General features: G+C 68.8%; 46 protein-coding genes, 3 tRNA genes and 1 pseudogene (1 of these 50 running past the window's edge). 28 read left to right on the top strand and 22 right to left on the bottom strand.

The genetic code is table 11. The annotated features are described in order from the left end of the window. The 7 genes from ACYVL2_RS15920 to ACYVL2_RS15890 all read left to right on the top strand — a co-directional run. Nucleotides 1-3,552 carry the 3' portion of a DNA repair ATPase gene (locus ACYVL2_RS15920; protein WP_460545081.1) on the top strand. It extends 1,326 nt beyond the left edge of the window, so 3,552 of the gene's 4,878 nt are visible here — the last part of the coding sequence; its start codon lies beyond the left edge, outside the window; the stop codon is at nucleotides 3,550-3,552. 256 nt (nucleotides 3,553-3,808) lie between these two features. Then, nucleotides 3,809-4,492, top strand: coding sequence for a BRCT domain-containing protein (locus tag ACYVL2_RS15915; protein WP_460545079.1), 684 nt, complete (start codon nucleotides 3,809-3,811; stop codon nucleotides 4,490-4,492). A 262-nt stretch (nucleotides 4,493-4,754) separates the two neighbouring features. Further along, nucleotides 4,755-7,355: an ATP-dependent Clp protease ATP-binding subunit gene (gene clpB / locus ACYVL2_RS15910; RefSeq protein WP_460545077.1), complete on the top strand. Its 2,601-nt coding sequence runs from the start codon at nucleotides 4,755-4,757 to the stop codon at nucleotides 7,353-7,355. Between the two features lie 51 nt (nucleotides 7,356-7,406). Further along, a complete protein-coding gene (locus ACYVL2_RS15905) occupies nucleotides 7,407-8,345 on the top strand; it encodes a hypothetical protein (RefSeq protein WP_460545075.1) in 939 nt (312 codons plus the stop codon). Nucleotides 8,346-8,354: 9 nt separating this feature from the next. After that, nucleotides 8,355-9,131, top strand: coding sequence for a hypothetical protein (locus tag ACYVL2_RS15900; RefSeq protein WP_460545073.1), 777 nt, complete (start codon nucleotides 8,355-8,357; stop codon nucleotides 9,129-9,131). 9 nt (nucleotides 9,132-9,140) lie between these two features. Next, nucleotides 9,141-10,118 (top strand): hypothetical protein, encoded by a 978-nt coding sequence (locus ACYVL2_RS15895; protein ID WP_460545071.1) that lies wholly within the window; start codon nucleotides 9,141-9,143, stop codon nucleotides 10,116-10,118. A gap of 40 nt (nucleotides 10,119-10,158) precedes the next feature. Next, a complete protein-coding gene (locus tag ACYVL2_RS15890; RefSeq protein WP_460545069.1) occupies nucleotides 10,159-10,950 on the top strand; it encodes a PP2C family serine/threonine-protein phosphatase in 792 nt (263 codons plus the stop codon). 24 nt (nucleotides 10,951-10,974) lie between these two features. Here the strand turns inward: ACYVL2_RS15890 and ACYVL2_RS15885 are convergent, their stop codons facing one another. Both ACYVL2_RS15885 and ACYVL2_RS15880 read right to left on the bottom strand, forming a co-directional pair. Next, the gene (locus ACYVL2_RS15885) at nucleotides 10,975-11,826 is read right to left on the bottom strand and encodes a cellulose binding domain-containing protein (protein WP_460545067.1); all 852 of its coding nucleotides are present in this window, start codon (nucleotides 11,824-11,826) and stop codon (nucleotides 10,975-10,977) included. A 302-nt stretch (nucleotides 11,827-12,128) separates the two neighbouring features. Beyond that, the gene (locus tag ACYVL2_RS15880; RefSeq protein ID WP_460545065.1) at nucleotides 12,129-13,139 is read right to left on the bottom strand and encodes a glycosyltransferase family 2 protein; all 1,011 of its coding nucleotides are present in this window, start codon (nucleotides 13,137-13,139) and stop codon (nucleotides 12,129-12,131) included. Nucleotides 13,140-13,451: 312 nt separating this feature from the next. On the opposite strand from ACYVL2_RS15880, the gene ACYVL2_RS15875 reads away from it, so the two are divergent. Next, the gene (locus ACYVL2_RS15875) at nucleotides 13,452-14,117 is read left to right on the top strand and encodes a DUF4386 domain-containing protein (protein ID WP_460545063.1); all 666 of its coding nucleotides are present in this window, start codon (nucleotides 13,452-13,454) and stop codon (nucleotides 14,115-14,117) included. Between the two features lie 52 nt (nucleotides 14,118-14,169). Here ACYVL2_RS15875 and ACYVL2_RS15870 read toward each other — a convergent pair whose 3' ends face one another. Then, nucleotides 14,170-14,634: a hypothetical protein gene (locus ACYVL2_RS15870; protein WP_460545060.1), complete on the bottom strand. Its 465-nt coding sequence runs from the start codon at nucleotides 14,632-14,634 to the stop codon at nucleotides 14,170-14,172. 134 nt (nucleotides 14,635-14,768) lie between these two features. Between ACYVL2_RS15870 and ACYVL2_RS15865 the strand changes: the two genes are divergently transcribed. The 4 genes from ACYVL2_RS15865 (at nucleotide 14,769) to ACYVL2_RS15850 (ending at nucleotide 21,250) form a co-directional block, all read left to right on the top strand. Further along, on the top strand, nucleotides 14,769-15,374 hold the full coding sequence (locus ACYVL2_RS15865) for a TetR/AcrR family transcriptional regulator (protein WP_460545058.1): 606 nt from the start codon (nucleotides 14,769-14,771) through the stop codon (nucleotides 15,372-15,374). 142 nt (nucleotides 15,375-15,516) lie between these two features. Beyond that, complete coding sequence (locus ACYVL2_RS15860; protein ID WP_460545056.1) at nucleotides 15,517-16,005, top strand: hypothetical protein; 489 nt, start codon at nucleotides 15,517-15,519, stop codon at nucleotides 16,003-16,005. Further along, nucleotides 16,002-18,842 (top strand): M48 family metalloprotease, encoded by a 2,841-nt coding sequence (locus tag ACYVL2_RS15855; RefSeq protein WP_460545053.1) that lies wholly within the window; start codon nucleotides 16,002-16,004, stop codon nucleotides 18,840-18,842. The genes ACYVL2_RS15860 and ACYVL2_RS15855 overlap by 4 nt, the downstream gene beginning before the upstream one ends. Continuing rightward, nucleotides 18,839-21,250, top strand: a complete 2,412-nt coding sequence (locus ACYVL2_RS15850) for a WD40 repeat domain-containing protein (RefSeq protein ID WP_460545051.1) — start codon at nucleotides 18,839-18,841, stop codon at nucleotides 21,248-21,250. Before ACYVL2_RS15855 ends, ACYVL2_RS15850 begins: the two co-directional genes overlap by 4 nt. 18 nt (nucleotides 21,251-21,268) lie before the next feature. On the opposite strand, the gene ACYVL2_RS15845 is transcribed toward ACYVL2_RS15850, so the two are convergent. Further along, the gene (locus ACYVL2_RS15845) at nucleotides 21,269-22,048 is read right to left on the bottom strand and encodes a hypothetical protein (protein WP_460545049.1); all 780 of its coding nucleotides are present in this window, start codon (nucleotides 22,046-22,048) and stop codon (nucleotides 21,269-21,271) included. After that, nucleotides 22,029-22,427, bottom strand: coding sequence for a hypothetical protein (locus tag ACYVL2_RS15840; protein WP_460545048.1), 399 nt, complete (start codon nucleotides 22,425-22,427; stop codon nucleotides 22,029-22,031). Before ACYVL2_RS15840 ends, ACYVL2_RS15845 begins: the two co-directional genes overlap by 20 nt. 122 nt (nucleotides 22,428-22,549) lie before the next feature. Here ACYVL2_RS15840 and ACYVL2_RS15835 point away from each other — a divergent pair, with 122 nt between their 5' ends. Next, on the top strand, nucleotides 22,550-25,831 hold the full coding sequence (locus ACYVL2_RS15835) for a CHAT domain-containing protein (RefSeq protein ID WP_460545046.1): 3,282 nt from the start codon (nucleotides 22,550-22,552) through the stop codon (nucleotides 25,829-25,831). 36 nt (nucleotides 25,832-25,867) lie between these two features. Here ACYVL2_RS15835 and ACYVL2_RS15830 read toward each other — a convergent pair whose 3' ends face one another. The 5 genes from ACYVL2_RS15830 to ACYVL2_RS15810 all read right to left on the bottom strand — a co-directional run bounded on the left by ACYVL2_RS15830 (nucleotide 25,868) and on the right by ACYVL2_RS15810 (nucleotide 30,460). Then, a complete protein-coding gene (locus ACYVL2_RS15830; protein WP_460545044.1) occupies nucleotides 25,868-26,272 on the bottom strand; it encodes a VOC family protein in 405 nt (134 codons plus the stop codon). 146 nt (nucleotides 26,273-26,418) lie between these two features. Beyond that, complete coding sequence (locus tag ACYVL2_RS15825; RefSeq protein ID WP_460545042.1) at nucleotides 26,419-27,012, bottom strand: 3'-5' exonuclease; 594 nt, start codon at nucleotides 27,010-27,012, stop codon at nucleotides 26,419-26,421. A 104-nt stretch (nucleotides 27,013-27,116) separates the two neighbouring features. Beyond that, nucleotides 27,117-28,679 carry an alpha/beta hydrolase gene (locus ACYVL2_RS15820; protein ID WP_460545040.1) on the bottom strand — a complete coding sequence of 521 codons (1,563 nt, stop codon included), beginning with the start codon at nucleotides 28,677-28,679 and terminating at the stop codon, nucleotides 27,117-27,119. A gap of 730 nt (nucleotides 28,680-29,409) precedes the next feature. Continuing rightward, nucleotides 29,410-29,589, bottom strand: coding sequence for a DUF397 domain-containing protein (locus ACYVL2_RS15815; protein WP_460545038.1), 180 nt, complete (start codon nucleotides 29,587-29,589; stop codon nucleotides 29,410-29,412). After that, nucleotides 29,576-30,460, bottom strand: coding sequence for a helix-turn-helix domain-containing protein (locus ACYVL2_RS15810; protein ID WP_460545035.1), 885 nt, complete (start codon nucleotides 30,458-30,460; stop codon nucleotides 29,576-29,578). Before ACYVL2_RS15810 ends, ACYVL2_RS15815 begins: the two co-directional genes overlap by 14 nt. A gap of 274 nt (nucleotides 30,461-30,734) precedes the next feature. Here ACYVL2_RS15810 and ACYVL2_RS15805 point away from each other — a divergent pair, with 274 nt between their 5' ends. After that, nucleotides 30,735-30,983 (top strand): hypothetical protein, encoded by a 249-nt coding sequence (locus ACYVL2_RS15805; RefSeq protein ID WP_460545033.1) that lies wholly within the window; start codon nucleotides 30,735-30,737, stop codon nucleotides 30,981-30,983. A 194-nt stretch (nucleotides 30,984-31,177) separates the two neighbouring features. After that, nucleotides 31,178-31,561 carry a hypothetical protein gene (locus tag ACYVL2_RS15800; RefSeq protein WP_460545031.1) on the top strand — a complete coding sequence of 128 codons (384 nt, stop codon included), beginning with the start codon at nucleotides 31,178-31,180 and terminating at the stop codon, nucleotides 31,559-31,561. A gap of 278 nt (nucleotides 31,562-31,839) precedes the next feature. Here ACYVL2_RS15800 and ACYVL2_RS15795 read toward each other — a convergent pair whose 3' ends face one another. Next, nucleotides 31,840-32,088, bottom strand: a complete 249-nt coding sequence (locus ACYVL2_RS15795) for a hypothetical protein (protein ID WP_460545029.1) — start codon at nucleotides 32,086-32,088, stop codon at nucleotides 31,840-31,842. Nucleotides 32,089-32,505: 417 nt separating this feature from the next. On the opposite strand from ACYVL2_RS15795, the gene ACYVL2_RS15790 reads away from it, so the two are divergent. After that, the gene (locus ACYVL2_RS15790; protein WP_460545027.1) at nucleotides 32,506-33,447 is read left to right on the top strand and encodes a glycoside hydrolase family 16 protein; all 942 of its coding nucleotides are present in this window, start codon (nucleotides 32,506-32,508) and stop codon (nucleotides 33,445-33,447) included. Between the two features lie 415 nt (nucleotides 33,448-33,862). On the opposite strand, the gene ACYVL2_RS15785 is transcribed toward ACYVL2_RS15790, so the two are convergent. Next, nucleotides 33,863-33,938: transfer RNA gene (locus tag ACYVL2_RS15785), tRNA-Arg, on the bottom strand. 201 nt (nucleotides 33,939-34,139) lie between these two features. Between ACYVL2_RS15785 and ACYVL2_RS15780 the strand changes: the two genes are divergently transcribed. Further along, nucleotides 34,140-34,958: an RNA methyltransferase gene (locus tag ACYVL2_RS15780; protein WP_460545025.1), complete on the top strand. Its 819-nt coding sequence runs from the start codon at nucleotides 34,140-34,142 to the stop codon at nucleotides 34,956-34,958. Here the strand turns inward: ACYVL2_RS15780 and ACYVL2_RS15775 are convergent. Further along, nucleotides 34,887-35,645, bottom strand: coding sequence for a hypothetical protein (locus tag ACYVL2_RS15775; protein ID WP_460545023.1), 759 nt, complete (start codon nucleotides 35,643-35,645; stop codon nucleotides 34,887-34,889). The two genes, ACYVL2_RS15780 and ACYVL2_RS15775, sit on opposite strands and share 72 nt — an antisense overlap. A 95-nt stretch (nucleotides 35,646-35,740) precedes the next feature. Between ACYVL2_RS15775 and ACYVL2_RS15770 the strand changes: the two genes are divergently transcribed. Then, nucleotides 35,741-36,883, top strand: a complete 1,143-nt coding sequence (locus tag ACYVL2_RS15770; RefSeq protein WP_460545021.1) for a winged helix DNA-binding domain-containing protein — start codon at nucleotides 35,741-35,743, stop codon at nucleotides 36,881-36,883. Between the two features lie 56 nt (nucleotides 36,884-36,939). On the opposite strand, the gene ACYVL2_RS15765 is transcribed toward ACYVL2_RS15770, so the two are convergent. The 3 genes and pseudogenes from ACYVL2_RS15765 to ACYVL2_RS15755 all read right to left on the bottom strand — a co-directional run bounded on the left by ACYVL2_RS15765 (nucleotide 36,940) and on the right by ACYVL2_RS15755 (nucleotide 39,907). Further along, nucleotides 36,940-38,628 carry a DUF885 domain-containing protein gene (locus tag ACYVL2_RS15765; protein WP_460545019.1) on the bottom strand — a complete coding sequence of 563 codons (1,689 nt, stop codon included), beginning with the start codon at nucleotides 38,626-38,628 and terminating at the stop codon, nucleotides 36,940-36,942. After that, a pseudogene (locus ACYVL2_RS15760) lies at nucleotides 38,625-39,581 on the bottom strand (prephenate dehydrogenase); the annotation flags it as partial. The gene ACYVL2_RS15765 and the pseudogene ACYVL2_RS15760, both read right to left, overlap by 4 nt. Next, entirely contained in the window at nucleotides 39,539-39,907 is a 369-nt protein-coding gene (locus tag ACYVL2_RS15755; protein ID WP_460545017.1) for a GroES family chaperonin, read from the bottom strand. The gene ACYVL2_RS15755 and the pseudogene ACYVL2_RS15760, both read right to left, overlap by 43 nt. A gap of 194 nt (nucleotides 39,908-40,101) precedes the next feature. Between ACYVL2_RS15755 and ACYVL2_RS15750 the strand changes: the two genes are divergently transcribed. From ACYVL2_RS15750 to ACYVL2_RS15730, 5 genes are all read left to right on the top strand, one after another. Beyond that, entirely contained in the window at nucleotides 40,102-41,379 is a 1,278-nt protein-coding gene (locus ACYVL2_RS15750) for an AI-2E family transporter (RefSeq protein WP_460545014.1), read from the top strand. After that, on the top strand, nucleotides 41,376-43,313 hold the full coding sequence (locus tag ACYVL2_RS15745; protein WP_460545012.1) for an ATP-dependent DNA helicase: 1,938 nt from the start codon (nucleotides 41,376-41,378) through the stop codon (nucleotides 43,311-43,313). The genes ACYVL2_RS15750 and ACYVL2_RS15745 overlap by 4 nt, the downstream gene beginning before the upstream one ends. Nucleotides 43,314-43,538: 225 nt before the next feature. Continuing rightward, nucleotides 43,539-44,168: a DUF47 domain-containing protein gene (locus ACYVL2_RS15740; RefSeq protein ID WP_460545009.1), complete on the top strand. Its 630-nt coding sequence runs from the start codon at nucleotides 43,539-43,541 to the stop codon at nucleotides 44,166-44,168. Between the two features lies 1 nt (nucleotide 44,169). Beyond that, nucleotides 44,170-45,168, top strand: coding sequence for an inorganic phosphate transporter (locus ACYVL2_RS15735; RefSeq protein ID WP_460545007.1), 999 nt, complete (start codon nucleotides 44,170-44,172; stop codon nucleotides 45,166-45,168). A gap of 71 nt (nucleotides 45,169-45,239) precedes the next feature. Next, nucleotides 45,240-45,974 carry an NUDIX hydrolase gene (locus ACYVL2_RS15730; RefSeq protein ID WP_460545005.1) on the top strand — a complete coding sequence of 245 codons (735 nt, stop codon included), beginning with the start codon at nucleotides 45,240-45,242 and terminating at the stop codon, nucleotides 45,972-45,974. Between the two features lie 43 nt (nucleotides 45,975-46,017). On the opposite strand, the gene mshD is transcribed toward ACYVL2_RS15730, so the two are convergent. From mshD to ACYVL2_RS15715, 3 genes are all read right to left on the bottom strand, one after another. Then, nucleotides 46,018-46,962, bottom strand: coding sequence for a mycothiol synthase (gene mshD / locus ACYVL2_RS15725; protein ID WP_460545003.1), 945 nt, complete (start codon nucleotides 46,960-46,962; stop codon nucleotides 46,018-46,020). A 122-nt stretch (nucleotides 46,963-47,084) separates the two neighbouring features. Then, a tRNA-Ser gene (locus ACYVL2_RS15720) sits at nucleotides 47,085-47,176 on the bottom strand. 45 nt (nucleotides 47,177-47,221) lie between these two features. Next, nucleotides 47,222-48,067, bottom strand: a complete 846-nt coding sequence (locus ACYVL2_RS15715; RefSeq protein WP_460545001.1) for an IucA/IucC family C-terminal-domain containing protein — start codon at nucleotides 48,065-48,067, stop codon at nucleotides 47,222-47,224. 289 nt (nucleotides 48,068-48,356) lie between these two features. Here ACYVL2_RS15715 and ACYVL2_RS15710 point away from each other — a divergent pair, with 289 nt between their 5' ends. Both ACYVL2_RS15710 and ACYVL2_RS15705 read left to right on the top strand, forming a co-directional pair. Then, on the top strand, nucleotides 48,357-49,136 hold the full coding sequence (locus ACYVL2_RS15710; protein WP_460544998.1) for a CPBP family intramembrane glutamic endopeptidase: 780 nt from the start codon (nucleotides 48,357-48,359) through the stop codon (nucleotides 49,134-49,136). Between the two features lie 90 nt (nucleotides 49,137-49,226). After that, nucleotides 49,227-49,316: transfer RNA gene (locus ACYVL2_RS15705), tRNA-Ser, on the top strand. 183 nt (nucleotides 49,317-49,499) lie between these two features. Here ACYVL2_RS15705 and ACYVL2_RS15700 read toward each other — a convergent pair. Then, complete coding sequence (locus ACYVL2_RS15700; RefSeq protein WP_460544996.1) at nucleotides 49,500-50,744, bottom strand: pentapeptide repeat-containing protein; 1,245 nt, start codon at nucleotides 50,742-50,744, stop codon at nucleotides 49,500-49,502. Between the two features lie 544 nt (nucleotides 50,745-51,288). Between ACYVL2_RS15700 and ACYVL2_RS15695 the strand changes: the two genes are divergently transcribed. Continuing rightward, nucleotides 51,289-53,178, top strand: coding sequence for an alkyl/aryl-sulfatase (locus tag ACYVL2_RS15695; protein ID WP_460544994.1), 1,890 nt, complete (start codon nucleotides 51,289-51,291; stop codon nucleotides 53,176-53,178). A 91-nt stretch (nucleotides 53,179-53,269) separates the two neighbouring features. Here ACYVL2_RS15695 and ACYVL2_RS15690 read toward each other — a convergent pair whose 3' ends face one another. Further along, nucleotides 53,270-53,665 carry a DUF7144 family membrane protein gene (locus ACYVL2_RS15690; protein ID WP_460544992.1) on the bottom strand — a complete coding sequence of 132 codons (396 nt, stop codon included), beginning with the start codon at nucleotides 53,663-53,665 and terminating at the stop codon, nucleotides 53,270-53,272. 256 nt (nucleotides 53,666-53,921) lie between these two features. Here ACYVL2_RS15690 and ACYVL2_RS15685 point away from each other — a divergent pair, with 256 nt between their 5' ends. Together ACYVL2_RS15685 and ACYVL2_RS15680 are read left to right on the top strand one after the other, a co-directional pair. Continuing rightward, nucleotides 53,922-55,067 (top strand): PQQ-dependent sugar dehydrogenase, encoded by a 1,146-nt coding sequence (locus ACYVL2_RS15685; RefSeq protein ID WP_460544990.1) that lies wholly within the window; start codon nucleotides 53,922-53,924, stop codon nucleotides 55,065-55,067. A 103-nt stretch (nucleotides 55,068-55,170) separates the two neighbouring features. Continuing rightward, nucleotides 55,171-55,686: an aspartyl protease family protein gene (locus ACYVL2_RS15680; RefSeq protein ID WP_460544988.1), complete on the top strand. Its 516-nt coding sequence runs from the start codon at nucleotides 55,171-55,173 to the stop codon at nucleotides 55,684-55,686. A 41-nt stretch (nucleotides 55,687-55,727) separates the two neighbouring features. On the opposite strand, the gene ACYVL2_RS15675 is transcribed toward ACYVL2_RS15680, so the two are convergent. Beyond that, entirely contained in the window at nucleotides 55,728-57,014 is a 1,287-nt protein-coding gene (locus ACYVL2_RS15675; protein ID WP_460544986.1) for a LacI family DNA-binding transcriptional regulator, read from the bottom strand. Nucleotides 57,015-57,671: the final 657 nt, after the last annotated feature.

Raw genomic sequence — 57,671 nt, 5'->3', positions numbered from 1 at the left:
TCCGACGCGTTGTCGGTGGCGCGCATGGTCCGCGAGATGGAACCCGGCCAGGCCGTGTTCGAGGCGCTCATCGCCGCGGCCACCCGCTGCCTCGACGACTACCCGTGGCTCGGCGACGAAGGCCTCTTCGCCCTCGACCAGACCCTCCGGGCCGTCCGCGAGACCGCCGAGTCCGTCCTCGACGAGTACGCCACCGTCGCCGAACTCACCGCCGAGGCCGGCAAGGCCCTCAACGAAGCCGAGACCGACACCGTCAAGCTGCTGCGACGCGCCCGAGGCGAGGCCCCCAAGTCCGCCGAGGACTGGGTCGACCTGCTCACCGACCTGCGCGGCGCCCAAGGGCACTTGGTCACCCTGCGGGACGTCCGCTACATCGACACCGCCCGCATCGGCGAGCTCGAAGCCGAGCTGACCGAGAGCCTGGACGCCACCGGCCGCCGCGCCGTCGCCTTCCTCGAACGCGACGACGCCTTCGCGCCGTACTTCACCGAGGTCGAAGCGCTCGAGCGCAAGGCCGAACGCCTCGAGACCGTCGCCGAATCCCAGCCGCTCGTGGCCGACCTCGACGAGCGCCAGCACGGACTGGAGACCCTCACCGAGGTCGTCTCCACCCTCGAGATCGGCGACGCCACCGTCCGCACCGCGATCCTCGGGCGCGTCTCCGAGGTCCTGGCCGCGGTCAACCGCACCCGCGCCACCCTGGCCGCCCGCCGCCGCGAACTGTCCGTCGGCGAAGGCAGAGCCGAGTTCGCCGCCGAGTACGCCCTCCTCGGGCAGGCGGTCACCGCGGCGCTGGCGGCCGCGAACACGCCCGGCGAATGCGACGACCAGCTCGGCCGCCTGCTGCTGACCATCGAGAACCTCGAGACCCGCTTCGCCGACTTCGACGACTTCCTCGCCCAGTTGGCCGACAAGCGCACCGACGTCTACGAGGCGTTCTCCTCGCGCAAGCAGAACCTGCTCGACGAGGCCGCGCGCCGCGCCGAGCAGCTCGCCTCCTCGGCCGACCGCATCCTGGAGGCCGTCGCCCGCCGCACCGCCTCCCTGTCCTCACTCGACGAAGTCAACACGTACTTCGCGACCGACCCGATGGTCGAGCGCCTCCGCCGCGTCATCGGCGAGCTGCGCGATTTGGACGACACCGTCCGCGCAGAGGAGATCGAGGGCCGCATCCAGGCCGCCCGCTCGGAGGCCGGCAGGGCCCTGCAGGACCAGCTCGACCTGTTCGACGGCGACGCGATCCGCTTCGGCGAGCACCGCATCCCGGTCAACACCCAGCCGCTCGACTTGACGCTCGTGCCCTCGGGCGACCGTTTGGCGTTCTCGCTGACCGGCACCGACTACCGGCAACCGGTCGACGACGCGGACTTCGCCGACACCCGGCCCTATTGGAGCCAGTTCCTGCCCTCGGAGGACGAGCGGGTCTACCGCGCCGAGCACCTGGCCGCCTCGCTCCTGGCCGAACACGGTCCCGGTCGGCTCCTGGCCGAAGACCTCCCCCGCTTCGTGTCGACCGCCGCGGCCGAACGCTACGACGAAGGCTACGAGCGCGGCGTCCACGACGCCGACGCCGCCGCGATCCTCGCCGAGGTCCTGCGACTGCAGGCCGCCGCCGGGACGCTGCGCTACCCGGCCGCCGAACGCGCGGCCGCCCAGCTCTACTGGGGGCACGGGGCGCCGAAGGAACAGCAGGCCGCTTGGAGCGCGCAGGCCCGTTCCCTGCACCGGGTCAGGGAGACCTTCGGCCGCGCCGACGCCCTCGACCGGCTCGCCGCCGAAACCGCCGACCGCCTCGGCGCCTGGCTCGCCGACACCGGCGCGGCCCTCGAAGTCGATCCGACCGTGGCCGGGGAGTACCTGGTGGAGGAACTGGCCACCGCCGACGGCTTCGCCGCCTCGGCGCGCGCCCGCGACCTCGTCGCCGGCTTCGAACGCCACATCGGACCGGGAGCCAAGCAGGCCTTCGACGACGACCTGCGCGCCATCGAAAGCGACCTCGCCTCGCAGTGGGCGCTCGCCGAGGCCTGGGTCGAGTCGTACCTGCCTGTGGCCGAAAGCGACCGGTTCGACGCGGCAGATTTGCCCGAGGCCCTGGCACTGCTCCTGGCCGGAGTCGCCACCTACGACGTCACCGCCGAACTGACCGCCGAGGTCGCCGGGCTCCTGGGCACGCACCCGCGCATCGACGGCCGCACCCTTCCTGTGCGCCTCGACGAGTTCCTCGCGCGCACCGGCCGGTTCCGCCGCGAGACCGTGCCCGGCTACCGGGCCTACCAGCGCCGCCGCGCCGAGATCATCGACGCCCACAAACGGGAACTGCGCGTCGACGAGTTCAAGCCCAAGGTCATGTCCGGGTTCGTGCGCAACCAGCTCATCGACGAGGTGTACCTGCCGCTCATCGGCTCCAACCTCGCCAAGCAGATCGGCGCCGGTTCCGGCGACGCTCGACGGACCGACCAGTCGGGCATGCTCATGCTCATCTCGCCGCCCGGCTACGGCAAGACCACGCTCATGGAGTACGTCGCCGACCGGCTCGGCATGCTGCTGGTCAAGGTCAACGGGCCCGCGCTGGGCCACGAGACGGTCTCGGTCGACCCGGCCGACGCGCCGAACGCCACTGCCCGCCAAGAGGTCGAGAAGATCAACTTCGCGCTCGAATGCGGCGGCAACGTGCTGCTGTATCTCGACGACATCCAGCACACCAACCCCGAGTTGCTGCAGAAGTTCATCTCGCTGTGCGACGCCCAACGCAAGATGGAGGGCGTCTGGAACGGACGCACCCGCACCTACGACCTGCGGGGGAAGCGATTCGCGGTCTGCATGGCCGGCAACCCGTACACCGAGGCGGGGCAGAAGTTCCGCATCCCCGACATGCTCGCCAACCGAGCCGACGTGTGGAACCTCGGCGACGTCCTCTCGGGCCGCGACGAGGTCTTCGCCCAGTCCTACATCGAGAACGCGCTCACCTCGAACGCGGTCACCGCGCCGCTGGCCGGACGCGAGCGAGCCGACGTCCAGCTGCTCATCCGCCTGGCCGCCGACGACCCGACCGCGGGCCCGGACGACCTGCACCACCCGTACTCGGCCGGCGAGCTCGACCAGATCCTGTCGGTGCTGCGGAAACTGCTGCACCTCCAGAGGACGGTGCTGCGCAACAACCTCGCCTACATCGCCTCGGCGGCGATGGACGACGCCTCGCGCACGGAGCCGCCGTTCTTGCTGCAGGGCTCGTACCGGAACATGGGTCGGCTCGCCGAGCGGGTGGTGCCGGTGATGAACGACGAGGAGCTGGAAGCGGTCATCGACGACCACTACGCCGGTGAGGCGCAGACCCTCGCCTCGGGTGCGGAGGCGAACCTCCTCAAGCTCGCGGAACTGCGCGGACGGTTGACCGCGGAGCAGGCCGAACGCTGGGAGGCGGTCAAGGAGGCGTTCCGCCGCGAGCAGATGCTCGGCGGCGGCGACGACGATCCGATGTCGAGGGCCGTCGGCGCGATCATGCTGCTGTCCGACCGAGTGGGCGGCATAGAGGGAGCGCTGCGGGACCGGTGATGCCGACGCCGCACGAGCGGACGATCGGGATGGCCGGGGCGTCCGAAGCGGTTTCGTGTCGAGTGTGGTGAGTGCTTTCGGGTCGTCGCTCGGCTGCTTTCGATGCGATCGCAGTGTGCGACCGCATGGTTCCGGGGCGTCAAAGTTCTCCGCTGGACGTGATCGCTGGGAACGACCGGTAGGCTACCTTCAAGCGTGTGACACGAAAGCCCGTTGTGCCCCGTAGCCGCTGAACCATCGATTAAGGGAGGTCCCCGTGCCGACGAAGACGGGAGCGAAGATCCGGATTATCGTCCTGGGCACTGGCCCTGACGCCGACGAGGCCCGCAGCATCGCCGAGACGAACGACGATGTCTCGGTAGCCGCGAAGTTCACCAAGACGGTGACGCACTTGGTCATCGACGACACGGTGAAGCCCTCTGAGCCGCGCATCAAGAAGGCCGAGGAGAACGGCGTGCCCGTCCTCAAGCTGGCCGAGTTGAAGGAGCTGGTGGCCGGCGGCGACGCCGAGCCCGAAGCCGCGTCTGAGCCGGAGCCCGAGACCGAGCCGGCGGCCGAGGCCGCCGAGGAGCCCGAGCCTGTCGAAGCGCCGGCCGTTGAAGCCGAGCCGGAGGCAGCGCCCGAGCCCGTCGCCGAAGCCGAGCCCGAGCCGGAACCCGAGCCGGTCGCCGAGCCCGAGCCGGAACCCGAGCCGGTCGCCGAGGCCGAGCCCGAACCCGCGAAGGAGCCCGAGCCGGCCGCCGAGACCGAGAAGGAATCCGAGTCGGAGAAGACCGTCCCGGCCCAGGCCGAGGCGCCCAAGGTCGAGAAGGAACCCGAGATCGACGTGATCGAGGAGTCCGAGGAGGTCAAGGCCGAAGCCGGCTCCGAGACCTCGCCGAAGCCGGGCCTGGTCGCCAGGATCAAGTCGATCTTCAACCTGACCGGCGCCCGCAAATAGCGCCGACGCGATCCGAAGCGGCTGTTCGAACTCACGGTTCCGACACCGTGAAAGCCCCGGGCCCCCGTGCCCGGGGCTTTACCATGTGACCTGTGGTCGCGGGGTGGCCGAGCAAACTTGAGCCGGTTAGACTCAACTCTGCGACGGTTCCATCGACCGTGCTCCGTATGGCGAGCCGAGCCGCGGTTCGGCCCGCAGGGCCCCATTGGCGACGCTCGCGCGCCATGACCTGGACCAGCCGGGAAGAAAGGCAGACAGACCCGTGGACGTCAACCGCTTGACCACCAAGAGCCGCGAAGTCATCTCCCAGGCCGCTCGAACCGCCGCGGCGGGCGGCAATCCCGCCGTCGATCCCTGGCACCTGCTCGACGCGCTCTTGACCGTGGACGGTTCCACCGCACCGGGTCTGCTGCAGCTCGTCGGCGTCACCCCGGGCACCGTCTCGGCCGAGACCGAGCGGCGCCTCGACGACATGCCCTCGGCTTCGGGCCCTTCGGTCTCCGAACCGTCGATGGCCCGCGATTCGCTGCGCGCCATCAACGCCGCCGACAAGATCGCCACCGACTACGGCGACGAGTACGTCTCCACCGAGCACCTCCTCACCGGGCTCGTGCAGGCCGGAGGGGAACTGGGCGCCTACCTCGCCGAGCAGGGCGCGACCGAGCAGAAGCTCATCAGCGCCTTCCCGACCCTGCGCGGCGGCGACCGCAAGATCTCCAGCACCGACCCCGAGCAGGGCTACAAGGCCCTCGAGAAGTACGGCGTGGATCTCACCGAGAACGCCCGCTCCGGCAAGGTCGACCCCGTCATCGGCCGCGACACCGAGATCCGCCGCGTCATCCAGGTGCTCTCCCGGCGCACCAAGAACAACCCGGTCCTCATCGGCGAGCCCGGCGTCGGCAAGACCGCCATCGTCGAGGGCCTCGCCCAGCGCATCGTCGCCGGCGATGTCCCCGAGTCGCTGCGCGACCGCCGCGTCATCCTGCTCGACCTGGCCAGCATGATCGCCGGAGCGCAGTACCGCGGCCAATTCGAGGAGCGCTTCAAATCGGTGCTGGAGGAGATCAAGTCCTCCGACGGCGAGATCATCCCGTTCATGGACGAGCTGCACACCATGGTCGGCGCCGGCAAGTCCGAGGGCTCGATGGACGCCGGGAACATGCTCAAGCCCGCCCTGGCCCGCGGCGAGCTCCACATGATCGGCGCGACCACCCTCAACGAGTACCGCGAGCACATCGAGAAGGACGCCGCGCTGGAGCGCCGCTTCCAGCAGGTCTACGTCGGCGAGCCGTCCATCGAGGACGCCGTCGCGATCCTGCGCGGCCTCAAGGAGCGCTACGAGGTCCACCACGGCGTGCGGATCACCGACTCGGCGCTGGTGGCCGCCGCGCAGTTGTCGGCCCGCTACATCCCCGACCGTCAGCTGCCCGACAAGGCCATCGACCTGGTCGACGAGGCCGCCTCCCGGCTGCGCATCGAGATCGACTCGCGCCCCGAGGAGATCGACGAGGTCGAGCGCACCGTCCGCCGCCTCGAGATCGAGGAGACGGCCCTGCAGAACGAGACCGACGACCCGGCCTCGGCCGAGCGGCTCACCGCCCTGCAGCGCGAACTGGCCGACGCCCGCGAGCGCCTTGCCGCGCTCAGCCGCCAGTGGGAGTCCGAGAAGGACCGCATCTCCAAGGTCTCCGACCTCAAGGAGCAGCTCGACGACATGCGCACCCAGGCCGAGCGCGCCGAGCGCGAATACGACCTGGAGAAGGCCGCCCAACTTCGGTACGGGCGCATCCCCGAACTGGAGCGCCGGCTCTCCGAGGCCGAGTCCGAGCAGAAGCAGGCTCCCGAGCCGGACCACCCGCCGATGCTCAAAGAGGAGATCGACGCCGAGGAGATCGCCGACGTCGTCGCCGCCTGGACCGGCATTCCGGCCGGGCGGCTCCAGGAGTCCGAGACGCACAAGCTGCTCAACGCCGAAGGGGTCCTGGGCGCGCGCGTCGTCGGCCAGTCCGAGGCGGTCGGCGTCGTCGCCGACGCGCTCCGGCGCGCCCGCGCCGGACTGTCGGACCCGAACCGGCCGACCGGCTCGTTCATCTTCGCCGGTCCCACCGGCGTCGGCAAGACCGAGCTGGCCAAGGCGCTCGCCGAGTTCATGTTCGACGATGACCGGGCCATGATCCGCATCGACATGGGCGAGTACACCGAGCAGCACTCGGTGGCCCGCCTCATCGGCGCGCCTCCCGGCTACGTCGGCTACGAGGAGGGCGGGCAGCTGACCGAGCCGGTGCGCCGCCGCCCCTACTCGGTGGTGCTGCTCGACGAGGTCGAGAAGGCCCACCCGCGGGTGTTCGACACGCTCTTGCAGGTGCTCGACGACGGGCGCCTGACCGACGGCCAGGGCCGCACGGTCGATTTCCGGAACGTCATCCTCATCATGACCTCGAACCTCGGCTCGCAGGCGCTGACCGATCCGATCCTCGAAGACGAGGCCAAGCGCGAGTCGGTACTCGGCGCGATCCGGGGTCACTTCAAGCCCGAGTTCCTCAACCGGCTCGACGACATCGTCATCTTCCAGGCCCTCGAGCACGACGACCTGACCTCGATCGTGGAGGTCCAGCTGCGGCAGTTGCGCAAGCGCATGGAGGGCCGCCGCCTCAAGCTCGAGGTCGACGACGCGGCTAAGTCGTGGCTGGCCGACCGGGGCTTCGACCCGGTCTACGGGGCCCGGCCGCTGCGCCGCCTGATCCAGAACGCCATCGGCGACCCGCTCTCGCGGGAACTGCTCGAAGGGAAGATCATCGACGGCGACACCGTCACGGTCGGCGTCGCCGAGACCGGAGAGAAACTCACCGTCTCCAAAGGGTGAATATCGCTATTTCTCTCATTTAGGACTTCAGTTCTGGCCATAGTGCATGCTATGGCCCCGAAAGCAGCTTCGCGCTTCACGCGAAGGACCGTGTTGACCGGTGCGGCGGCCCTGCTCACGGCGGGGCTCGCCGCCGAACCCGCCCGAGCGCACGCCCGGCGACACCACGCCGGCGCGCTGCGAGCGGCCGCCGCACACGACGGCCGGATCCTGGCGCTCACCGTCGAAGACGAGACGGCCGGCGCCTACGCCGTCCGGCCCCTGGCCGTCGCCGACGGCCGGCCCGAGCTCGGAGCGCCGCTCGGCATCGACCTCGGCGACGGCTTCCACCCGCACTCGATGGCCTCGGCCGCCGGAAGCCTCTGGATCACCGGCGCGGTCGAACTCGACGCCGACCGGTCCCGGCCCGGCCTGATCCGCGTCGACGGCGACGCCGCCGAGGCCGTCGAGCCGCCGGTGGCCGAGACGATCCGGTCGGGCGTCGCCACCGCCGTCACCCCGATCGGCGAGACCGCGATCGCCGTCGCCACAGTGGGCAGCGCCGACCGGCACCTGGCGGCCATCAGCCGCAGCCACCTGGCCGTCAGCACCGACGGCGGCGACACCTGGACCCACCGGCCCCTCGCCGACGACCTCGGCGAGAGCTTCGGCACCGTCCTGGCCGCCGCAGGCGACCGGCTCTACGCCGTCACCGCCGACGGCGACGGCACCCAGCACGTCTACATCGGAGGCGCCGACACCGAACTCGAACTCCTCGCCACCGAGGCCGGAGCCGGACGCCCGATGGCCGCGGTCGCCACCGTCGACGAAAGGATCCTCGTCTTCAGCGACCAGGACGGCCGCGCCCACCTCCTCCGCTACGGCCGCGGCGGCCCCGAGTCGGCCGACGAATCCGCGGACCGGCCTGCCGAAATCGTGGCCGTCCCCGGACGGCCCGGCGCCTGGCTCGAAGTCCACGGCGACGACATGCGCGCCGAAAGACTCGGGTAGGAGCGGGCGATGGGATTCCCCAGCAGCAGCCAGGCGTTCTCCAGCTCCGCGTGCGCCTACCCCGACATCACCCGCGACTGGCTCTACGACCGCGAATGGAAGATGCGCTACCGGACCGCCTTCAACCGAGACGGATACGGCGTCCACCCCTCGGTCAACTCGTTCACCATGCACGAGATCGTCCACATTCGTGCGGGCCAGCTCATCCGCCACCTCCACGACCTCGGCCGCGACTACTCGCCGGACGGAGAGAAATGGTCCTACGCCTGGACCGGCGTCGCCGGCGCCAAAGTCTGCAAACCCGGCTACCACCGCTACGGCGCCGCGATCGACTTCACCAAGTTCTCCTGGGGCGGCGACCGGTTCGTCGACCTCGCCGTCCACGGCACGAGCTCGAACCGGACCCTGCGCCGCCGCTACCTCGCCGGCGTCGCCGCCTGCCGGTCCTACTTCGGCACCGTCCTGCACTGCAACAACGACCCCGACGGCTCCCACTGGAACCACATCCACGCCGACCGCGGCCGATACGTCGTGGCCCTCGACTGGGACTACGCCACCGACGTCACCATCATCCAGTGGGCCGCCCGCGACCTGGCCGGGATGACCGAAATGGTCATCGACGGCGCGCACGGGCCCCAGACTAGAGCGGGATACGAACTGCTGCGATCACGGTTCGCCGCCCAGGACGTCGACCCGACCGCCTCGTCGATCAAATGCCGGGCGTGGATGGACCTGATCGCCAAGCACGGCATGTCCGACCAGGACGCCGGCGCATTCACGGCGTGAGGAGGAACGATGACCGGTCGCAGAAGCATCGTCGCGGGCGCGATGGCCCTGGCCGCCGCGCTGGCCGGATGCGGCTTCGACACCGGCGACGACGAGGAACCGGCCGAGGAAGCCGAGGAGGGGCCGGCCGAGCTCTACGGCGTCGCCGACGACTACTCGCTCTGGCGCTGGGAGGTCGGCGCCGAATCGGCCGAACCGGTCCTCGACCTCGGCGGCGTCTGGGAACGCGAGGGCGACGTCGGCACCGTCCTGCACTCCTCGCTCACCGTCGACCCGACCGGGCATCGCGCCGCCTGGATCGCCGGCGGCGACACCGACGCCCAGCTCATGGTCGGCGACCTCGAGACCGGCGAGACCGAGGCGGTGGCCTCCTACCCGCTCGACCACGCCTGCCTCGACCCGACGTGGCTCCCCGACGGCTCCGCGGTCATGGCCCACCGGGCCGAGGTCTGGGGCGACACCGGCGGACTCACCGAGGCGTTCGGTCCCGTCGAATGGTTCGCCGAACAGGGCGACCCGCCTCCTGAGACGGCGCTCGGCGAAGGCTGCCGACTGCGCTGGTACACCGACGGCGGCGAACTGCGCGGCCTCTACCGCGACCTCGCCGTCGACGAGCTCTACCGTGTCGGCCCGGCCGGAGAGCAACTGGTCACCATCGGCATCGACTCCCTCGACGGCGTCGACGCCGAGGCCACCGACCTGGTCGACGTCGACCCGACCGGCCGATTCGTCTGCCTGACCGACGGCTACGACGAGCACGACGACTACGAGGGCGGCTTCACCATCCGACCCGAGACCGGCACCAACGTCATCGACCTCGAATCCGGCGAGTCCGTAGGCGCCGCCTGCGAGACCCTCACCGCCCACGGTTACCTCACCCACGCCGCGAGCACGGTCAAACTCATCGACTACCAGGGCGTGGTCCTGTGGGAGGCGTCCCTGCCCGCCGAGCTGGTGAACGCCCCGAACCTGTTCTACGTCCCTTAAGATCGGGGCCCGACCGAAGCCGCAACCGGGCAGGAACAGCATGCACCGACACTCCTCCGCCGCCTCGCTCGCCGGCGGCACCGCGCCCAACGAGGACTGCTACCTGGTCTCCGGCCGCTGGGCCGTGGTCCTCGACGGCGTCACCCGCTACCCCGACGACGGCTGCGTCCACGACGTGCCCTGGTTCGTGGCCGCGCTCGGCGGCGCACTCGCGCTCGAACTGGACGACACCGGACGCGACCTCCGCTCGGCACTGGCCGAGGCGATCCGGACCGTCGCCGACCGCCACCGCCACACCTGCGACCTGTCGAACCCGGTGTCGCCGGCCGCCACGGTCGCGCTGGCCCGCGCGGCCGGCCGCACGGTCGAATGGCTGGTGCTCGGCGACTGCGCCGTGGTGTGGCGCGAGCGCGGCGGCGAGCCGCACGTGGAGACCGACGACCGGCTCTCGCGCCTGGTCGATCCGCCCGCCGCGGTCGACGTCGGCGGCATCAGGCGCTACGCCGTCGATTACATCGCGCGCGTCCGCAATCGGCCCGGCGGATTCTGGGTCGCCTCGTCCGATCCGGCCGCCGCCGACCAGGCTCGCACCGGAGCGATCCCGGCGAGCGGCCTCAAAGCGGTGGGGCTGTTCACCGACGGCCTGACCAGGCTGGTCGAACGCTACGGCCGGACTTGGGGCGGCCTGTTGGCATCGGCCGCCGCCGACGGCGTCCCGAGCGTGCTGGCCGAACTGCGCGAGGCCGAGATCGCCGACCCGGCTCTGCTGTCGCGCGCCAAGCCGCACGATGACGCCACCGGCGTCATCCTCCAGCAGTTCGGTCCGAGCTGAGGTGACGCCGGGGCGGGCGAACGGTCAGGCGCCGGCGGCGTCGACGCACGCGTTGCCGTCGACGTAGACCCGGATGTCATCTTGGCCTGGGGCTTCGCCGGATCCGACGAAGCCGATCCATGCGGTGGAGCCGGCTTGGACGGTGGCGTTCCATCCGGTGTTGGTGATGGTGACCGTCGAGCCGCTCTGCGTCACTTCGGCGTTCCACAGTGAAGCGATGGTGCCGCCTTCGGGCAGGTCGACTTCGACGCTCCAGTTCGCGGAGGCCTGGACGAGCGGAGTGATGCCGATTTCGGCGAGGTAGCCGCCGCTCCACTGCGTCACCGAGTACGAGTACTGGCAGTACGGGTCTTCGGGCTCGGTGTCTTCGAGCGTGATGGTCTGGGCCTCGCCGCAGCGGTCGGGCCAGTTCACGCCGTCGTAGCCGCGCTCCTTGCAGATGGCGACGGTGACGGTGTCGATCGGCGCGGGCCTGGTCATCGTGAATTCGTATTCGACGCCGGAGTCGCTTTCGGGGAACGGCACGAGGTGCTCGCCGAGCGTGTAGCCGGAGCCGTAGAAGGTGAACTCGATGTGGCGCGGATCGTTGATGACCGGGTTGCAGGGGTTCGGGAAGCCGGGTGCGACGTCGGGGATGGCGATGGCCTTCCAGCCCGAGACGGCCACATCGTGGCCGTCGGGGTGCGTGGCGGGCCGATGGATCTCGCCTTGGCTGTGGAATTCGGTGCAGCCGTCCTCGCCGGTGTCTTGGACGAAGTAGGGCTGCGGTTCGGTCTCGGGGTGCTCGGCGGCGGCCGGAGCGGCGATGGACAGGGACAGCGCCAGGCCGGCGGAGGCGGTGAAGACCGCTCTGCAGGTGCGGCTGAGTAGGCTCATGTGGAACTCCAATTCGGTGAGGTCGGAGGGCGGAGTCGGGCTTTTCCGTATGGGATCGCTCCCATTCAATGGGTGTTCGGAGGTGCTGATGTACTGGGCGGATCCCGGCCTGACTGCGGACGAGGGGTCCATTATCACCAGAGGTATCGACAAATGTCAATGTCACTACGGAGTGTGGCCGATCCGACCGGCGCGGCCCGTCCTTCCACTCCGGAGTGACGGCATGCCGGATAATGGCGACCGAGTGCCCGCAGAAAGGCGGCGTCGGGACCCATCGGGACCCGACGCCGCCCGCACCACCGTCACCGTTCGGCGTAAAGCGCTTCGAGCTCGCGTCGCAGGGCCGGGTTGGATTCGCGTTCGACGAGCTTCAGCAGCTGGTCGGCTTCGGCCAGGGTCATGGCGTGCTCCCACCGCCGCCGGTACAGGTAGGCCTCCAGGGAGCGGTGCCTGCGGCAGAAGTGGTCGAGGTTCCGCAGGTGCTGGGCGCGCATGAGGCGCCGCGCCACCTCGGGGTCCGGGTCCGCGAGGGGGTGGATCTGGTGGTAGTTGACCGCCTCGGGGCTGACGGCGAACCGCACGCCGAGCCGGTGGAGGCGGTAGGCGAGGTCGATGTCCTCGACGCCCCAGCCGGTGTAGGTCTCGTCGAAGCCGCCGGTCTTCGCGACCGCCTCGCGCGGGACCGAGAGGTTCGCCGTCGTCGCCAGCGCCCAGTCGAACCGGAATCCGGTCAGGCGAGTGCCGTAGCACTCGATGACCGCGTGGTCGTTGCCCGGTTCGTCGCCGAGCGCGACGGCGGCGAGCGCGTCGGTCGGGTCGGCCGAGAGCGCGCCGGGTTCGAGCAGCCGGATCGGTTCGCGCAGCCGCTCGACGACGCCGACGCGGCGGGCCAGGCGGAACAGGTCGTCCTCGCTGAGCGCGAGCATGCCGGGCCGCCACCAGGTCAGAGCGCGCCGCTTCCAGCCGATGACGCCTTCGGCGCCGCCGCGCGCGGCCTCGACGTGCCGGGCGACGAAGCCGGGCGCGGCCATGCGGTCGTCGTCGATGAAGACGACGAGGTCGCCTGAGGCGCGTTCGAGCGCGGCGTTGCGGGCCGCGGCGCGTCCTCGGTTCTCCTGGACGGTGACGGTGATGTCGAGCCGGTCGCGGAAGGGGTCGACGACGTCGTCGACGCCTCCGGCGGTCCCGTCGTCGCACAGCACGACCTCGAAGTGCCGGTAGGTCTGGGTGAGCAGCGATTCGAGGGTGAGCGCGAGGTATTCGCGCTTGTCGCAGGTCGCCATCACCAGGCTGACCGCGGGCTGTGCCGTCATCTGCGCCTCCAATGGGACCGTCCGTCGGACCGATTGTAGGGGTAGCGCTCCCATTCATTGGGGCGCTTGGCATCACGGGGTTCCTCTGGTTCCAGAGGGATCCCGGCCCGGGCTCGCGGAGCCGCTCGCCGCGCAGCTCAGCGCCGGATCGGCGCAGGGACATGATTGCCGCCACAGTTTCCGGCACGGGCCAGGGTCCGCTTGCAGGTCGGCAACGTCAGGCTTATCTCGTAAGTCAAGCAGACTTGACATCAAGTCAAGCGCAACTTACATTGAAGTCGTCTCATCATTCCCACCCGAATCGAGTTCCTCATGGTCAACGTCACGACCCCGGGCCGGTCCCTGCGATCGGCCAGTCTCACCGCGGGCATCGCCCTGGTCCTCATGGCGGTCCTCGGCATGTTCGCCAACTTCGCGGTCATCGCATCGCTCATCACGCCCGGCGACGCGGCCCGCACCGCCGCCGACATCGCCGACGCCGAAACCCTCTTCCGCTGGGGCGTGGCCGCACTGGTGATCGTGTCGATCCTGGACGTCATCGTCGCCGCCGCCCTGTTCTCGTTGTTCGAGCCGGTGAACCGGACCGTCTCGGCGACCGCGGCCTGGTTCAGAATCGCCTACGCGGCCGGCTTCTTCGTCGCCATCGCCCACCTGGCCTCGGTGCCCGAGCGACTCGACGATCCGGAGGCGGTGCTGGCCGCGACCGACGCGTTCACCACCACCTGGAGCATCGGTCTGATCTGCTTCAGCGCGCACCTGGTGGTGCTCGGATGGCTCTGCCACCGGAGCGGATACGTGCCGAAGGTCATCGGCGTCCTGGTCGTCATCGCCGGTCTCGGGTACGCCTTCGACGGCTTCGGCGCCGTCCTGGTCCCCGGCTACGACTTCGAAATGGCCCTCTACACCTTCCTCGGCGAGATCGTGATCATCTTCTGGCTGCTCATCAAGGGCACCAGGACCACACTGGACCGCCCGTAGGCTCGCGGGGGCGGGCAGTGCCCGCCCCCGCCCCCACCATCGCGGTCCCCCCTCAGCCGAGGGGCGTGGTGCACAACAGCACCGCCGCGTCGCCGGAGTCGACCACGATCGCGGTGTCGCGCTCGTCGTTCCAGGACGGGAGTTCCTCGGCGCACTCGTCGGGGTCGGCCGTGGTCTCCACGCGCAGCACCACCCGGCGCCCCTCACCGGACGGCGCCGGCAGCGCGCACGGCTGCAGCCGCCACTCGTCCCAGGGGGCGATCACCGAAGCGCCCGCGTCGTAGAGGCAGTCGCCGGCCACCGCGCCGGCGGCATCGCGCCCGTACGCGGCCAGCCCGGCGACGACGAAGGCCATCACCAGCGAAACCGTGCAGAGACCGATGAGGAACAGGCGGCGCCGGCCCGACGCGGCCTCGTCGGGCCCGCCGGTGAACCCCGCGCCGACCGGTTCGAACGCGGTGGCCTCGGTGTCGTCGGCCGCCTGCCGCCGCAGTCGGAAGGTATCGCGAGAGGGCAAAGTGTTCTCCGTTGACGCTCGGGGGCAGCCGATCGGTCGCACGTGAACCGAGTAAGTTTCTAGAAGATGTCTCTAGAATATAGGCGATTCGATCCACTTCGGTCTACCGCCACGGCGCGCCGAGGCCAGGCGCGATGGTCCTGAGGAAGCAGCCGCGCGGGAAGGCGACCGCCGAACGACTCCTGAACGCCGCCATGGACCTCTACGCCGAGCGCGGACCCGAGGCGTTCACCATGACCGCGGTCGTCGAGACCAGCGGCGTGAGCGTCGGCAGCCTCTACCACCACTTCGGCAGCTTCGACGGTCTCGCCACCGCCCTCTACGGGCGCTGCAGCCGCGAACTCGTCGAAGCCCTCGCCGCCGCCCTCCGCCCCCACACCGGCGCCGAAGCCGGCGTCCGCGCCCTCGTGACCGCCTATCTGCGCTGGTGCGTCGACCATCGCGACAAGGCGCACTTCATGCTCGCGATGCCGTTCACCGGGCGGCTCCTGCTGCGCACCGGGCAGGTGTACGACGCGACCGCCACCGGATACGAGGCGGTCAAAGACTGGTTCGGCCCGCACATCGCCGCCGGACGCATCGCGTCACTGCCGCAAGGACTCCTCGAATGCCTCATGACCGGCCCGATCATCGAGACGGTCACGCGCTGGCTCGCCGGCATGCCCGGCGTCGACATCGACGACGCCTTTGAAGTCCTGCCCGAACGGATCTGGAAGACCGTCCGCGGCACCGAGTCCTGAGACGGCGACCCGCCGCTGTCCGAATCCCGACAGAAGCGGATTCGGGGAACGCACCGGACGGGCCGCGCCGGTAGCATTCGAGGTCTCCAACACCGATGTGCCCCTGCGCTCAGCGCCGTTCCATCGCCTCCCTGGAGTCCACTTGAGCGATCCCCGAACCGACCCGGCCGCCGAACCCGACGAGCGCTGGGCGGTGCGCTCCATCGTCCGCGACGTCGTCGCCGCGACCGCCCCCGAGGAACTGCCGATCCTCGAGGAACTCGAACGGTACGACGACGAGACGGCCCTGCGCCGGCTCCAGCGCCGATCCCGACGAGAACCGCTCGGCTTCGGCCTCGGCGAAGTCATCGCCCTGGTCACTCCCGTGGTGTGGCTGGTGCTGCAGAAGTTCGCCGAGAAACTCGCCGAAGAGGCCGCCGAGGAAGCCGCCGACCGCGGTCGCGCCTGGTGGCGAAAGCTCTTCAAACGCGGGCGCCGCATCACCTTGCCGCAGCCGACCGCCGAGGAGATCGCGCTCGCCCGAGCCGCCGTGGTCGAGGCCTTCGCCGACTCCGGGCGAGGCGACGACGAGGTCCAGGCGATCGCAGGCGTGGTCGAAGCGGCCCTGACCACCCGCTCCAAAGGCACATGAACGCGCGGCGGTCGCCCGCGCCGGTCGACGAGCGCACCATGGTCTCGGGCACCACCGTCCGCTTCGTCCAGATGATGGTCCTCATGGTCGCCGTCACCGCCGGACTGGCGACCACGATCCGCTTCGACGACAGCCAGGCCTGGGGCTGCTACGCGGCCGCCGGACTCGTCCCCGGCGACATCTCCGCGATGAACGTGGTCCAAACCGTGAGTCCGAACTTCGAGCCCTTGGACGAGTGCCTCGCCCGATACGGGGCCGAGTCCCCGGCCTGGCTGATCGCGGCCTGGCCCTTACTGCTGGCCGCATCGACACTCGCGCTGTTCCTCGCGTTGCCGCGCTGGCGCGCCTGGCGGGGTCGCGTCCGGTTCGCCGACCCCGATGAAGCGGTGGCGGCGCACCTGGACCGACTGCTCGAGCGGTCCGGTCTCGACCGCATGCCGAAGGTCGTGGTCGACGAGCGGCGCACCAATTCCGCGAACGCGATCGTCTACGGCAGCGACCGGCGCCCGGTGCTGCGACTCGACAAGGGACTGACCGCGCTGCGATCCCGGCAGCCGGAGACCTTTGAAGCGATCGTGCTGCACGAGTTCGCGCACATCGCCGGACGCGACATCACCGTCACGTACCTGACCGTCGCGATGTGGCGATCCTTCGTCTTCCTGGTCGTGCTGCCGTTCGCCGTGCAGGAGGCCGTCGACATCGTCGGACTCCGCTCTTCATGGGCGTTCGAGGTCGAGCTCATCCACTCGATCCGTGGGCTCGCGCTGCCGGCGGTCGCCGTCATGATCGTCCACTTCGCCCGCTCCGAAGTGCTGCGCAGCCGCGAGATCTACGCCGACCGCGCCGCCGCCCGCAACGGCGCGCTCCTGCGCCCGGTGTTCGATCGCATCATCCGGCGCGCGCCCGACCGGCGCCGCCTCCTGCGAGCCCTGGCGGCCCTCTGGCACACCCACCCGAGTCCGCGAGCGCGGCGGGAGGCGCTCGAACGGCCCGCCGAACTGTTCAGGATCGACCCGGCGCTGGTGTTCACCACCGGCGTCGCCGCCGTGCTCGTCGCCGACCAGTCCGGCCGGGCCCTGCCGTGGTCGTCGATGGGCCCGTACGCGCTCGCCGTCGTCCCCACCCTCATCGCCGCGGCCCTGGTGACGGCCGTGGTCGGCCTCGCGCTGTGGCGTGCCGCAGCCTGGTCGGCCGTGCACCGCGCGGACGCGACCTCCGGTGTCACTTCGGGCGCGTGGCTCGGGGCGGGCATGGTCGTCGGCGAGCTGCTCCTCCAACGCAGCATCGATCCCGGATGGCTCCCCGCCCGGCCGGTGCTGCTGGTGCTCCCCTTCGCGATCGGCGTCCTGTTCTGCTGGTGGACGATGCAGTGCTCGCGGCTGTGGGTCGGCCGGTGGCGGGGACGCTCGGTTCTGCCGGTGTCGGGCCTGGTCCTCACCGGCGCGTGGGTCGCCGTGACGGCGGCGCTGATGTGGTGGTCCGGGCACGGTGCCAGCTGGGCGAGCGGCTTCCGGTTCGACCCCGGAGCCGTCTTCGACGGCTACCGACTCGACCCCGACTACGCCTCCGCGGTCGACCAGCCCTGGGCTGAAACGGTCTTCGGTGTGCTGGTCGCCCCGCTGGTCGCGATGTTCAGCGAGCCGCTGCTGTGGATCGGCGTCGCGGCCGCCGTCGCCGTGCCGCTGGCGGCATGGGCGATCGGCCCCGACACCGCCGTGCCGCTGTGGGTCACGCGTGAGCGCGGCGAAGCCAGGGCCCAACTGCCGCCGCTGCGGCGGCTGCTCGGCGCCGGGATGGCCGGCGGGGCGACCGCGCTGGCGCTCGCGATCGCCGCCGTCGCCTGGGTACAGCAGTGGAGCCCCATGAACACGGCTCCGAGAATCGCCGAGATCACCGTCTTCACGGTCGCGGCCGCCATCGCGGTCCTCATCGGAGCCTTCGTCGCCGCCGTGACCGGCGTCGCCCTGTCGGGCCGCTACCGGCTCGTCTCGGCGATCATCCCAGCCCAGATCGCGGTCGCGCTCGGACTGGTCGGGTCCGTGGCAGTGCGCGCCGTCGACGGCTGCATCGACGCCATCGGAGTCACCAGGTCGCAATGCGATCCCGAGTACGCCTGGTACGCCTGGGAAGCCCAATCCTTGATGGCCGAGACGGTCACCGCCGTCGCGTTCGCCGTCGCCGTCGCGATTGCGGCGTTGACAGGTGCGATCTCCTGGATGTTGCACCGTCGACGCCCCAGGCCGCTCCGCCGCGGTACCTCGCGGCCGGTGTTCCGGACCCGGTTGACCGCGGCGGCGATCAGCGCCGTCACCATCGGATTCGGTGCTGCCGTGTCGGCCTCGGAGGTCAATCGGACGCCGCTGCCGGAGTCCACCGGATCCGGCGCTGCCGCCCTGCTCGGGGAACCGACCCAAGCACAACTCACCGAAGCCGAACGGCGGCTCCTGGTCGGGGCATGGTGGGTCTACGGCGGCTGGGAGCGGATCGAAGGCCTGCTCGACGAGGTCCAGCCGATGGCCGGGGACATCGACGCCGTGCTCGAAGGCGAGGAGCCCGACGAGGCGGTCCTGCTCCAAGGCTGCGGCGACTTGGAAGCGGCCGTCGCCGAGGCGGCCGAGTTCTTCCCCGTCCCGCTCCCTGAGGCCGATTCGCTCTGGCAGGACGCGCTCAACGGGCTCGGCGACGCGAGCCGCGCCTGCGTCTACGCCGTCGACCAAAGCAACTCGGCGCTCCTTGACGCCGCTATGTCGCAGTTGTACAGCGCGATCGTGTCGATGGAGACCGCACTCCTGCACATCCGCGATCTCGCTCTCGCCACCGAGGAGGCAACGCCGTGAGCGCCGAACCCCTTGATGACCGTCCGGTCCTGGTCCGGCGCGCCGAAGAGGACGCGGCCCACTGGGAAGCCAGGGCCCGCGACCCCTCGCACCTGTACCGGGGCGCCAAACTCGCCGAGGTCATCGCGTCCGTCTGGCCCGGCGGCGACACCGGCGAGCCCTCCCGCGCGCGACTCACCGAAACGACCAAGGACTTCCTCTACGAGTCCGCCGCACGCGCCCGGGGCCGCGAGCGCCGCACCCAGGCCGGCATCGTGCTGTGCTCGGTCCTGGCGCTCGTCGCCGCCGCGGCGTTCGGCACGGCGGTCTACGGTCTGGTCGCACTCGACGGCGAACGTGACGACCGCCTGGCAGATCAGCTCGTCGAGCGCAGCGACGAGTCGCTCTTGACCGACTCGCGCCGCGCCCGCCTCCTCGCGGCCGCCGCATGGGAGGTCAGCGGATCGGACGCGGCCTGGGCGGCGATGGCCCGCAGCGTCGACGCCCCGGCGACCGGCCAGGCATATGGCCACGACTCCCGCGCCACCGACGTCGCCTTCAGCCCCGACGGCACGGCCTTCGCCTCCGGCGCCCAAGACGGCTCGGTCGCCTACTGGAGCACCGACGACTGGACGGCCCGCTCCATCGAGCCGCGACTGTCCTCACAGATCCAAGACCTCGAGTTCAGCCCCGACGGCCGCTTCCTCGCGGCCGGAGCCTACAGGGACCAGCTCGTCGTCTGGAACGTCGATACCGGGGAGGTGACCGAGCCGCGCACCCCGAACAGCACCGAGTTGATCGCATACTCCCCGGACGCCACCCGGCTCGCCACCGCCGGCACCGACGGCGTCGTCACCGTCTGGTCCCTGCCCGACCTGGAGCGGATCGCGCTGATACCGACCAGCGCCGAAGCCGGAACCCTGTCGTTCAGCCGCGACGGCGACAACATCGTGGTCGGCGGCAGCGGCGACGGACTGGTGCGCTCCTTCGACGCCGCCACCGGCGAACCCGTCGACGAGGTGAAGCCGACTGAGGACGCCTCCTACATCGACGTGCTGCGCCCGGCCGGGTTCGACGGCCAGAGCATCCTCTACTGCGCTTCATTCGACTGCATCGTCCAGCACGACACGGGAGCTGAGACGGTCCAGCAGGTGCACCTCCACGGGGCCTCGGCGCCGGCCGTGGCGACATTCGACGGCGACCTGGTCATCGCCTCCTACAGCGATCTGGGTCTGGGCGCCTGGGACACCGTCAGCGGGCGGCTGCTGAAGATCCTCCCGCATACCGGCCTTATAGAGGACGTGGCGATCAGCCCTGACGGGAGCACCGTGATCGCCGCGACCGACGGTCCCGTCCAACGCTGGAGCCTCGAGCTGGCCAGGCCTCTCGAAAGCCTCTACTCGAACGTGAACCTGCGGGCGACGGCCTACACCGCCGACGGCCGCCACCTCGTCGGAACCGGCTTGGACGGCACGCAGGTCTGGGGCGCCTGGGAGAACGGCGCCCCAGCTTCCGAGCACCCCGACCGGCCCGGGCTGTCGCTCGCCGCTGCCCCCGAAGGCGCGGTCGTGGCCACCGGCCTGGATGCCGACGAGGCGGCCGTCGAAATCTGGGACGCCGGCACCGGCGAGGTTCTCGACACCCTCTCCGACACCACCGCCCCGGTCACCGACCTGACCTTCAACGCCGAAGGGACGCTGCTGGCCACCGGCACCTCCGGCGTGATGCACCGCAGCCACAGCGAGACCCACGCGGTCGTCCTGTGGGACACCGAAACCGGCGAGGAGCGGCTCCGACTCGACTGGGACCCCGAGCTGGCGGTGTACTCGCTCGCGTTCAGCCCTGACGGGGAGCTGCTCGCGACCGTCGACCAGCACGGAGCATCGCGGCTGTGGGACACCGCGACCGGCGAACTGGTCGCCGAACCGCACGGCCCCGGCGACATCCCAACGGACCTGAGGTTCGGCAACGACGGTCAGTCCCTCATCGCGGCGAGCGGCGCCGGGATGGTCGAATGGCTGCTCCACGAGCTGGAGCAACCGCCCGGGGTGAAGGACACCGGCTACGTCGCCTCCGCGCTCGCCATCTCACCGGACGGCGACCGCATCGCCGTCTACGAGCAGTACCCAGATGGCGAGGTCGGATTGTCGTCGCGCCTGATCGTCTGGGACGTCGAACGCGACGAGATCGTCGCCGAGTTCCCGCTGACGCTCTCGCTGTTCTTCTTCTCGATCGACTTCGCCCCCGACGGGCGCACCATCGTAGCCAGCGATGCCGCCACCATCACCAAGTTCGATCTCGGCCATCTCGACGGCGACCTCCACCGGACCGTCTGCGAGCAGACCCCGCACCGGCTCGACGCCTGGGAATGGGACATCTACCTGCCCGAGGTCGAGTACGGTTCGATCGACATGTGCCCCGAAGACTGACACGCCGAACGGGGCCGGTCACCGCTCACCCGACGGCTCGGTCTCCTTGCGGGTGATGAACTCGTACTTGCGGTAGTCCTGCAGGTAGGCCGTGATCCGGAAACCCAGCGACCGCGTCAGCGGGCCGGTCTCGGCCAGCCCCAGGCGGACCGCCAGCTCGAGCGCGTGGACCTGGACCGACGCCTCCACGATCCGGGCGAAGTCGTCCATGGCCGTCCAGCACCGCCGCCGCCCGTCCAGCAGCAGCCCGGCCCCGACCAGCGCCATCGGCCACCACCAGGCACCCAGGGCCAGATACAGCAGCCCCCAGCCGAGCCTGGTCGCACCGTCGCGCACCGCCGTCCGCGCCGCGACCACCTCCTGCCGGTTCAACTCCGGCATGTGCAGCCACACCGGCGGCCACACCGTCGCCAGATCCAGGCTGAAGCTCGCCGCCAGCTTGCCGCGCAACCGCGCCAACCGGTCGATCGGCAGGACCCGGCCGAGCCGCTTGGCCTTCCGCCCGGTGAACCAGCGCGCCTCCAGCAGCGAACCGATCGCCTGCGCCAGATAGGCCACGCCCGTCGCGGCGGCGGCGAAACCGATCGCCGCCACGATCGCGCTACCGGCGTCCAGCTCGGGCAGCTCCGTGGCCATTTCGTCGATGCGGGAGGCCAGCATCCCGACGTCGAGCGCGTCCCGGTGCCCGAGCGCCACCGCCGCGAGCAGTGCCGCGACGAACGCGGCCCCCGGCAGCGCCAGCTTCGCCCCCCAGCGTTCGCCGAGACGCCCGACCAGGTCAGTCAGCAAGGCGCTCATCGCCGTCCCAACGCAGTTCGGCACCGGTGATCGCGCATTGCGGCGGCGTCCGGTGCTCGTCCGGCACGAACTCGAGCGACCGCGAGCAGCGCGCGGCTCCGCTGCGCGGGCACACCATCGACACGTCGGCGCGGCCGCTCTCGACCCGGTGGAGACCGCCCATCGCGATCCGGGACTGGGCCGGCCGCCAGCCCGGCAGCGCGTGCAGGTCCAGCAGGTCGCCGATCACCTCGACGGCGGCGTGCACGTCGTCGCCGTCCTTGCCCAGGCGCGAGAACAGGTCCTCGGCGTCGCGCTCGCGCAGCTCGCCGCGGATCTCGTCGGCGTTCTCGCACAGGAAGCGCAGCCGCTTGCGCCGCAGCCCGTCCGATCCGTCCATCGGTGCTCACTTTCGGGGGAAATCAGGGGGACGCCTCCAGGCTACCGACGCTGCGACCGCGCGGCTGCACCGCAGGCGGTCGCGGGACCCCGCCGGTCGCGAAAGGACCGTATGGTGGATCAGTGGAACACGCCTCTCGCGTAACCGAACTCGCCGCGTACCTTCGCACCGCGACACAGGACACGGTCGGTGCGATCCGCCTCGACGGCCCGCGGCGGGCCGCGGCCGAACTCAGGGACCTGCTCGACCTCCGGCAACCGGACTTGGACGCGATGGCCTCGCTCGGCTGGTACCACTGGCTGCGCCACGCCTCATCCCGGCTCGATGAAGACTCCCAAGAGGACGCCATGATGGCCGTCCAGGCCATCACGCCGTGTTTCCTCCTGGCCGACGACGTCGCGCACCTCCCGTCCGCGCTGTTGACCACAATGGTCGAGACCATGCCCGACCCGATGGAGCTGCTGGAAGCCTGGGGCGTCCGCTCCCAAGACCTGACCACCGCCGACCGGCTCGCGATCTGGAGCCGTATGCTCGCGCCCACCCCGGCGCTGTCGCCGAACCTGGTGCCGCGCCTCATGGCCGTCCGCGACCTCGCCATGGACCTGCTCATCGAGACCGGCGACTTCACCGTCCTCGACGAGCTCGACGAGCGCCTGGCGATCATGCTCGCGTCGATACCGGAGGGCCACCCGAACCGCGCCTGGACGCTGCTGGTCGACAGCACCTTGGCGGCCGCCCGCTACAGCGAGACCCGAAGTCGGGCCGACCGCGACGCGATGCTGGCCCGACTTCAGCGGGCCGAGGACGGCGCCGACGACGACCAGCGGGACCTCCTGCGGCTCCAGCGCGCGAGCCTCGAAATGGAGGAGTGGGACCTCGACGACCCCGCCAATCAGGCGCACGCCGAGCGCGTGTTCCGGGAGATCCTCGACAACGCCGGCCAGCCTCCGTCCCTCCGGGCCGACCTGCTGAGCATGCTCGCGCGTCTGGTGGCGGCACGGTTCGAGCGCGGCGACGCGGCCGCACTCGAGGAGGGCATCGGACTGCTGCGGGAGGCGCTGGCGATCGCGCCGAGCGCCGAGCAGCGACAGCAGGTCGCGCAGCTGCTGGGTTCGCTGCTGTCGTGGCGCTGGCTGCATCGCGGCGACCCCGCTGACGCCGAGCGGATCTCGACGCTGGCACGGGAGCTGCGCCCGGACCTGGCCGCGGACGGCCATGCCTTGACGCGGCGGTTCCGCACGACGGTCGACACCTCGATGAGCGGTGACGGTTCGGTGCAGCCCGCGGACCTGTTCGAGCGGGACTCGGTCCTGCGGCGGGCAGGGCAGGCGTTGAACGAGTCGATGGGGATGTTCGACCTGCTCCTGTTGATCCAAGAGGGACCGCAGTGGGAGATGACGCCGTTGGAGCAGCGCGTGACGTCCCTGTTCTTCGAGGGGTTCAAGAACTTGGAGGACCCGGGGGCGCTGCGGGCGAACATCGCCGAAGCCGATCGGATCGAGCGGGACGCCGAGGCGGAGGGCCGGGTGCCGTGGCGGGTGCGGGTCTTGCCGTTGGTCCTGCGGAACTACGCGGGCGTGGAGGCCGAGGACGCGACGCTGCTGGGCGAGTTTGTGCGCCGGACGCGCCGGGTCCTGGCGGAGGTCGATATCCCGGACATACACCGGGTGAACCTGCTCGGTGAGATCGTCCGGGCCGAACAGGTCCGCTGCCGCGTCGAGTCGCGCAGGGGCCGTGTCCGGCCGGAGACGATGCGCAGCGCGATGCGGGCGATCGCCGACATCGACGCGACCCTCGGGACCGAGTCGGTGTCGCCGAGCCAGCGGATCCATCTGGCGCAGAACGCGGCGCGGATGGCACGCGCGGCGCGGCGACCGGAGGCGGCGGCGGGGATCCTGGCCAAGGCGGTGATGCTGCTGCCGCGGGCGGCCTCCTGGCACGCTCGGTCCGAGCGGCGCCGCAAGCATTTGACGCGGTTCGCCGGCATCACCTGCGCCGCGACGGCGTTCACCCTCGCCGAGCCGGGATCCGACGCCGACGGCCGTGCGCTGCAACTGCTCGAGGCCGGGCGGAACGTGTTGCACAACCAGATCATCGCCTCGCGCGCCGATCTGGGAGAGCTGCGGCGGGCGGCGCCGAGGCTGGCCGACCGGTACGAGCGCATCATGGGCGAGCTCGGGGAGGACGACGGGGCCGAGTCCGGTTTGGAACCCGAACGCAGGCACCGTGCCGCCGAGGGGCTCAAGCGCGTGACCGCCGAGATCCGCGCGCTGGGCGGCTTCGAGTCCTTCGGTGACGCCCCGCCCGTCGAGGAGCTGCTGGCTGAATCCGCCGAGGGCCCGATCGCGGCGTTGAGCATCAGCGGCCAGGGCAGTTATGCGCTGATCGTGCGGCCCGACGGCATCGAACGGGTGGAGCTGCGGTACGCGACCTTCGAAAGGGCGGCCGCCAACGTCAACGCCTATATCGGCGCGATCCGCGAGCTGTACACCGGCACTGGACTGCTGGCCCAGCGGCGGGCGCAGCGCGCGGTCGAGGAGGTGCTGACGTGGGTGCATGAGGCGGTGACCGCGCCGGTGCTGGGCCGGCTCGGATTCGGGCCGTCGGATCCGGAGGACTGCCCGCGCATGTGGTGGGCGCCTGGAGGCCTGCTGAGTCTGCTGCCGCTGCACGCCGCCGGCGACTACCGCCGCGAGAACCCGATCATCACCGCCGACCGGGTCGTCTCCTCGTACACGCCGACGATCGGGCAGTTGCGTTATGCGCGCCGCCGGGTCTCGGAGGAAGCGGCGCGGGGGTTCGCGGTCGCGATGCCGACGACGCCGGGGGACGGCTACACGGACCTGCCGTTCGTGGAGCCGGAGGTGGCGGCGGTGCGCGAGGCATTCCCGAACGTGTTCGCTTCTGAACTGACCGGCCGGGCGGCGACTCGCGACGCCGTCGTGGAACGGCTGCGGGCCAGCGGGATCGCGCATTTCGCTTGCCACGCCACGACCGATCCGGCGGACCCGGCCTCGAGCCGGATCCTGCTGGCCGACCACGCTGAGCGGCCCTTGACGGTCGAGGACCTCGCCGGACTCGACCTCGACCACGCCAGGTTGGCGTTCCTGTCGGCGTGCAGCACCGCCCAGAACACGAACGGGTTGCTCCTGGACGAGGCGCTGCATTTGGCGGCGGCCTGCCAGGTCGGCGGGTTCCGCCACGTGATCGGCACGCTGTGGCAGGTGGAGGACGATGTGGCCGCGCAGTTCGCGGCCGGGTTCTACCGGCGACTGGCCACAGCGGACGGAACGCTCGACGAGAACCGCGCGGCGAGGGCCGCGCACCTGGTGATGCACGAGCTGCGCGAGGCCGCGCCCGGCAACCCGCACCGCTGGTCGGCCTGGACCCACTACGGCGCCTGACCGGTTCGAGCGGGTCTGCGCCCGGTGGCCCGCGTGTTACCCGGGCCAGATCACTTTGCCGTCGACCCAGGTGACTCCTCGATTGCGGCACAGGCAGAAGGGGTGTCCGACCGGGTCGGTGTAGACCTGCCAGCCGTAGCCTTCGTCGTTGATGAAGTTCTTCTGGAACGTGGCGCCGAGTTTGAGGATGCGTTGCTGCTCGGGCTCGAACTCATCGACTTCGAAGTCGAGGTGGTACTGCTTGGGGTGCTCGTCGCCGGGCCAGGTCGGGGGCTTGTAGTTCTCGACCCGGTAGAATGCCAGCTCGATCTCGCCGAAGCGGATGCCCGCCCACTGGTCGTTGCTGTCGGGCTTGACCTCCATGCCCGTCACCTCGGCGTAGAAGGCCGCCAGCTTCATCGGGTCGGGGCAGTCGATGATGAAATCGGTGAGTTTCAGCATCCGTCGATACTGCCACAGCGGCGAAGCGGCTCTGCAACGTATTTTTGGCATCGTCGGCCGCCGGCGAGCGTGGCGTTAGGTCGCCGTACTCGGCGTCGCCTCCGCCGCTCAGAGGTGGGGCGGACGTTCTGCCGACGGTCGGGCCCTCAGTGTCTGCGGCAGCCGTCGAAGCCGAGCGAGTGGATCCGTCCCCAGCGGACTCCCGCCGAAGTCAGCAGGGCGTCGACCGTGCTGACGCCGTGCGTGCGCTGCTGAGCCAGCAGGACGCCGGCGGCGGCTCGAGCGTCGGCCTCGGCCCGGTGGTGGTCGCCGAAGGCGATCCCGGCCGCGCGGGCGACTCGCGGGAGCGTGTAGGACGCCAATTCCCAGGTCTGCCGCGCCAGGACCAGGGTGCACGCGTACTGCAGTGTCGGATTCGGAATGCCGGTGGCGGCGTTGGCGCCGCGGATGACCGACGTGTCGAAGGCCGCGTTGTGCGCGATGAGCGGCGAGGCGCCGATGAAGTCGAGCATCTGCGACCACACCTGCCGCCAGGTCGGTGCGTGCCGCACATCGGACTCGCGGATGCCGTGGACGGCGGTGTTGCGGGCCTCGAACCGGTCATGGCCTTGCGGCGGCCGGATGAGCGTGGCGAACGTTTCCTTCTCCTCGCCTTCGCTGACACGGACGAGCGCCACCGAGCAGGCACTGGCTCTGCTGCCGTTCGCGGTCTCGAAGTCGATCGCCACCCATGAGTCCATCGTGGTCCCCCTCGTCGTCGAGGCTGCAGTCTAACGCGAGGCGGTCGACCCGAGGGCCGCAAGGGGCCGGGCGCCCACGCCCGGCCCCTCACCGCAACGGACCGTCAGTACAGCGGCCGCACCGGCCGCTGGTGGCGGACGTCGAGCGCTGAGAGCGTGCTCGGCTCCTCAGGCACGATGACCTCGCCCGGCGATTCCAGTCCCGGGCAGCTCAAGCCGTCTTTGGGCGGGTCGAGCCCGATGAGGTAGGCGTCGACCGCCTCGTTCACGCACTCGGAGTGCGCGCCGTAGATCGTGTGGCCCCAGCCCTCGTACGTGATGAGGTTCGCGCCCGCCTGCTCCGCGGCCTCGACCGTCCACGGGTAGACGGTGGCCGCGTCGTGCACGGTCCCGATGAAGACCATCGGAGGCGCGCCCTCGATCTCCAGGGGCGCTTGTGGGTTCGTGGTCTTCCCCGAATAGCCCGCGCAGAGCAGAGCGGTGTCGTTGTACGGACTCCACTCCACGACCGGGTACTGCTCGACGAGATCCGACTTGAGGCCCTCCAGCTCCTTGTGGTTCCGGATCGGGTAATGCCAGTCCTGGCACCACATCGGGGTGTAGGCGTCGTTGATCAGTTCGGGCTCCGTGTTCATCGGCATCGGGAGGGACTCGCCGTCCAGCATGGCGCGGAACTCGGTGGCCAGTAGCGACCACATGTACGGGTCGACCGTGTAGTAGGCGTAGAACCCGGTCAGCCACTCGAAGGTCAGCACTTCACCGGTGTACGGATCGGTGAGCTCCCCTGCGCGGGTCAGCTCCTTGATCTCGAGGTACGTCTCGACGGTGCCCTCGCCGTGGAGCGCGCACTCCGGGGTGGTGTCGCACCATTCGGCGAACTCGTGGAAGGCCTCCTCGACCGGGGCGGTCTGCGAGTCCATGAACTCCCAGGCCGACGAGACGCTGTGGTCCATGTTGCCGTCCAGGACCATGGTGCGGATGTGCTCGGGGTAGCGCTCGGCGTACTGCTGGCCCATGAGGCTGCCGTATGAGTAGCCGAGGAAGTTGAGGTCGCCTTCGCCGATAGCGCGCCGGATCCGCTCGATGTCCTCGACGACGTGCAGGTTGTCGACGTGGTCGTAGAGCGGACCGGTCTTCCATCGGCAGTCGTTGGTGTACCGGAAGTTGTTGAACGCCAGCTTCCGGAACTCCTTCTGGTTCTCGGGGCTGCTGTACTCGCCGACCTTCTCGGCGAGAGCGGCATCGCACTGGACCGGTGTGCTCGACTCGACGCCGCGCGGATCGAAGCCGATGACGTCGAACCGCTCGGCGGCCTCAGCGGTGAGCGGGTTAACGAACTTGGTGATTTCGGCGCCGGGAACGCCGGGTCCGCCGGGGTTCCAGACGATGGTGCCGATGCGCTGGTCGGGGTCGGTGGCCGACCGGCGTGCGAGTGCGATGTCGATCGTGCCGCGCCAGGGCCGCTCATAGTCGAGCGGGACTTCGAGGACGGCGCAGTCGACCGTTTCGCCTTCGGGTGCGTCCTCGCAAGGCTGCCAGTCGAGTGAGGACAGCGTGTCGGTTTCGGGGGAGTCGGGATCTGCTTGGAGGGCGGCGGGCGCGAGCAACGCGATGAGCGTGCCGGCGAGCGCCGCCGCTGTGATTCGGGTGGTCCTTCGGGGTTTCACGTCGTCTCCTTCTGGTGGCTGGTTTCGCGCCATGTGGAGCAGTGGGGGACGTTCTGCGGCCGCAGAGGTGTATTGAGTTCGGCGACCTGGTGAGGAGGATCCCTGAGCCGGGCGCCGTTGCCCGGGCTCGTATGGCATGACGCAATGGGACAGGTCACCGGTTGCACCCGACAGGGAAGAATTAGGACGAATAAGTTGATCTTGGACCCTCGCCGGTTCGTGCTGAGACGCTTGGTGATGGAACGTACTCGCGGTCGCCTGGGCTGCGGCAGGGATTCACGGTGTCGATGCGCTGGCGCCGGGGATCGTCGCGGCCGGCTGCCGACGGCGTCCGCGACCACGGCGCCGCGGCGGTACCTCTCGCGCATCCGATCAAGGGCGGCGTTTCGGCGCTGGCCCAGAAGGGATCACTGACCCGGGCTCGTGTGGGAGCTGCGGCAATAAGGGGGCCCGGGCGCGGCCCGGTTCGAGTGGACCGGAAGGCGGATCGACTGCATCACGACGCGGAGACGGCTTGAGTGGGAACGGAAGATCGGCGCTGGTGTTCGCCTGGCGGGTATTGCGGTGGGGCGGTGGCCTTTACGGGATAAGGCAAGCTCTCGGGCGGAGCCGCACCCTTTGCATCCTGGGGTCTCCGAGCTAGAGGTCGCCGGGCGGCATTGGGCATAGGGCGAACGGCCGCAAGGCGGAGCCTCGAGGCTTGGGGCGTGTTGAAGGCGGCGGGAGCCGGCTAGCGGCGCTTGAGGTCTTCGAGCAGGGAGGTGAAAGTGCCCGGGTCGAGGTTCAGGATCGGGGAGGAGCCGCCGAGCTTGGAGTCCCGGACCTGGACGGCGATCTGGTTTTGGCGCAGCTCAACGCAGTTGCCTTGGGTTTGGCTGCGGCTGGACTTCTGCCATTCATGGTTCAACATTGCTCAGGTACTCCTCGACACGCACGACATAGCTCAGTGTGTCCGAGAATACCTCGCGCACGCGGGCGACTGACCTGCGCTCATCGATGTATCGAGCTCCGTAGTGTGATTCCAGGTAGAGGATTTCGGGAGTGTACGGTCCCTCGAACGACAGCAGGTTGAACGAGCTGGCCATCGACGGGTGGATTCCTTGATCCAGCGGCAACACGTAGAAGCTGGCTCGCTCCAGGGCTGCCAACTCCAAGATCCGATCGATCTGCTTGTCATAGAAGTCCGTGTTCCGGATACGCAGGAGACTTGCCTCGTTGAGGATGAATCGCATTTGTGCAAGCTTTCCCGGCGGGCGGATGAAGACCCAGTTCTGCCGGAGCAGCTTGAGCCGGTTGGCATCTGCTGCGTCAGCGGTTGTTACGAACGGGTTGGTTGCGGCCACGGCATTCATGTAGTCCTCAACCTGCAAGAGACCTGGTACGAATTCGGCTTCGTAGGAATCTATCGAGATCGCTTCCTTCTCCAACGTCAGGAAGGCATGGAACCACTTCGGAGTGCTTGCGAAGACGTTCTCCCAGCCGTTGGCGTCGGGGTCTCGCGTCTGCTTCGCCAAGGCCTGAAGCTCGTTGACGATTCTCTCAGAAGCGCCGTACATGAAGGCCCAGCCGATGACCGTGCCAGGATCTACCTTCTGATTCTTCGCCGATTCGATGCGGTCGAGCCGGTCCTTGTTGGTACCCAACATGTCTGCCGCAGCCCGGAGGCCCATGCCACGGTCCTCGCGGAGTCCTCGAAGGATTACGCCGATGCGCCATTGCGCCAGAGAAGGTGTAGCCATCTTCTCATGATGCCGAACGAACACGGTCGGTGAGTAGTCCACTCTTGCAACGTTTTCTGCTGTCTCATTTTCAGCGGCTCAAAACGAGACAGCATGAGCGCCGTCGCTCTTCCACGGTCGTGGATTCTCTTCTTTCCACATCCCCCGACCTGCGCTTACGTTGTGTTGAGCTGATCCGACACGGCGCGGGGATCGGAATCGGTGGAGCCGGTCCCCGCGTGTCCAACGCTATCGGAATCACCATGGGGGAACCGTGTACCGGCGAGTCTCATACTCACCCGTCATCACCGAGGACCGCGAATGGGGAAAGGCCACAGTGGCCGGAAGGTTGGTCAGGCTGTGGGCCAACCTGCACAGCGGCCGTGTCATCGTCCAGACCGATGAGCCCGAACCGCGCGATGTCGGCCTCGCCGTTAACATCGACTGCGATGAACGCCCCGGCTACATGATGCTCAACCCCCAGCAACTCGAATGGTCCGAACCCGCGCGTGAGCAACTGCTCCGCGCGGCGATCACCCACTTCAACCGCATGAACTCTTCGTCATGTGGGAGCGGAGCCGTATGATCAAAACCGCCGTCATCGGAGGCATACGCCTCGAAAACGAAGTCATCGAGGTGACGGCCCTCCACGGCCCGCCCACCTCGATGGCCTGACTGGAACGCGCCCAGCCGGAGCCGCACCTTGTCCTCGGCTACGTCGCCGAGCTCGGGAGTGCTTCCCCTCGGCTCTACCTGTACCGATCCGAATGGGCTGCTGGAATGCACACCGACATTCGCAGGCTGACCGTCGAAGCCTGGGATCGTGCCGTCCGCGAGCGGCTGGTCCAGCCCGCGAACATGCGGGAGAACCTGATGCCGCTCGGAGAGGCGGAGATCGACGGCCTGACCGTTGACTTCGAGTGGTCCCACGCCTTGCAAGGGGTAGGAGCGGCGTTCCGTCACCTTGCGCCGCAGTACATCGGCTATGTGTGCCGGCACCGCGACAACGGACTCAGATTCATGCCCGGCAACCTGCACCGCTCGTGGTCCGACGAACCGGAACACCGGCAGGCGCTCTACGCCATCGGCAGTGACCTGTACGAGCGCCGGAAGAAGCTCCTCGGATTCGACCCGCTCAAGCGCGAGACGTCCTCGCGACGCTGAAGACGAGGAAGGGAACCGGTCTCGGTGCGGCTAGAAACCCGCAGCCCAGCAGCTCGCCGGATGGCTGCAGGAGTACGACGTGACGTTCTTCCTGTCGCACTCGTCCCTCTCAGTCGGCGAGCGGCGCAGAGCCGGGGCCTTCGCTGACGCGCGCGACTGCGTCATCGTCGCCGCCCGCCTGTCCGACCTCAAAGGCGCCGCCGCAACCCTCCACTCCCGCCGCCGCCTCACCCCCGACAACGCGTACCGAACCCGTTCAGCGCGACACCGGCTCCCCGCTAAAGGAAGAGCATTACGACTCGAAGTACCTGGTCGGCGAGGATCGCGAGGCCCGCCGCCAGCTGTACGAACGCGAGCGCCTTGCCCCACGCCGGCGTGAACAAGCTCGTCAGGTCCTCGAAGGCCATGCGCAGCACCTGCAGCATCAGCAATATGGTGACCAGCACGGCTACCACTGTCAGCGGCACCGTGACCCAGGCCGTCGTCTCCGAGAGTTGGATGAGGCGGACCAACAGCGAGAAGGACACGGCCCAGGCGATGAAGCGGTGTACCGCCCCTCGGTCACGTGCCGTTCGCCGCCGTGGTCGAGATGCGGGTGGGCGTGCGATCGGGATGCGGCGACCCGTTGCACGCGCATAGCCCAAATCGACAGGAGGATGACATAGCCGTAGACGGCGATGATGGCGACGGTGAGAATCATGATGGGCGGAGTTCCTGTCGCTACGGGTGGGACGGGGGCTCAGGGACGGTCGAAGTCGGTGCCGGGGGCGGAGGACATGGACTCATGTAACCACGAAAGCCAGTCCGGAGTCCACACCCGACTCCGGATCGAACTGTGGGACAAGCGCCCCGGCAGAGCAGCACGACGCCCGACCGCATCGGATGCCTTGCGGTCAGATGCACTGGGGCCCAACCATGCAGAGAAAATCGACTACCCTGATGCAATGCACCCCCGCACCTCTCACGCACACAGCAAAGGCCAGATCTGGGCGGTGATCAGCGCCGTCGCAGCGGTACTGGCGCTGGTGCCCGCCTACTCGATCTTCTTCGTCAACGAAGAGGATCCGAACGACGATGAGACGGAGACCGAATCGACCCCGGCCGCGCCGTCGGCAATACCGGTGGACCAGGCGACCTTGGTCTGGAGCGACGAGTTCGACGGGCCTGCCGGCAGCGCGCCCGACCCCTCCAAGTGGGGGCACGATACCGGCGGTTCCGGTTGGGGCAATGAGGAGCGCCAGTATTACACCAGCAGCACCGAGAATGTCGCGCACAACGGCAACGGGAGCCTGGCCATCACCGCCCTCGACGACAACGCCGAGAACCTCGAATGCTGGTACGGGACATGTGAGTACACCTCTGGCAAGCTCACCACCGCTGAGACGTTCACCCAGCAGTACGGGCGATTCGAGGTCCGTGCCAAGATGCCGCTCGGCCAGGGCTTGTGGCCCGAGGTCTGGATGCTCGGAGAGAATATCGACGACGTCGATTGGCCGAATTGCGGTGAAATCGACATCTTGCACATCAGCGCAGAACCCCACACTGTCACCGGTGTCATCCACGGTCCCGGCTACTCCGTTGACGAAGCCATCAGTGCCGAGTACAGCCTTCCCGAAGGCGAGACGTTCGCGGACACCTTCCATACGTTCGCGATCGACTGGTCGCCGGGCACTATCACCTGGTCGGTGGACGGTGAGACCTACGCGCAGGTGAACTCGGCCGACCTTCGCGGGGGCGAATGGGTCTTCGATCAGCCGTTCTATCTGAACTTGAAGTTGGCCGTGGGAGGAACCGTGCCCGGCCCTCCCGACACGACCACGCAGTTCCCGCAGCAATTGCTGGTGGACTACGTGCGCGTCTACGCACCTGGTGAGGCGAACGGCTGAGTCGCCCGGTTCCGGCCGAACCTCCTCGATGACCTCTCACACCGACGGGACTTGGGGGCGTATCGCACCCTTTCCATATTCGCGCATCAGCTCCTCGATGCGATCGTCCTGCCCGTCGGCCTACACGCCGTCGAATTCGAGCCACTCGCCATCGGGCGCGCTACTCGAACGGATCCGTATTGGCGAGGGCTCGCTTGAGTCGGCGCTGCGCACCGATGAACCAGTCGACGACGGCGATCCAGCGCTCCTTCGCGAGGATGGTTCCCGGGCCGTACTCGCCGATCCGGCAGCCCTTCCGGTTCGGCAGCGGCTCGAAGGAGAATCCGCTTCCATGTCGAAGACTTTCGCGAGCTGGTGAAGGAGGGCTAGGAAAATGAATGTGGGCCGGGTTGGTACCCGGCCCACATTCATTGTTTGGCGCGCCCCGAGGGATTCGAACCCCCAACCTTCTGATCCGTAGTCAGATGCTCTATCCGTTGAGCTAGGGGCGCCTGCCCGGCCGTAGCGAACTTTGCGAACCGATCATCCGGTTCCGCCCGTTCGACCAGGCCGCGCACCAGCTTACCCGTATGCGATCCGGGGTTGCAAGCGGGTGCGTCGTTGTGCGCTGGATCTCCGGGATCACCGCATGTGTACGAGTCGAAGCGGTACGTAGAATGGATGTTCGGGGCGTCGCCAGGGAGATGGGGCAAATGCGTAAGCACCTGCGAGTGACCACCAGAAACGCGCGATTCCAGCAGTGGGAGGCGATGCTGACCAACCGGAAGAAGCGCAACCAGGCCGGGGGCTTCATGGTCCAGGGCGTCAGGCCGATCGACCTGGCGCTGGAGCACCGCTGGACGCTCAAGGACGTGATGTTCAACGCCGACCGGGAGCTCTCGCAGTGGGCCCAGCGGGTCCTCGAGAGCGTGGACGCCGAGCGGTACGCGCTCTCGGGCGAGCTCATGGCCGAGCTCGGCGAGAAGGACGAGGACGTCCCCGAGCTGCTCGTGGTCGTGGCGCTGCCGGATCCCGCTCTCGGCGAGCTGAAGGCCGGACCGGATTTCCTCGGCGTCGTCTTCGACCGGCCGGGCAGCCCCGGCAACCTCGGGTCGCTCATCCGCTCGGCCGACGCCTTCGGCGCCCACCTGGTCGTGACCACCGGCCACGGCGCCGACCCGTACGATCCGCGCGCGGTGCGCGCCTCCACCGGTTCGATCTTCTCGACCCGGATCGCCCACGCCGACACACCGCGCGACGTCGCCTGCTGGCTCGCCGACCAGGCCGGCGAGCCCATCCGCATGGTCGGCACCGACGAGCACGGCCCGATCGAGATCGCCGACTACGACCTGACGCTGCCGTCCCTGCTGGTCATCGGCCGCGAGGCCGACGGCCTTTCGCGGGCCTGGAAGGAAACGGTGGACGCGACCGTCCGCATCCCGATCGGCGGCTTCGCCTCGTCACTCAACGCCGCGGCGGCCGGCTCGATCGCGCTCTACGAAGCCGTCCGCCAGCGCACCGGCCGCTGGTAAGCAGCTCGCCAGCACCGCGCGGGCCAGCGCCCGCCACGCCTCCGGCAGCAGCCGAGGCCGCTCGCCCGCAGGGGCCTCCAAGGCCGCCCACAGCTGCGTCTCGGCCGCCGGCACCTCCTCGTCGAGGAAGTACCGCTCGACGTATTCGCGCCGGTGCTCCCGCCCGGGGAAGAAGTGCCCGCTGGCGGCGAACAGCGCCACATAGGCCCGGTGAAGTCCGACGTTGAGCACCTCGGCCAACTCCCAGTGGTCTTCGGCGTCGCCGAGCCGCTTGGCGATCGCCTCGGCCTCGTGCTCGACGGCCTCACGGGAGGCGTCGGCGAGGGCCTGTGGGAACTCGGTCACGTCGGCGCGCGCCCGCGAACCGAGCTCCGAGTCGTCGGCCAGCAGGATGCCCTCGGCGAACCGGGCCATGACGTGCAGCGGCTCGTCCCTGGGGTACTGCCATCCGTCGCCGTGCCGCAGCCGGTCGAGGAAGCCGTCGAACGCCGCGACGGTCAAGTGGACGGCCTCGGCGTTGACGTCGGCGGGCACGGTCGCGGCCTCCCAGACGCATACCAGCTCGGCGTCCTCTCCGAACCCGGTCAGAGCCGGGCCGTGCGCATAGGCGAACGCCAGTCGCTCGTCGTCGTTCATTTCGGCGAGAACGTCATTGGCGAGCCTGAGGACCGCTTGCGGTAGCGACATGCCAATAAGTGTGGCTGTTCTTTGCAACTTTTGTCCACTCGAAGTGGGCCACGCTCATGATCCTCGATGTCGCCGGTCGCCGCTAACATGTGCCGATGGCACCCACCGGACCCGTTCGTCCCGACGAGAAATTCACTCCCGAGGAGGTAGCCGCCTGGCGGGCGCACGCCCAGCGCCTCTGGGGCGAGCATCGGGGATCGCCGATGGAGGCGTTCGCGCACCTCGGCGCCGTCCAGTCGCAGGAGATAGCCGCTTCCAAGCTCACGCCGGCGATGCGGTCGCTCCCGGGCGAGGGCGGCGGGGCCTTCGCGCCCGTCTCGGCGATCGACGCGCTGATCCGTGACGGCGCGGTCGTGCGCACCCACGTCCTGCGCCCCACCTGGCACACCGTCCCGGTCGGCGACATCCGGATGATGCTGGCGGCCACCGCCGACCGCGTCCAGCAGATCGCCGCCTCGATGTACCGGAAGCTCGGACTCGACGAAGCGGTCCTGGAGCGCGCCGCCGAGGTCCTCGGCGAGGCCACCGCCGGCGGCCGGCATCTGACCCGCGACGAGGCCGCCGCCGAGCTCACCGAGGCCGGGATCGCCGACGTCAAGGGCCTGCGCCTGATCCACCTGCTGTTCCACGCCGAAGTGGCGGCCGTGATCTGCTCGGGGACGCCCAGAGGCAAGGAGCAGACCTACGCCAACTTCGACGAGCGCGTGCCGGCCGGCCGCATCGACCGCGAGGACGCGATCCGGGAGCTGGCGCGGCGATTCTACGCCTCGCGCGGCCCGGCGACGCTGAAGGACTTCACCCGCTGGGCGAGCCTCAAGGTCGCCGACGCGAAGGCCGCCGTCGAGGACCTCGGTCTCAAGACCGTCCGGATCGACGGTCGCACCTGCTACTACGAAGTGGAACCGCCGGGCCCCCGCGACGGCGGGCCGGTGGTCGACTTCGTCCAGGGCTGGGACGAGATGCTGTGCTCGTACACCGACACCAAGGACTGGGTCATGCACCCGTCGGTGCCCCGCGCCGACTTCCCGGACCGGCCCCGGTTCACCTCCGCGATCCTGCTCGACGGCCAGCTCATCGGCCACTGGAAGGCCACCGTGAAGGCCGAGACGGTCGAGATCGAGACCTACCGGCTGCGCGGCTTCACCGCCGCCGAGATCGCCGCGATGCGCCGAGGCGCCGACCGCCTGCGCGCCTGGTACGAGCGCCCCGAAATGGAACTCGGCCTCGACCACGCCTGAGCGGGCCGAGACCGAGTGGCTGCGGCAGTGGGGCCCGATGTGCCCCGAAAGGACGGTCAGATGCGCTTGAGAGCTTCGGCGAAGGGGCCCAAGCCCATCGAGCCGAGGTTGAGCGCGTCGGTGTGGAACTGCTTGAGGGTGAAGTCGGATCCGCGGCGGGCCGCGTAGTCGTTGCGCGCGGCCATCCACAGCCGCTCGCCGACCTTGTACGACGGTGCCTGGCCCGGCCAGCCGAGGTAGCGGTTGCACTCGAAGCGGAGCATGTCGTCCTCGATGCGGCAGTGGGCGCGCATGAACTCGAACATCTTCTCGGCGTCCCAGGTCTCGCCGGGGCGCCAGCCGAACGGGTTGTCCTCGGGGATGGTGAACTCGCAGTGCAGTCCGATGTCGACGATGACGCGGGCGGCGCGGAACGCCTGGCCGTCGAGCATGCCCAGCTTGCCGGCCGGGTCGTCGTCGTAGTAGCCCAGTTCGTCCATGAGGCGCTCGGAGTACAGCGCCCAGCCTTCGGCGTGACCGGAGGAGAAGACCATGGTCCGCTGGAAGCGGTTGAGCAGCTCCGAGCGCGCCTGGGTCTGCCCGATCTGCAGGTGGTGGCCCGGGACGCCCTCGTGGTAGACGGTCGTGACCTCGCGCCACTTCGAGAACGTCTCCTGCCCGCTGGGCACCGACCACCACATCCGGCCCGGCCGGGAGAAGTCCTCACTCGGGCCGGTGTAGTAGATCGCTCCGTCCTCGGTCGGCGCGATCATGCATTCGATGCGACGGATCTGCTCGGGGATGTCGAAGTGCGTGTCGGCCAGCTCGGCGATGGTCCGGTCGGCCAGCTCCTGCATCCAGTCGCGGAAGGCCTCCTTGTCGTTGACCGTCTGCTTGGGGTCGGCGTCGAGGTAGGCGATCGCCTCGTCCAGCGACGCGCCGGGCTTGATGGCCTCGGCCACGGCCGCCATCTCGCCTTCGATCCGCGCCAGTTCCTTCCAACCCCACTCGTAGGTCTCTTCGAGGTCGATCTCGGCGCCGATGAAGTAGCGCGAGGCGCGCGAGTAGCGGTCGCGGCCGACCGCGTCCTTTTCCGGCGCCTGCGGTGCCAGCTCATCGCGCAGGAAGTTCGCGAACTTCGTAGTGGCCGCCCGCGCCCAGGCGGCGCCGTTGCTCAAGTCGATCCGAAGCCGACCGGAGGTGATCGGCTCGCCGTCGATGGTCGCTCGCGTGGCCAGCCCCGCCCAGAAATCGTCGCCGTGGGCGCCGTTCCAGTTGTCGCAGTGCTTGGCGACCTCGAGGATCTGCCGCTTCGCGGCGACCCGTCCGGCGGCGGCCTCGGCGCGCAGCGTCTCGGTGTACTGCGCGAAAGCCTCGGGGACGGCCGCGAGCCGCTTGGCGATGTTCGCGACGGCCTCCTCGCCCTCGTGCGGCATCAGGTCGAAAATCTGCCGGATGTCGTGGATGCCGGAGGTGATCACGTTCAGGCCCAGGAAGGTGTCTCCGGCGTCGTAGCGCTCGACCGAGAGCTTGAGGCGCTCGAGCATCGCCTCCTTGGCGACGCGTTCGCGCTCGTCGACCGGTTCGGCCGCCTCGGCCGCGGCGATCGTCCGGCGAGCCAGTTCGGCATCCTCGGCGATGCCGTCCGGAGAGAGGTCGTCGAGCAGGTGGTCGGAACCCGGCACACCCATGTAGGTCGCCGTCATGGGGCTGCGCTCGAGCACGTCGTCGACGTACTTGTCGGCAATCTGATCGATTTTTCTCATGACGTGGACTTTACGCGAGGTCGGCGCACAGTGGCGACCTCATCGTCCTGTATCGATTCGATCCACCCCCCGTCCGAACCCAGCTCCAGCAGTGCCTCCCTTGAGATCTCCAGCTCCTCGGGTTCACCGGCCTCTGGAGGCCATGTCGCCCTGGCGTGCCGGGCCCGTTCGAACCAGTCGACGACCCGCTCGGGCTGCTCGTCGTATGAGTACAGCCCCAGCCGCGCGTCCTCGATCTCGACGCCGAGGTGTTCGAGCGCCTCCAACAGGCGTTCCCGGTTGCCCTCGACCATGCCCTGGAACAAGTGGGTCGGGCTCGCGGCCACCCGCGTGCCGTCGCGGAAGGAACCGGCCGCCAGCGACCGGGAGAGCGGATCGTCGGCGATCAACGTCAGCGCCGCGGCCGCGACATGCTCCACATGAGAGACGCGGGCGGCGGCCCGGTCGTGGGCGGCGGCGGTCGCGGGCACCACATGCGCCCCGACGGCGGTCCACAGCCGCGCCAGCGTCGCCCAGTCGCCCAGGTCCGAATCGGGCTCGAGGCACAGCACCCATTTGCGGTCGCGGAACAGGCCCGCTTCGGCCGCGGCGAACCCGGAGGTCGACTTGCCCGCCATCGGATGCCCGCCGATGAACCGCCGGTGGCCGCCGAAAAGCTCCAGGACCCGGCCCTTGACCGACGCCGCATCCGTCAGCACGCCGTCGAAGACCTCGGGGGAGAACAGGGCCGCGGCCTCGGCCAACGCGGCGACCGGCACCGCCAGGACCGCGACATCGGTCCGCCGGAGCGCCTCGGGATCGGCGGCGAGTTCGATGCGGGCCTCGGCCCGGGCCCGCGTGCGCTCGTCGGCGTCGTAGCCGAGCACGTCGTGCCCGGCCTCGGCCAGCGCCAGTGCGGCCGATCCGCCGATCAGCCCCAGCCCGAAGACCCCGATGCGCATAACAAGTACAGCCCGGTGCCGTCTTCGTCGACGCGTTTGGCGGCGACCGCGTGGATGTCGCGCTCGCGCAGCAGAATATAGGCGCGCCCCTGGAGCTCGACCTCGGCTTTGTCCTCGGGGTCGAACAGCACCCGGTCGCCGCTGACGACCGAGCGCACCAGCGGGCCGACACCGACCGCCTCGGCCCAGTGGAGGCGCTTGCCCATCGTCGCGGTCGCGGGGATGACGATGCCGCCGGCCGAGCGGCGCTCGGCGTCGGGGTCTTCCTGGACCAGGAGCCGGTCGTGCAGCAGCCGGATCGGCAGTCCTGTCTCGGATTCCAACGGTGTATCGGTCACAACGACCGAGCTTACCGCCCGGTCGGGCCCGGTTCCCAGAGCCGGCGTCGCGTCTCACGCCGACGGCCCCGGCTGCCGCCACTCGGTCGCACCGAACCGGTACCGTACGTGTTGACGTCACACCCGCGTCGTTTGGAGACAATGTGAGCCGATTCCGTCGTACCGCAGACCGTGCGAAGAGACTGTGGATCGGCATGCGCCTCAATTCGTACGCCGAGCGCGTGGCCGCCCAGAATTCCGGGCCCGACGACGATGAGGCGCTCCCTCCGGGCGCCGAGGTCCCGCCCGAGATCGCCGAGGACGGCGAAGACGTCCCCGAACGCCGGTACGTGCCCACCAGCCTGGCCGTCGGCGCGGCCTGGTCGTGGCGGCTCATCATCATCGCCGCCGCCGTCATCGGCGTGTTCTACCTGCTCAGTCAGATCGCCATCGTGGTCGTCCCGGTGGCCGTCTCGTTCCTGCTCGCGGCGATGCTCCAGCCGGTCGCGGCCTGGCTCATCCGCCACGGCTGGAACAAGTCGCTGGCCTCGATCCTGGTGCTCATCAGCGGTCTCGCCGTCGTCGGCCTGGTGCTGACCTTCGTGGTCGACCAGTTCATCGAGGGCATCCCTCAGTTCACCGAGCAGTTCGTCGCCGGTCTCCAGAAGCTGCAGGAGTGGGTCGAGGGCGGTCCCTTCGGCCTCGACGGCGCCGAGATGGCCGAGATCATCGCCAACGCGCAGACCAACATCGAGAACTGGTTCCGGCAGAACCAGCAGCAGCTGGTCCAGAGCGGCCTGGACATCGCCGGGTCCACCGTCACCGCGCTCGGCTACTTCTTCACCGGCCTGTTCCTGGTGCTGTTCACCACCTACTTCTTCATGCGCGACGGCCACAAGATCTGGACGTTCCTGACCGGCATGATGCCCGCCGCCTCCCGCGAGCCGATGCGCTACGCGGGCGGGGCCGGCTGGCAGACGCTGGTGCAGTACATGCGGACGATCATCATCGTCGCCGCCGTCGACGCGATCTTCATCGGCCTCGGCCTGGCCCTGCTGGGGATACCGCTGGCGCTGCCGCTGGCGACCCTGGTGTTCCTCGGCGCGTTCATCCCGATCGTCGGCGCCACCGTCTCCGGCGCGGTCGCCGTGGTCGTCGCCCTGGTCGGCACCGACAACGGCCTGTGGAACGCCGTGATCGTCCTGGCCATCGTGCTGGCCGTGCAGCAGCTGGAGTCGAACTTCCTCCAGCCGGTCCTGATGAGCCGCGCGGTCAAACTCCACCCGCTGGCGATCGTCCTGGCCATCACCGCCGGCGGTTTCGCCTTCGGGATCATCGGCGCGCTCGTCGCCGTCCCGCTGCTGGCGATCACCAACGGCATCGTCCTGGCGCTCAACCGCTACCGCGCCCACCAACGCGAGATCGAAGCCCGCATCGCCGCCTCCGGCGGCGACGCCACCAACATCGGCGAGGAGCCAGTGGGGAACCAATGACCGCCAGCGCCCTGGACATCCTCGACGCGGCCGTGGCCGCGACCCCCGGCGGCAAGACGCGCGACGGCCAGCGCCAGATGTGCGAGGCGGTCGCCGAGGCGATCGACTCGGGCCGTCACCTGCTCGTCCAGGCCGGCACCGGCACCGGCAAGTCCCTGGCGTACCTGTGCGCCGCGCTCGCCGCGGGCAAGCCGGTCGTCGTCTCCACCGCCACGCTCGCCCTCCAGCACCAGCTCGTGGCCGTCGACCTGCCGCGCCTGGTCGAGGCCGTCGCCCCGATCCTGGGCCGCAAACCGACGTTCGCGCTGCTCAAAGGTCGGCACAACTACATCTGCAAACGCAAGCTCGCCGGCGAGGAAGAAGACGACGACGGCGCCCTCGAAGGCACCGAGGAACTCAAGTGGGCGGGGCAGCAGCGTGCGTTCGCCGGACAGGTGCAGCGCCTGTTCGCGTGGGCGAACGACACCGACACCGGCGACCGGGACGACCTCGACCCGGGGGTGAGCGACCGCGCCTGGCGGCAGGCCTCGACGTCCTCGACCGAATGCCCGGGCGCGAAGGAGTGCCCGCAGGGCGCCGACTGCTTCGCCGAGGCCGCGCGCGCCCGCGCCCACGAAGCCGACATCGTCGTCACCAACCATGCGCTGCTGTCGATCGACATGATGAAGGACCGCGGCGTCCTGCCCGAGCACGCCGTGCTCATCGTCGACGAGGCGCACGAGCTGGTCGACCGGGTCACCTCGGCCGCGCGCGCCGAGCTGGGTCCTGCGCGGCTGCGCTGGCTGGCGCAGCGGGGGCGGCGGCTGCTGGACGCCGACGTGGCCGATCAGCTCCGTGAGGCCGCCGACTCGCTCGAGAACGCCCTGAACCTGGTGGGGGAGCGCCGCTTCGCCGGCGACCTGCCGGATCCGCTCACCGAGGCGCTTCACCTGATCAACTCGGCGTGCGCGAAAGCGACCGTGGTCATGGGTTCGCTCGACGCGGAGACGAAGAAGCAGTTGGGGGCCCAGCAGCTGCGCGCCGGGATCGCCGAGACGCAGGAGACGGCCGGGCGCTGCGTCGCCCCGTCGCCGGAGGACGTGATCTGGTCGGAGCCGCACGGCCCGCAGCTGGTGGCCGCGCCGCTGTCGGTCGGCGGGCTGCTGTCGGCGATGCTCTATGAGGACCGCACCGTCGTCGCGACTTCGGCGACGCTGACGCTCGGCGGGAAGTTCGACACCCTCGCTCGCAGTATCGGTCTGGCGTCGGGCGAGGACGGCTGGGACTCGCTCGACGTCGGTTCGCCGTTCGACTACCGCAAGCAGGGCATCCTCTACGTCGCCTCGAGCCTGCCCCGGCCGACCGCCTCGGGACTGTCGGAGGAGACCGGCAAGGAGCTGCTGCGCCTGGTCGAGGCCAGCCGCGGCGGGACGCTGGGGCTGTTCTCCTCCAAGCGCGCCGCCGAGGCCGCGGCCGAGCTGCTGCGGTCCCACCTTGACTTCGACATCCTCCTGCAGGGCGAGGAGACGCTCGGGAGCCTGGTCAAGCGCTTCAAAGAGGAGGATTCGACGTGCCTGCTGGGCGTGATGAGCCTCTGGCAGGGCGTCGACGTGCCGGGCATGACGTGCCGCTTGGTCGTGGTCGACCGGATTCCGTTCCCGCGGCCGACCGAGCCGCTCACCGCCGCGCGCTCCGAGGCGGCCGACAAGGCCGGCCGGTCGGGGTTCAGCGAGGTGTCGGTGCCGGCGGCGGCCGTGCGGCTCGCGCAGGGCGCCGGGCGGCTCATCCGTCGCACCACCGACCGGGGCGTGGTCGCGATCCTCGACTCCCGGTTGGAGACCAGCCGCTCGTACGGGCGTTTTCTACGGGACTCCTTGCCGCCCATGTGGTACACGACGAAGTCGGATGCCGTCGTCGGCGCGCTGGGCCGGCTCGCGGACAGCACCGCCGAATAGCGTCGCGCAGGCTCGCCGCGAAACAAGGTGAACACTCGGTGAACTCACTGTGAATTCGTGTATAACTGCAGCTTAGAGCCCATACGTGTACCTGCACACACCCGCATTCGCGCCATTGGAGTTCGTTCACCTGGATGTTACCTTCAGCGTGACAATTTCCAGCCGTCCCGCTACCCAATCGGTACTGTGAGGGCAGCACAACGACCGAAAGACCGAGGTACCCCAGTGCGTTTCTCGCTGAAACCTCAAGAAGGCGCGTTCTACGCCTTCTTCTCCGAGGCCGCAGGGAACATCAGACGCGGCGTTGACATCCTCGCCGAGTTGGGCGGCGACAAGCCCGACTACCAGTCGATATCCGAGCGACTGGTCGACGTCGAGCACGACAACGACGAACTCACCCACCGCGTGTTCAACAAGATCAACTCGACGTTCGTCACCCCGATGGACCGCAACGACATGCACGAGCTCGCCGGCAAGCTCGACGACGTCCTCGACCACATCGAGGCCGCCGCCAACCTCGTCTACCTCTACGGACTCTCCGAACTGCCCTCCCTCCCCCGCGAGATGATCGAGCAGGTCGCCGTCCTCGAATCCCAGGCCGCGCTCCTCGACCAGTACATGCCCAAGCTCCAAGGCCTCAACTCCGGCATGAAGGAGTTCTGGATCGAGTGCAACCGCCTCGAGAACGACGGCGACCGCGCCTACCGCATGCTCCTGGTGCGCCTCTACTCCGGCGAATACGAGACCCTCACCGTCATGAAGCTCAAAGAAGTCGCCGACGAACTCGAAGCCGCCTGCGACTCCTTCGAGCACGTCAGCAACGTGATCGAAGCCGTGTACGTCAAGGAATCCTGACGTGGACGCCAACCTCATAGCGGTGATCGTGGTCGTCGCCGCGGCGTTGATGTTCGCCTTCACCAACGGCTTCCACGACTCCGCCAACGCGATCGCCACCTCCATCTCCACCCGCGCGCTCAAACCCCGCACGGCCCTGGCCATGGCCGCCGTCGGCAACTTCGTCGGCGCCTACCTCGGCGGCGAAGTCGCCTCCACCGTCGCCAGCGGCCTGGTCGAGCTCCCCATCTCCATGAACGGCCTGACCATCGTCCTGGCCGGCGTGCTCGGCTCCATCGGCTGGAACTACGTCGCCTGGTACTTCGGCTGGCCCATCTCGGCGTCCCACTCCCTCCTCGGCGGCGTCGCCGGCGCCACCATCGCCGGAGGAGCGACCGTCCTGTGGGGCGGCTTCCTCGGCAAAGTCGCCATCCCCACCATCGTCTCGCCCCTGGTCGGCTTCGGACTCGGCTTCCTGGTCATGGTCGCCGTCTACTGGCTCTTCCGCAAAGGCAGCCCCGACCGCCTCAACCGCGGCTTCCGCCACGCCCAGAGCGTCTCGGCCGCCGCCATGGCCGTCGGCCACGGCATGCAGGACGCGGCCAAGACCATCGGCATCATCGTCCTGGCCCTCTACGTCGGCGGCTACCAGGACACCGCCACCGACATCCCGTGGTGGGTCTACATCGCGGCGGCCGCCGCGCTGGCCCTCGGCACCTACCAGGGCGGCTGGCGCATCATCCGCACCCTCGGCCGCAGAATCATCGACCTGCACCCGCCGCAGGGCTTCGCGGCCGAGACCGTCGCCTCGGCGGTGCTGTTCGCCAACACCCAGATCGGCGCGCCGATCTCGACCACGCACATCATCACCTCCTCGATCATGGGCGTCGGCGCCACCGGCGGCAAACGCGCCGTCCGGTGGGGCGTGGCCCGCACGATCGTGATGGCCTGGATCCTGACGTTCCCGACCGCCGGCCTGGTCGGAGCGCTGATGTACTTCCCGGCCAGCTGGATCCTCTGACGAGCGGGCCCGGCCCGCCGGATTCACGTATTGGGCTGGGACTGGGCGCGCGCGTCGGCTAGCGTGGGGCTATGTCCATCCAGCGCTACGGGAAATGGGACTTTCGGGCGGTCGACAAGGCCGCGGCCGCCCGAGCCCGGGCCCGCCTGAGAGCCCAGGGCGCGCCGGCCGAACCCGAACGCGCCGCCGCGGTGGTCCTGCTCCGCGAGGCGCCCCTGCGCGTGTTCCTGCTGCGCCACACCGCCAAGGAGCCCTTCGGCGTCTCGGGCGAGCGGCCCGAGCCGGTGCGTGAGCGATGGCCGACCGGCCCCGAGGTGGGAGGCGACCCGCACGGACGGTCGTGCCGGTACGGCTTCCCCGGCGGGCGGCACAAACCCGACGACCCGGACGTCGCGATGACCGGGGTGCGGGAGGTCGAGGAGGAGACCGGCGCGATGGTGGCGCTCCAGCGCGCCTGGTCGCGGTGGGTCACGCCCGAGTACGAGCCGGTGCGGTTCGACGCCTGGATCTACGTGGCGACGCTCGCCGAGGGCTTCCAGCCGCGCATCCGCGTGCGCGAACCCGAGTACGCCACCTGGATCGGCCCCGAGCAGGCCGTCTGCCAGTACGGCGGCCAGATGTCGATGCCCGAGGCCACGACACTGGCCGAGCTGAGCCGCTACTCCACGGTCGGCGAGGTCTTCGCCGCCGCCGAGCAGCGCGACATGACCCCGATCCTGCCGCGCCTGACCTTGAACGGCGACCGCCCCCGACTGGCGCTGCCGGGTGAAGAGGGATACCCGTCCGGCGCCCTCTCGCCGGCCTGACCGCCGCCATATCCAATAGGATATATCCTATAGGATATAGGATTCAGAGCATCGGTTTCGCCCACTGGACATCGGTACGCACCACCGCGAAACCCAGCGACCGGTACAGCTGCACCGCCCGGGTGTTCGATTCGTCGGTATAGAGGTCCACCTGCCGGATCCCGTGCGCCGCCATGTGCGCCAGCCCCGCGAACGTGAGGACCTTCCCGAGCCCCGTGCCTTGAGCCCGCGGATCGACACCGAGCACGTAGACCTCGCCGACACCGCCCTCGACCTTCGTCCAGTGGAAGCCGAGCATCCCCTGCTCGTCCTCGGCGACGATGAGCCCCTCGGGATCGAACCAGCGCTCGCCGATCCGGTCGGCCAGATCCCCGACCGTCCAGCGGCCCTGCTCGGGATGGTCGGCGAACGCCGCCGCGTTCACCCGCGTCCACGCCTCCTCGTCCTCCCCGACCTCGAACGGACGCAACGTGATGCCCTCAGGGAGGGCCAACGGTGCGCCGGAACCGGTCGGCCAGTTGCCCTTCGCGCCCGCCGGCCACGCCGACGGCCATGTGAAGCCCTCCAGGTCCCGAGCGAGCTGGAAGAGCACCCGATCGCGACTGAAACCCTCCGAACCGGACAGTGCTGCGGCCGCGGGAAGGTCGCCGTGCGCCCACACCCGCAGCTGGGTGACGTTCGACTCGAGCGAGTCGATCACCGATCGCAACAGGTTGCGGCCCACGCCCCTCCTGCGGTGGTCCGGATCCACCGCCAACTCGGCCTCGGCGGACGTCCCCACCGTCTCGACCTGCGCGTAACCGATGATCTTGTCGGGCCGGTCTTCCTGGGGGACAAGAAAATGCGCCCGAGTAGGCGAACCCGGCTTGTGGAGTCCGAGCATCGTCTGCTCGTTGAACGGGTCGATGCCGTCGTCGTTAGCGCACCGGTGTGCAAGCGTAACGATCTTGTGAATATCCCGACCCGGAAGTGAAGCATGTTGCGCCATGCGGTTACCATAGGCTCTGGGACTCAGCACCGTGCCGGGGTGCTGAGTCCCGCTTCGTTTCACGGACCGCTTCGCGGCCGCAGCGCACCGCCGATCGGATTCGGACGGCGCGCCGCCCGGTCTGGCGGAGAGGGTGGGATTCGAACCCACGGTGGGCTTTGACACCCACGGCGGTTTTCAAGACCGCTGCACTAGTCCACTATGCGACCCCTCCGGGCCCTGAAGGCACAGGCAAATCTATCAAACGGGCCGCTAGCCCTCAGCGGTGCTCGCTCTGCACGCAGCAGGTCGCGCAGGTGCCGCAGCCGTCGATGGTGAACGCCAGGCAGCAGGTGTGACGCTGGTAGACCAGTCGGCCCCCCGGGTCGGTGGAGACATCGACCAGCTCGGCCACGCCGAAGGTCTCCAGCAGCGTCGCCGCGACCTCCTCGGCCGGCTCGCGACCCGCGCTCGAACAGGTCGCGGTCGCATAGGCGATCCCGGACGCCAGCGAACCCAGCAGCGTGCGCCGCCCGATGCGGACCTCGCGGCGGATCGCCTCGAGCACCGGGTCGAGGTGCCCCTCCAGCAGTGACGTCCGCGCCCGCTCGAGCAGCTCGCGCTCGTCGGCGACGATCTCGATGCCGGGCGCGCCCGACATGGGGTCGTCCGGCAGGGCCAGGAACCGCGGGCGGGTTTGCCGCCCGGAGAACATGGGCTCCCCGGTATCGGCGATGGTGAACACGAAGTCGTCGGCCTCGAGAACCGGGATGCGCCTCGCGGCGAGGTAACCGAGCACCACCGGCAGCAGCGCCCAATAGCAGTAGGTCTTCCAAGCCAGAGCGGCCGACGCGTGCGGCGAGCCGCCCCACAGGCGCTCAGAGTCGGCCAGGAGCTCGTCGATGCGACTGCCGTCGGCCAGCGCCGAACCGGTCAGCTGCACGCCCTCAGGAGCGTCATAGCCGTCGAGCCACGGACGCAGGCCCATCAGCGGCTGCGGGCCGTGGACGCGCTCGATGTGGTCGGCGGCGGTGCGCAACGGCGCGAGCAGGTCGGGGAAGCCCGGGTGGCGCGGAGCGAACTCGCGCGGCACGGGGCGCGTGAAATCGACGGCGGCGGCGCTCACCACGGGAGGCCCTCCACACGTGCGAATCCCATCGACAACCCCTTCCAAGTAAGGCTCGGCTAACCTTACCTGACTCGCGCACGGAAGTGTCAAGGAAACGACAGTGGGAGCGAGGCGCAAATTGACGAAAAGCGAGGTGCCGCGATCAGTGAGCGTCGCCGAGTGGGATAGGTCTCACAGCACCCCGCCTTCCTGACACCGAGTCTGCCCGCCGGCGCGCCCGCCCCATCGGACAAGCCGTCCGACCACCAGCGCTTTTCCGGCCTGGCCCATGGCAGGCTTGGCGCCTATGGAGCCCGACGCACCGACCGCCCCGACGCTCTCCTCCCGCACGATCAGGCGCGAGCTGCTCATCGTGCTCGCCCTCTCGCTGGGCGCCTCCGCGATCTGGGCGACCGTCAGCTTCCTGGCGACCCTCACCGCCCCAGGCGGACTCGCTGACGCCACGGTCGCGATGAACAGCGCCAGAGCAGCTGCCGAACGGCCCTGGCTCGACCTGACCCGGCAGCTGCTGAGCCTCGTCTTCGCGCTGGCGCCGGTCGCCCTCGCCCTCCACCTCCTCGCACTCGACCGCGGCGATCCCTTCCGCATGATCGGCCTCGACCACCGGCGCCCGGCCTTCGACCTCGTGGGCGGCGCGGCCCTGGCGGCGGCCATCGGCATCCCCGGCCTCGGTCTCTACCTGGCGGCGCGCGGCCTCGGTCTCAACGTCACGATCGCCGCATCGAACCTGAACGACGTCTGGTGGGCGGTGCCGATTCTCGTCCTGGCCGCATTGAAGAACGCCCTCCTCGAAGAGGTCATCGGCGTCGGCTACCTCGTGACGCGCCTGCGGCAGCTGGCCTGGGGACCGGTCGCCATCGTGGTCGCCCACGCGGTCCTGCGCGGCACCTACCACCTGTACCAGGGCGTCGGCGGGTTCATCGGCAACGCCGTGATGGGGGCGGTGTTCGCCTTGTGCTTCCTCCGCTGGAAGCGCACGGGACCGCTGGTGGTCGCGCACACGCTGCTGGACATCGTGGCCTTCGTCGGGTACCTGGCCGTCGCGCCGCACGTGAGCTGGCTCTGACGGACCCGAACCCGCTTGGGCCGCGCCCATGCGTCCCGGTATGCTCGTTTCTCGGTACGCGCCAAAGCCGACATCCCGGCTCAGCGTCCCGGAGGATTCGCATAGTGGCCTAGTGCGCCCGCCTGCTAAGCGGGTTCCGGTTGATCCCGGTCGGGGGTTCGAATCCCCCATCCTCCGCCAAACAGCCCCGTTGACCTGCATCAACGCAGCGTCGGCGGGGCTTCGTTGTTCTCCGATCTCACCCGTTCGTGACCGCTCTTGTCCCTTGCTTGGGGCACGCCAGGGGCACGCGTCTCCAACCCTCTCGTCCCGAACTATCGGCACTTAGATTAACCAGGGCCATTCAAGACGGATTTCGGCTGTTCAGGGCCGTTCGGAGGCATCCTCGCTTTCACTGGTTGCTGTACTTTGCTGCCGCGGGACCTCTGCTCCAGGACCCACCGAGCCGACACTAGGCTGCACAAGAATTCTCACTTCGGACTCGGGGGGCAACAAGATCGCTTCAGGAAGAACTTCACCTTCCTCTAGATAACCATATGCCGGGGGCGCAGACCAATCTGCGACCTCCCTAAAGTCAACTTTGCTTTCTGTAAAGGTAGGCTCGAAGAACCAAATATCGGTACCGCTCAGTTCCGCTTCGCTAAATGAAACTACTCCGGGAGCCGTCGCTTTGGCGTTGAACCTTGACTTAAAGAAGCTTACTTCACCAGAATCAAACTTGAATTTGTTGAAGGATGTCTTAATTGATCCAAATTCAGTATTGTTGAACAACAATTCACCATGACCCGTAATTGATCCGTACTCGAAATTTGTTTCCTTGCCCATGAAGCTGGCGTCCTTAAAGTTGACCATCGCATTCTCGACCTCAATACCAGCGAAGTCCACGCCCTGATGAAATTCAGCTTCACAGAATTCTATGATACCGTCCGGGAAATGTGCATACTCAAACGATACTTGGGATCCAAGGAATTTGGCTCGCTTGAAGTCACCACCATCGAATACGACAGAACTGAAATTGAAAGTACACCAGTGCCAGGTCTTCCCACTCACTGGCTTCGCGCGCAAACGTTCCCCAATGAGGTCGATTATTAGTCTGCGAACTCTTTGTTGTTCGTGCATCTGGACATGGGCATCCCAATCCGAATGGGCAACGTGATCATCGTAGTAATTCGGGGTTTCATAATGCATTCGCAAGTAACCACAAAGAACATCGACACAGATCTGTCGACCCTGATCCCAGTCGTCAGCCAGGTTAGTAATTGCGTAGACTCCGGATAGGCGGCTCGCCACCTTGTCCGAAGAAAGTTGTTCGGTTGCAGCAGCAAAACGCTCATTGAAGTGCCTAGATTCTTCGCGAAGCTCTGCGAGTTCATTGTCCCTTTGACGTCGATATGCGACCGTGAGTGCCACAACGCCGCCAATACCTGCCACCGCGTAGAATACTATTCGAATAATCTCAAGCTTCTCGGAGTCGGTTGGATTTGATACCGATGGAAGAGCTAGCGAACCCGTAAAAAGATACCACAGTGCGTAAACTATACCTAGTGCGACAATAACGGCAAACAAGACGTGAATAGAGAGCGGCAAACGGCGGCGTGATTTATACATCTGCTAGTTCTACCAGTCTTGAGCCACTCGAGGTTTCCCGACTGAGAGTTCCAAGGAAAGAACCACCGCTCTCAGAAGACTTTTAGTACTTATGGCTCGTTGCCCCGGCCAAGGGTTCCGGCCGGAACTTTCGCACTTCATCTCTCAAGGCGTCTCCTGCCCGTGGCCGGCCGAGGACCGCCCGCAGCTTCGCGAGGACGGACCGCAAGGTCGGCCACGAGGCGCGGCCGCAAGGCCGCCTTGAAGATGTATAGAAAGTTTGAACACGAGCTACGCCGAAGCTATAGAGCTGCAAGGGAAGGCATGACTCGAGGGGCGGGTCTGTAAGGCGTTCGAGGGAGGCGGTGGGCGTGGCGGGTCTGGCTCGTGGTACGCGACGCGTTGTTGCCCGCCACAACCTCATGACTTGAAGTCGTCGACCTGCGGGAAAACGGGGCGCCGCCCCGTTGCGAGTTGGTCTGACCCTGCGCGGGTCTGGTAGGCGCCCGTGCGGCGATTTCCCGCTTCACCCGCAGGTGCCATCCGGTGGTGTGAGACTGTCGGCATGAGCGCATCCAAGCCCGTATCCTCGGCCATCGCGGCGCAGCAGCGCGAACTGCGCGCGCGTCTGCCGTTCGCGGACACCAGGGACTTCGACGACGCCACGCGGGGCCTGATGGCCCGACGCGAACCGAACGCCGTCACCGGCGACGACGGCGCCGTCCTGTGGGACAACGACGCCTACGCGTTCCTCGAGGGCGATGCCCCCGACAGTGTGAACCCGAGCCTGTGGCGGCAGTCCAGGCTCAACGCGATCCACGGGCTCTTCGAGGTCGTCGAGGGCATCTACCAGGTGCGGGGCCTGGACCTGGCGAACACGACGTTCGTCGAGGGCCGCGAGGGCGTGATCGTCATCGACACGCTCCTGTCGGCCGAGACCGGCGCGGCCGCGCTCGAGCTCTACCGCGAGCACCGCGGCGACCGCCCGATCAAGGCGGTCGTCTACACCCACTCGCACGCCGACCACTTCGGCGGCGTCAAAGGCTTCGTCTCCCAAGAGCAGGTCGACGCCGGGGAGGTTCGGATCTTCGCACCTGAGGGCTTCGTCGAACACGCCGTGGCCGAGAACGTGTACGCCGGCACCGCGATGAACCGCCGCGCCGCCTACATGTACGGTGCGGCCCTCGCCCGCGGCCCGCAAGGACAGGTCGGCGTCGGGCTCGGTCAGACCGTCTCGACCGGCACCGTCACCCTCATTCCACCGACCGACGAGATCACCGCGACCGGACTAGAGGAGTCGGTCGACGGTGTCCGCATGGTGTTCCAGATGGCGCCTGACACCGAGGCGCCCGCGGAGATGCTCGTCTACCTGCCCGACTTCAAGGCCTTGTGCGCGGCAGAGGACGCCACCCACACTTTCCACAACCTGCTGACACTGCGCGGTGCGGTCGTGCGCGACCCGCACGGCTGGGCGCGGTACCTCACCGAGACGATCGACCTGTTCGGCCTCGACGCCGAGGTCGTGTTCGCTTCGCACCACTGGCCGATCTGGGGCACCGAGCGCGTCGTCGAGTTCCTTTCGCTCCAGCGCGACCTGTACGCCTACGTGCACGATCAGACGGTGCGCCTGCTCAACAAGGGCCTCACCGGGCCGGAGATCGCCGAACAGATCGAGCTGCCGCCGGCGCTGGAGAACGCCTGGAGCGCCCGCGGTTACTACGGCTCGGTCAGCCACAACGTCAAGGCCGTCTACCAGCGCTATCTGGGCTGGTTCGACGGCAACCCCGCGAACCTGTGGCAGCACCCGCCGGTCGAGCGGGCCAAGCGATACGTCGACCTGCTCGGCGGCGCCGACGCGGTCGTGGAAGCCGCCCGCGGGTCCTTCGACTCCGGCGACTTCCGCTGGGCCGCCGAAATCCTCAACCACGCTGTGTTCGCCGAACCCGACCACACCGCCGCGCGCGAGCTTCTGGCCGATACCTACGAGCAGCTCGGATACGGGGCCGAGAACGGCACCTGGCGCAGCTTCTACCTCTCGGGCGTCACTGAGCTGCGCGAAGGACCGTTCGGGACTCCGACCGCCACGACCTCGGCCGACATGATCGGCCAGTTGACTCCCGAGATGCTCTTCGACGCTATCGCCATCCAGGTCAACGGCCCCAAGGCGTGGGACGAGCGGCTCACCGTCGACGTGGTGCTCACCGACTCAGATGAGCGCTACCGGCTGCGCCTGGCCAACGGCGTGCTCGCCTACACCACCGCCGACCAGTCCGTCGAGGCCGACGCTACCCTGACCACGACGGCCCGTGCCCTGCCCGCCCTCGCGCTCGGCGGTCTGACGACGGATCGGCTGGCGGCCGCCGGCATCGAGGTCAGCGGCGACACGTCCGTACTGAGCAGGCTCGGTTCGGTCCTGGACCCAGGCGACCCGCAGTTCCCGATCGTGACGCCCTGAGCCCGTCTCGACGCGCGCAGGCAGAGGCCGGTCGCGACAACGCGGAACAGTCTCGCTCCGAAGCGAGCGCGGCCGTTCCATATGCGAGCTTTCACGACTCCGTGCCGGCGAGGACGAACGCGAGCGACCAGATGACGAAGATGTCGAGCGCGAGGATCACCAGTGCCCACCACGGGTAGAACGGCAGGAAGAAGAACTGGTTCACCGCGGAGACGATGGCCAGGCCGATGCCGATGCCGAACGCCCACGAGCGTCCCATCAGCACGAACACGCCGACGAGCGCCACGGCGACGCCGAGGATGAGGTGAATCCATCCCCACCCGGTGATGTCGATCGAATAGAGGTAACCGGACGTGGGCACGAAGAGCTCGTCCTCGGCGATCGCGGCCAGCCCCTGAAAGAACTGGAACAACCCCAAGGTGAGCATCGTGCAGCCGGCGAACACCGCGCCCGCCGTCGCCCACGCGAGCCTGCCTGCATCGTTCATGACCGAACCCCTTCCGCCTCGAGCGCTGCTCGACCGGCCTCGACCACGGTCGGCTGAAGGCCGTCCGCTGTCTACCGTCTTACCCCTCGTGGAGCACGCCCGCGACAACTTGCCCGAATCGCCCCACCCCCGATGGGCCGCCGATTGCGACGCCGGGCTTCGTGACCGCCGCCGTATCACCGATAACAACAGTTCGACATCACATGATGTATCATCGAAAACAGAGCAAGGTTATCGATGGAAACGAGGAGCGTCCGTGAGCAGCATCAAACCGACCACCATGGTCGCGGGAGCCGCTGCGCTCAGCGTGGCGCTCGCGCTGACCGCCTGCACCGCGAACCAAGACCCCACGCCCGGCTACAGCCCCAGCACCGGGACCGATGTGGACCCGAGCGAGGCGGGCCTATACGAGCCCGGAGAACCCACCGAACTGACGACCGGGCTCGACTCGCCGTGGGGCCTGGCGTTCCTTCCGGACGGTTCGGCGCTGGTCTCGTCGCGACCGACCGGCGAGATCCGGCGCGTCCCGGCCGAAGGAGGCGAGGCCGAACTGGTCGGCGTCGTCGCCGACGTCGAGACGAGCGCCGAGGGCGGCCTGCTCGGACTGGCGGCCTCGCCGAACTTCGCGAGCGATCGCACCGTGTTCGCCTACGTTTCCGCCTCGCCGACGAACCGGGTCGTGGCCCTGCGGATCGGCGCGGACTTCGACTCGGTCGGCCAGGAGCGGGTGCTGCTCGACGGCATTCAGCACGCCGACCGCCACCACGGCGGTCGGCTGCGCATCGGGCCCGACGGCCATCTGTGGATCGGCACGGGCGACGCCTTCGAGCCCGAGAACGCCGCCGACGACGCCTCGCTCAACGGCAAGATCCTGCGCATCGCCCTGGACGGCTCCATACCCGACGACAATCCGTCCGGCAGCGCGATCTATTCGAGCGGGCACCGGAACGTCCAGGGCATCGCCTTCGGACCCGACGGCACGGTGTACGCCTCCGAACTGGGCCACCGAACCTGGGACGAGGTGAACGTCCTGCGGCCCGGGCTCGACTACGGCTGGCCCCAGACCGAAGGCATCGCCGGCGACACCGGCGAGGCGCCGATCTTCACGATCCATCCCGACCGGGCCTCGCCGTCCGGCATCGCCTACGCCGAAGGGTCGCTGTGGATGGGCGCCCTCGGCGGGCAGCGTCTCTGGCAGCTCCCGGTCGACGGCCCCGAGGCGGCCGGAGACCCGATCGAGCACTTTGTAGGCGAATACGGTCGCATCCGGACGGTGGAAGTGGCTCCCGACGGCTCACTGTGGATCGTCACCTCTAACACCGATGGCGCCACCTGGGGCGGCACCGAGCCGCGAGAAGGCGACGATCGGATCCTGCGCGTCGAACTGCTTCCACCCGAGTAAGGCGCTTCTCTCCGGGCTCGGCACGCCGGCGGAGGGTTGGGCCCGCGAACCATCGGGTACAGAACAGCTATCAGTCCGCATCACTGCCAGGAGGCGCACAGCGATGGTCAAATCGGTCCCGCTGCGGTTGGCGGCCGTGGCGATGATGGCGGCCCTCTCCGCGGGCTGCGTCGAAGTCGATGACCAGGACGGGGCGACCGGCGAGCCCGGGACCGTGTCATTGGAGGTCATTGAGCAAGGCGGCCAGACGCTGGCGTTCATCCCGGTGAGCATCTCCGGTGAGGGGCCGTTCCGCTTCGCGCTCGACACCGGCGCGTCCGTTTCGGCGATCGACGTCGACGTCGCCGAACAGCTCGATCTGCCGACCACCGGTGAGTCCCGGGAGGTCACCGGCATCTCGGGCAGCGGGCAGGCGGAGATCGCCGAAGTCGAACAGTGGCGCATGGGGGACGTGCAGCTCGACTCGACGGAGATCGCCCTGATCGACCTCCCGGACCCCGAGCGCGGTGAGGGACTGGAGGGCCTGCTCGGATCGGACGTGCTCAGCGAGTTCGGCGAGATCGTCATCGACTTCGACGACGAGGTGCTGCGACTGCCGGAGTACGACGGCAGTTCCTGATCGGTCGCCGCCGGTGGCGTACAGCTCTCGGATCCGCGCCGTCAGTGTCCGCGTGGCGGCGCGGTGCTGGAGCGGACCATCAGCGTGGTCGCCAGCTCGATATGGGTCTGGGAGAGCGGCTCGTCCCCGGCCTGGGTGAGGATCAACCCGGTGGCGGTAGCGCCGAGCTCGGAGAACGGCTGCCGCACGGTCGTGAGCCGAGGTCCTCTCCACACCGCGTCCGAGATGTCGTCGAAACCGACCACGGCCAGGTCCTCTGGAATGCGCACGCCGGTCTGGCGGGCCGCCTCATAGACGCCGAACGCCTGTAGGTCGTTGCCGCACAGCACCGCCGTCGGCGGCTCCGGCAGCCGAAGCAGGTCCCGGCCATGCTCGAGGCCGTCTTCGAATGAGAATCGAGCCCCCGTGCGCACCTGGTTCTCGTCAAGCGGCGCACCGGCGGTCTCCAGCGCCGTCCGCGCTCCCGCCAGTCGGTTCTCGGCGCACAGCCGCCCGCGCGGCCCGGTGATCACCGCGATCCGCCGATGGCCGAGTTCGAGCAGGTGCCGGGCGGCGGCGATGCCGCCCTGGCGATTGGCCGAAGCCACCGAAGGCACCGGATGCAGCGCCTCGTCGGGCGGATCGAGCGCCACCATCGGGATGCCGCTCGCGCCGAGCAGGTCGTGTTGATCCGCGGTGAAGCCGAGGTGAGCGACGATGACGCCGACGGGGCGACGGGCCAGCAGTTCCCGGGCCCAGCTGCGGCCGGCCGACTCCTCTTGGCGCGCATCGGTGAAGCCGACGCCGAGTCCGTGTTCGACGGCGACTTCCCTGGCGCCGCGCATGATCTCGGCCGCAATGTGGCCGATGAGGCCGTAGGAGACCACCTCGACGCACGCGGCCCTCACCATCTTTTCCGGACGGTGGTAGCCGTGCTCGCGCAGGAGCCACTCCACCCGGTACCGGGTCTCGGGCGCCACCCCCGGACGGCCGTTGAGGACCTTCGACACCGTAGGCGGCGACACCCCGGCCAGTCGCGCGATCGTCGCGATCGTCGACCTGCCGTTCCTCCGCCCCGGGCCGGTCGCTTCGGGCGGGCTCGGCGCACGGACCGGATCGGGGGCCTTCGGGCTCTTCAGGGCCCGGCGCTCGGCGACTTCTTGAAGCAGGCGGATGCGCACCTGCTCGGCTCGCTGCGCCGCTTCGGGCCCGGCGGCCACGGTCTCGGTGAGGTAGCGCCGTTTCCTCGTCACCGGGTCGAGCCCGGCGTAAACCCTGACGCGCAGCGAGCCGCTCGGGAGGAGCTCGATCTCTCCGCGGGCCCGCTTCGGCCCAGTGCCGGCCGTCATGGAGCCACTCTAGCCGATCGCTCCGCAGAAGCTTGCTCCACGTAGCTCCATGTAATGCTCCATGAAAGCCGGTTCAAAGCCCTAAGCCGACGAATCATGGCGGCGAGCATGGCGATATACAGGTCGAACACTCGAGTCGGATCGTTTCGCGTGGTTTCTTCTCTCACACCACACTGGAAACTCGAGACGGATCTGATGCACGTGGTGCTCAGTCGTATCGGATGATGCGGGACCTTGAATGTTGGATTCCCGGGCGAGGACACATGCAAGCGATTGCACCACCTGCGGTGCCTCATTGCCGGTCTGAGCTCGATCGATGAGAACTCGCAGATGGGGACCGGAGCCCGGGCCGGGGTGTTCAAAATTGTTTGCAAACGGTTGCCCAAGAAACCTTGACCCCCGGAGAGCCCTTTCCTTAGCCTCATTGACATGCATCTATTCCTATCGACCGGAAGGTAGAACAATGAGACTGAGACGATCAGTCGTACGCAGGCTCGCGGCGGTGCTGACCGCGGCGACCGTGGTAGTCGCCGGAGTGGCCCTGTCGGTGACTCAGGCCTCGGCGCAGTCGCATGGGGCGACGGGGTTCGCTTCGCAGAACGGTGGGACGACCGGTGGTGCGGGCGGGCAGACGGTACGGGCCAGTACCGGTACCGA

This window comes from Glycomyces halotolerans (assembly GCF_054779575.1).
This window is presented reverse-complemented; position numbering and strand designations above follow the sequence as displayed.

Coding starts and splice junctions, on each gene's coding strand:
- ACYVL2_RS15905 (WP_460545075.1), top strand. CDS start 7,407: ATGGCCCCGAAAGCAGCTTCGCGCTTCACGCGAAGGACCGTGTTGACC.
- ACYVL2_RS15900 (WP_460545073.1), top strand. CDS start 8,355: ATGGGATTCCCCAGCAGCAGCCAGGCGTTCTCCAGCTCCGCGTGCGCC.
- ACYVL2_RS15895 (WP_460545071.1), top strand. CDS start 9,141: ATGACCGGTCGCAGAAGCATCGTCGCGGGCGCGATGGCCCTGGCCGCC.
- ACYVL2_RS15890 (WP_460545069.1), top strand. CDS start 10,159: ATGCACCGACACTCCTCCGCCGCCTCGCTCGCCGGCGGCACCGCGCCC.
- ACYVL2_RS15885 (WP_460545067.1), bottom strand. CDS start 11,826: ATGAGCCTACTCAGCCGCACCTGCAGAGCGGTCTTCACCGCCTCCGCC.
- ACYVL2_RS15880 (WP_460545065.1), bottom strand. CDS start 13,139: ATGACGGCACAGCCCGCGGTCAGCCTGGTGATGGCGACCTGCGACAAG.
- ACYVL2_RS15875 (WP_460545063.1), top strand. CDS start 13,452: ATGGTCAACGTCACGACCCCGGGCCGGTCCCTGCGATCGGCCAGTCTC.
- ACYVL2_RS15865 (WP_460545058.1), top strand. CDS start 14,769: ATGGTCCTGAGGAAGCAGCCGCGCGGGAAGGCGACCGCCGAACGACTC.
- ACYVL2_RS15855 (WP_460545053.1), top strand. CDS start 16,002: ATGAACGCGCGGCGGTCGCCCGCGCCGGTCGACGAGCGCACCATGGTC.
- ACYVL2_RS15845 (WP_460545049.1), bottom strand. CDS start 22,048: ATGAGCGCCTTGCTGACTGACCTGGTCGGGCGTCTCGGCGAACGCTGG.
- ACYVL2_RS15840 (WP_460545048.1), bottom strand. CDS start 22,427: ATGGACGGATCGGACGGGCTGCGGCGCAAGCGGCTGCGCTTCCTGTGC.
- ACYVL2_RS15830 (WP_460545044.1), bottom strand. CDS start 26,272: ATGCTGAAACTCACCGATTTCATCATCGACTGCCCCGACCCGATGAAG.
- ACYVL2_RS15825 (WP_460545042.1), bottom strand. CDS start 27,012: ATGGACTCATGGGTGGCGATCGACTTCGAGACCGCGAACGGCAGCAGA.
- ACYVL2_RS15815 (WP_460545038.1), bottom strand. CDS start 29,589: ATGTTGAACCATGAATGGCAGAAGTCCAGCCGCAGCCAAACCCAAGGC.
- ACYVL2_RS15800 (WP_460545031.1), top strand. CDS start 31,178: ATGCACACCGACATTCGCAGGCTGACCGTCGAAGCCTGGGATCGTGCC.
- ACYVL2_RS15790 (WP_460545027.1), top strand. CDS start 32,506: ATGCACCCCCGCACCTCTCACGCACACAGCAAAGGCCAGATCTGGGCG.
- ACYVL2_RS15780 (WP_460545025.1), top strand. CDS start 34,140: ATGCGTAAGCACCTGCGAGTGACCACCAGAAACGCGCGATTCCAGCAG.
- ACYVL2_RS15775 (WP_460545023.1), bottom strand. CDS start 35,645: ATGTCGCTACCGCAAGCGGTCCTCAGGCTCGCCAATGACGTTCTCGCC.
- ACYVL2_RS15770 (WP_460545021.1), top strand. CDS start 35,741: ATGGCACCCACCGGACCCGTTCGTCCCGACGAGAAATTCACTCCCGAG.
- ACYVL2_RS15765 (WP_460545019.1), bottom strand. CDS start 38,628: ATGAGAAAAATCGATCAGATTGCCGACAAGTACGTCGACGACGTGCTC.
- ACYVL2_RS15750 (WP_460545014.1), top strand. CDS start 40,102: ATGCGCCTCAATTCGTACGCCGAGCGCGTGGCCGCCCAGAATTCCGGG.
- ACYVL2_RS15745 (WP_460545012.1), top strand. CDS start 41,376: ATGACCGCCAGCGCCCTGGACATCCTCGACGCGGCCGTGGCCGCGACC.
- ACYVL2_RS15730 (WP_460545005.1), top strand. CDS start 45,240: ATGTCCATCCAGCGCTACGGGAAATGGGACTTTCGGGCGGTCGACAAG.
- mshD (WP_460545003.1), bottom strand. CDS start 46,962: ATGGCGCAACATGCTTCACTTCCGGGTCGGGATATTCACAAGATCGTT.
- ACYVL2_RS15710 (WP_460544998.1), top strand. CDS start 48,357: ATGGAGCCCGACGCACCGACCGCCCCGACGCTCTCCTCCCGCACGATC.
- ACYVL2_RS15700 (WP_460544996.1), bottom strand. CDS start 50,744: ATGTATAAATCACGCCGCCGTTTGCCGCTCTCTATTCACGTCTTGTTT.
- ACYVL2_RS15695 (WP_460544994.1), top strand. CDS start 51,289: ATGAGCGCATCCAAGCCCGTATCCTCGGCCATCGCGGCGCAGCAGCGC.
- ACYVL2_RS15690 (WP_460544992.1), bottom strand. CDS start 53,665: ATGAACGATGCAGGCAGGCTCGCGTGGGCGACGGCGGGCGCGGTGTTC.
- ACYVL2_RS15680 (WP_460544988.1), top strand. CDS start 55,171: ATGGTCAAATCGGTCCCGCTGCGGTTGGCGGCCGTGGCGATGATGGCG.
- ACYVL2_RS15675 (WP_460544986.1), bottom strand. CDS start 57,014: ATGACGGCCGGCACTGGGCCGAAGCGGGCCCGCGGAGAGATCGAGCTC.